Below are 57,671 nucleotides of genomic sequence, written 5' to 3' on the forward strand. Positions count from 1 at the left end.
AAGATGTGAAATGTCAAAGATAGTTATTTTTAAAGGTAGTCCAAGAAAGAATGGATATACTGCAAAATTATTAGAGCAAGTGGCAAAAGGAGCCAAATCTAAAGGTGCTGAGGTAATCGAGTTTGATTTAAATGATCCTGGAATTCGTGGATGCCAAGGATGTTTTTATTGTCGTACGCATGATGGTTGTGCTATTAAGGATTATCTTCAGCCAATGTATGAGGCTATTAAGGAAGCAGACGCTATTGTATTTGGTTCACCAATATATTATTATCAAATTACAGGGCAAGCAAAGGTTTGGTTTGATCGTACATTTCCAATGTTTGGAGAACATTTTGTACCTAGACATCCAGGCAAAAAGTTAATAACGATATTTACTCAAGGGCACCCAGATCCTAAAATAGGTGCAGAAGGCATTAAATATGCTAATGATATGTTAGAATCATTAGGTTGGAAATTAGAGGATAGTATCCATTACTGCGGAACTAGTGGTGATCCTGATCTATCGGTGTTTGATGAGTTATCTTTAATAGCATTTAAAGATGGGGAAAATTTAGTTGGATAAATTCCTAGCGCACCACCTATAAAATATGCTCAGGTACAGTTCTTTTTGCATCATACAAATTTTTCATCTAGGCTTCACCTGCCTAAACGGTATCATTATTATCTATTCAAGGCTTGTTGAGATGGTTATATTTTTGTCCCCTAAAATGAATCTCTGTAAAATAGAGGCGTAAATAGAAACAGAGCTTTGCCGGGATTAGCGCGGAGGTTTGCTTGACATTACATAATGGTAGGTGGTATAATTTGTAAAAAATAAAGACAGTTTATTTGCACCATCCTGTCTCTAAACAAAACTAGGGCTTTATTAAATATTATATAAATCGATATAGTGTATATCGTATTTTATCAATGTATGATATCAAAAATAGGCATAGTTTATATGCCTATTTTTTTATGGGAAGGATTATAATTTATGTATAGTTTAAGAACGGAACATAGCTTTGATTCAGCACATTTTTTAGCTGGCTATGAAGGAAAATGTAGTAATATACATGGGCATAGATGGCAAGTTGTAATTGAAGTAAAGAGCTTGACATTGCAAACCAATCAGCAGTTGAATGGGATGCTTGTTGATTTTGCGCAGCTAAAGAAAGATATAAAGGAAGAAGTAGATTTTCTGGACCATGCTTTTATTATAGAGAAAAATACATTGAAACCTAAAACAGTTGCGGCATTGGAAGAGGAAGGGTTTCAAATCATCGTGCTGGATTTTCGACCAACGGCAGAAAATATGGCAAAATATTTCTATGATAGAATGGAGCACAGAGGATATCAGGTGAAATCCGCAACCGTTTATGAAACACCAAATAATTGCGCTTCCTATGAGGAGTAAAATTCTAGAAGAGAACTCTTTGTCTATGAATCAAAATACAATGGAGGATTAAAGTGGCACAATATAAAGTGGTCGAAAAATTTGTGAGCATTAACGGAGAAGGTATTCTTGCAGGACAGTTGGCAGTATTTATCAGGTTTCAAGGATGCAATCTTTCCTGTTCCTTTTGTGATACTGCTTGGGCGAATAAGGATGATGCAGAATTTACATTTATGACTGAGCAGCAAATCAAGGATTATATTAAAGAGACTGGTGTCAAGAATGTGACTTTGACGGGCGGGGAGCCTTTACTTGTTCCTGATATATTACAACTCCTTCAACTACTTGCAACAGATCAGTTCTTGCACATTGAAATTGAAACCAACGGAAGTATAGAGTTAAATACTTTTGCTGATATAAGCAATCCACCTGCATTTACAATGGACTATAAGCTTCCGGGAAGTTTAATGGAAGATAAAATGTTAGTTTCAAATTTAACTCTGCTTACCAAAAAAGATACAGTAAAATTTGTGGTGGGAAATAAAGAGGATCTAAATCGTGCAAAGGAAGTCATAATAGCATATGATTTAACAACGAGATGTCATATATATATTAGCCCTGTTTTTGGAAAAATCAATTTAGAAGAAATAGTGGATTATTTAATACAAAACTGTTTGAATGGTGTAACCATGCAGCTGCAAATGCACAAAGTGATATGGAATCCAAATAAAAGAGGCGTATAATTGCACAATTCCATTTGTAAATATAGAAATGAGGTAGAAGAGAAATGGCAATAGACATAGAAGCAATTAGGAAACATATTAGAGGTATTATCGTTGCATTGGGGGATAATCCTGACCGTGAGGGGCTTAAGGATACTCCTGAGCGAGTAGCACATATGTATGAAGAAATATTTGAGGGAATGAATTATAGCAATCATGAAATTTCGGAGATGTTTGATAAAACATTTGAAGAAAATTTAGAATTTATTCAAGATAACCAGGACTTAATTATGGTGAGAGATATTGATGTTTTTAGTTATTGTGAACATCATTTAGCACTGATGTATGATATGAAGGTTTCGGTTGCATATGTGCCAAATGGTAAAGTAATTGGATTAAGTAAAATTGCAAGAATTGTGGATATGGTATCGAAGCGGCTACAGCTTCAGGAGCGAATTGGTTCGGATATTGCCGAAATCATGCAGGAAATTACCGGATCAGAAGATGTTGCGGTCTTGATTGAGGGATATCACAGTTGTATGAGCACCAGAGGAATTAAGAAAGTTTCTGCGAAAACACAGACTGCCACTTTCCGTGGCCGTTTTCAGACAGACGTAGCTTTACAAATACGCTTGCGATAGAACAGATGAGGAGATTAAGTATGAAAGCATTAGTTTTATTTAGTGGTGGAGTGGATAGTACCACATGCCTTGGGTTGGCAATTGATAAATACGGTAAAGAAAATGTAATTGCATTGTCCATATCCTACGGACAAAAACATTCGAAAGAGGTAGAAGCTTCGAGGAAAATAGCAGCACATTATCAGGTAGAATATATCTACTTGGATTTAGCTACGATTTTTGAATATAGTGAATGTTGTCTTTTAGATCATTCAAAGCAGGAAATTCCAAAAGGCGATTATGCGAAACAGCTTAAAACAGCCAATGGGAATCCGGTATCAACCTATGTACCATTTCGAAATGGTTTGTTCTTATCTTCGGCTGCCAGTATTGCTTTATCAAAAGGATGCAGTATTATCTATTATGGTGCACATAGCGATGATGCAGCTGGAAATGCTTATCCAGATTGCAGCAGTTCCTTTCATAATGCAATGAATGAAGCAATATATGAAGGAAGTGGAAAACAGTTACGTATTGAAGCTCCTTTTGTTTCGTGGACAAAAGCAGATGTTGTAAAAAAAGGAATAGAACTAAAAGTACCTTATGAATTGACATGGAGCTGTTATGTAGGTGGAGAGAAATCATGCGGAACATGTGGAACTTGCATTGACCGTGCCAAAGCCTTTGAAAAAAATGGTATCAGTGATCCAGCTATATAGAAAGGAAGTAATTATGAGCGGAAGAAATAACCAAGAAACAATTGGGATTACTCTGTTAGGCAATGAAGGGACGAAATATGAAATGAATTATAATCCGGCGATATTGGAATCCTTTGTAAATAAGCACCTGGAGAATGATTATTTTGTTAAATTTAATTGCCCTGAATTTACAAGTCTTTGCCCAATCACTGGACAACCGGATTTTGCGACTATTACAATAGCCTATGTACCAAACGTTAACATGGTTGAAAGCAAGTCATTAAAACTCTACCTATTTAGTTTTCGCAATCATGGCGATTTTCATGAAGATTGTATAAACGTGATTATGAAAGATTTGATTAAACTATTGAATCCGAAATACATTGAAGTGTGGGGAAAGTTCACTCCTCGAGGCGGTATTTCCATAGATCCTTATTGCAATTATGGACAGGCAAATACCAAATGGGAGGAAATTGCTTTTAACCGCTTGGTAAACCATGACCTTTATCCGGAAAAGGTTGATAATAGATAATTCATATACTTAGTTATGAATGCAGATTCATTGAATATCAAGACTTCGCAAATTCCAGATGATTTGCCGGTTCAAGTCGTATCAACAGGACTTCGTGATATTATGGTTCCGGTAAAAAGCATTGAGTTTTTAAATGTAATCAAATCGGAGATGGAAAAGGTTAAAAAATTTAACCCAAAATACAATGCAGCCGAGTTTCATAGAAGAAAGGGGGTCACGTTGTGGCTAAAAATGATAATATGCTGGCAATCCTGTGGATGCTGAATTCAGGCGTAAAAATGACTGCAAAACAGATATCTGAAAAGCTAGAAATAAATATAAGGACAGTTTATCGGCATATTGATGCACTATGTGCCAGTGGAGTGCCTATAATATCCGACCCAGGTCATAATGGCGGGTATAGCCTGCTGAATAATTTTATCAGAGCACCTCTGCTATTTGATATGGAAGAAAAAAAGGCACTCCTTCAAGCTGCAGTTTTTGCAAAAGAAGCTGGATACCCTTTGAGTGAGGCATTAGGCAATGCGACATCAAAGTTGAAAATGTATTCCAATCAGGAACAGGTAAGTATACTTAACCGTCATTTAGCCGGATTTGAAGTTATAAACCGCAAGGGAGACCCTTCTATTCAGCCGGTATTGGTGGAATTGGAGCAGGCCGTAGAAAACGAATTCTCTGTAGAAATTGATTATCGCACAAGTCGTGAAGAGAGGCCCAAGAATAGGGTGATAGACCCCTATGGAATGGTTTACTGGAACAATAAATGGTATACTGTTGCATTTTGCCACCTAAGGAATGAGATCCGTAGCTTTCGGGTAGAACGGATTCTAATAATCAAACGTACTCAAATAATATTTAAGCGTCCCGAAGCTTTTTCGGCCCGCGAATTTTTTATGCAGAATCTATTACCTGATTTAGTGGGAAAGGACGAGTTAACTTCTTTAATTATTGGAGGCAGGTCAGAGGCATTGGATGACTTATGCCTGCATTGGTTTTTGGGGCATCATCTGAAAGAGAGGACATCAAATCAAGCAATCTTTTTACTTGAGGAAAAATCAATTCATATATATATCCCTTATTTACTCCTATCCTACGGGAAATCCATTCAAATAATCGAACCACAGAGTTTGAAGGAAGAACTTGTTGCTGTTGCGTCGGAGCTAATGGAATATTATCAACTTTAACAGCTTCACTGACAGCAGATGTCAGTGAAGTTGTTTTATAATGAGGATAGTCACTGATTACCGATGGTCGGTATTCCTTGATGAATAAAATAAGGAGAAATTGCAAAATGAATAATACAGTATATCTTTATGTGTTTGACACAATGTCAGACTGGGAAATAGGTTACTTAACTGCCGAGCTGAACTCGGGAAGATATTATAAAAGGGGGCTGCCCCCATCAAAAATAGTTACTGTTGGAATTGAAAAGACTCCTGTAACTACAATGGGCGGATTGAAAATACTGCCTGACATCAAACTGGATGAATGCAGTATTGAAAGCACAGATGCACTGATTTTACCCGGTGGAGATACATGGACAGAAACAATGCACCAACCCATCTTAAAAATCGCGCAGAGGTGTTTAAAGGAAGGTATATTGGTTGCAGCGATTTGTGGTGCTACAATGGGACTTGCTCAGACAGGATTGTTGAATTCACATTGGCATACAAGCAATGATCTGGAATACCTTAAAATGATCTGTCCCACTTACACGGGCGAAAAGTATTACAAAATGGAGTCGGTAGTAACTGATGGAAAACTGATCACCGCATCTGGTATAGCTCCGTTGGAATTTTCTGTACACGTCTTGAAAGCGCTGGGTGTGTTTTCTTCAAAAACATTAGATGCCTGGTATAGTCTTAATAAGACTCATGAATCCAAATATTTCTATGAGCTGATGAATTCAATCCAATGAAGGTATAAGCATAAAATTGATATGTTATGATCATTTCAAGGAGTAGTAAAAATGACTAGAAGCATAAAATATATGGGAGTGTCAGGTAAATATACAAAGAATGGAACACCCAATGGCGTTACATCTATTACCCCATTTATAACGATGAAGAATTCTTCTGAAGCAATAGAGTTCTATAAAACTGTTTTTGAGGTCTAGTTCAAATGAGAGAGCTGTCAAAGGGATAACCTTTCTTAGAAATGGATATTAAATACTATGCAGCTATGTATGGAATACGATATACCCTTATGGTTTAAGCAACCAGAGAGCAGTTTTATCAAAGGCAACAAGGTATATTTTATTTAAAGAAAGTATCAGATTAGCTAGGCTAAGAAGGCTGGGGTAATTCCGATTTGATGCATTGTTGAATAATATAATTGTGATGGAATTCATGCGTTTTATGTATATAATTGTAAATTATATATTTATTATTAGATATGATTGACAATATTAAAAACTATGGATATACTACTACTAGTAGGCAAAGGCGCTAAGGAGGAAATTCTGGTGCCTTTGCTTTTTTATATCAGCTGAGGTGTTGAAAAGAAGATCCCCCATGCACAAAGAGGTGTATTCCACGAAAAAGGTGGAGTACGCCTTATTTTTATTTTGAGGAGGATATTGAGATGAATGTAAACGATATTTTAACACAAGCAAATGCTAATATGTTCAGCATATGGTTTCTGATCGGCGCTGCCTTTGTATTCTTTATGCAAGCAGGGTTCGCCATGGTAGAAACTGGATTCACCAGGGCTAAAAATGCTGGTAACATCATTATGAAGAATCTCATGGATTTCTGCATTGGTACGGTGGTGTTTTTGTTTCTGGGTTTCGGTTTAATGATGGCGGAAGATACCGTAATGGGACTGGTGGGGATCCCTAATCTGGATTTGTTCACCAATTTTGCAGAGTTTAACTGGTCTAGCTTTGTTTTTAATCTGGTGTTCTGTGCTACTGCAGCAACTATTGTTTCTGGTTCCATGGCAGAAAGGACGAAATTCAGTGCTTATCTGATTTATAGTGCAGTCATCAGTGCCGTGATCTATCCCATTGAAGCTGGATGGATTTGGAATGGGGGAGGGTGGCTCTTCAACATCGGATATGTTGATTTTGCTGGTTCTAGTGCCATACACATGGTAGGTGGCCTGTCTGCTTTTATCGGAGCAGCGATATTAGGGCCTCGACTTGGAAAATACACCAAAGATAAGAACGGAAAAACTCTGGTGCATGCGATTCCCGGCCATTCCATTACATTAGGGGCACTTGGAGTATTTATTTTATGGTTTGGCTGGTATGGGTTTAACGGGGCAGCCTGCACCTCAGTGGAACAGCTAGCTCAGGTATTTGGTACAACAACCATTTCCGCAGGATTTGCTACGGTAACAACCATGTTGTTTACATGGTTTAAAAATGGAAAGCCAGATGTTTCCATGACCCTCAATGGTTCCTTAGCTGGATTGGTTGCTATTACAGCTCCATGTGCTAATGTAGATGCTTTAGGGGCAGTGATTATAGGGATTGTAGGCGGATTCCTGGTAGTTTTGGCAGTTGAATTTATAGATATGAAGCTTCATGTAGATGACCCTGTGGGAGCGGTTGCAGTCCATTGTGCAAATGGTATCTGGGGCACTCTGGCTGTGGGTTTGTTTGGAATTTATGATACTGGATCGGTCACAAAGGGATTGTTCTATGGGGGTGGATTCCGTCAGCTAGGGATACAGCTGCTTGGGGTTATTTGCATTCTTTTATGGACTGCTGTGACTATTACAATCACTTTTATTATCATCAAGAGGACCGTTGGTCTGCGTGTTTCGGCAGAAGAAGAAATGGAAGGACTGGATATCAAAGAACATGGACTTTCTAGCTCCTATGCCGACTTTATGCCGGCAGGAAACATGTATTATACTGCGGGAAATAGTATCATTCCTTCCGCGGCTGCATCAACTTTCGGGGAATCCAGCATTCCAGCAGAATCGGTTGCTCCAGCTCCAGTCCTGGATATGAACAAAGATGTACCGGTTTCGGGTAATAAAATCTCTAAAGTTACCATTATCACCCGTCAGGATAAATTGGAGGAATTGAAAACTGAGATGAATCAAATTGAAGTAACTGGAATGACCGTCACGCAGGTTATGGGCTATGGCATACAGAAAGGACAAAAGCAGGTTTATCGCGGTGTTCCGGTAGAAATTAATTTACTGCCAAAAGTTCAGGTAGATATTGTTGTTTCAAAAGTCCCTGTGTCTGAGGTTTTGAATGCTGCTAAAAGAGCACTCTATACCGGCAAAATAGGAGATGGTAAAATATTTGTATATACGGTAGATGATGTATTTAAAGTGAGAACCGGGGAAAATGGTTATGATGCGTTACAAGATGAAGGCTGATTGGTTGAAAACCTGAATAGGAAGGATAAAATAAGCAGCGTGGCTGAAGGTTTTCACGCTGCTTATTAAGCTTAGATATATGATATGGGTGGTTGGATTTACAGATTCATATGATGGATCAAAGCATTTTCAATACAATAAGATTATCTTCTTCCTTGATTTCCGTATGAGGGCCTAGGACGGCCATGACCTTACTGTCTCGGATAATTGCCAAAATATTAATCCCTTCTGACTGTCTGAGCGCCAATTTTTGTAGTGTCTTTCCAGTCCAGCTTTGTTTTGGATGCATCTCAATGATTTCATATTCTTCTGAACGGTGAATATATTCCATTGGATCATTTGTAATAATCTGATAAGCAATTCGTTCTCCCATCTCCATTTCAGGAAGAACAACCCGGTCCACGCCGATGTTTTCCATAATCTTCTTTTGCCGTACGCCATTCGCCTTTGCCAGAACAAATGGAATATTCATTTCCTTTGCAATCATGCAGGTGATGATCGCCGCCTCAAAATCGGAGCTGAAAGCCACAACAACCGCATCAAAATTACCCAACCCTAATTTCGACAACGCCGATGGGTCGGTTACGTCTGCTTCAATGGCGAAAGTGCAATATTCTGTGGCTTCCTGCACTAGGGCTGGATTTATATCACAGCATAAAACCTGTATGCCATTTTCATGTAGGGTAGATGCAATACTGCGTCCGAATTTACCCAGACCAAGAACTGCGATTTGTGCATTTTTGTCAAATTTCAATTTATTCATATAGAGATGCTCCTTTAACCAATCAAAATGTCCTCTTTGGGGTATCGAATGTTGTTATTGGCTACTTCGCCTCTTTTTGATAATGAAATCAAAATTGAAATAGGGCCGGTCCGTCCAATAAACATACATAAAATAAGCAAAAATTTTCCTTGTGAACTAAGAAATGGAGTAATTCCTGTTGTAAGCCCAACAGTACCAAGCGCCGATGCCACCTCAAAGAAAAGATCCACAGTCAGATGGGAATAAGCGTTGTTATGCTCCGTAAATGTTAAAATGGCAGTGCCGGTACTAAGCAGTACCGTCATAATGATGATTATGGTAAGGGATTTTTGTAATAACTGCAAAGGAATATTTTTGTGAAACACGTCTATGGTATATCTTCCCTTTATAACGGACCATACACTGCATATAACAACCGCCAATGTGACCGTCTTAATCCCGCCTGCAGTTCCGCCAGGGGAGCCACCTATAATCATAAAAATACCTGAAATAAATTTTGATGTTTCACTAAGTGATGCCTGATCAATCGTTGCATACCCGGCTGTTCTAAGAGTTACGGATTGAAACATGGCTTTAAGAAGCGTTTCTCCAAATCCGCCATTTCCCCAGAGCTGTGAGTTCCCACGTTCAGCAACTAAGAAATATGCTGTTCCAGTAAATAGTAGAAGACCTGTGGTTATCAAAACCAACTTTGTGTGTAAAGAAAATTTCCATCTTCGTTTGGTCTTCATAGAAAAGTGATTTTTTATATTATGAATAAAATCAACCCATACAGAAAAGCCGATACCACCAATTATAATCAGAAGCATAATAGGAATATTAATCAATACATTGGAGGCAAAAGGGATCAGGCTCTGCTCACCAATAATATCAAATCCTGCGTTGCAAAAAGCAGAGACGGAATGGAATATGGCATAGAGAAAGGAAGTAAGAACGCCAACTCCATCGGTGAAAAAGCCCCAGAAGAGAATGAATGCGCCGATTCCTTCGCAAATCAGGGTTCCTCTTATTACAAACATAACCATTCGCACCATACCGTGAAAGTCCGTATGATTAAAAGCTGTCTGTATCGTAAGTCTTTCTTTTAATGTGATTTTTTTTCCAAGATGAATGCCCAAGTAAGTAATAATAGCAACAAGACCAAGTCCACCAATCTGAATCAGAATTAAAATGACTATTTTACCAAAAATACTCCAGGAAGTGGCTGTTGTGACAGTCACAAGGCCTGTAACGCAAACCGCAGAAGTTGCGGTGAACAGGCAGTCAAGGAATGGAATAGGTCCAGCGGATTCTGTCTGGGAAAAAGGGATTTTCAATAAAACAGCACCTATCAAAATGATCACTAAAAAACTAAGAGTAACTATTTGAGTTGGTGTCATATTTGAACTTAGTTTCTTTAATAGAATGATACCCCTTGGTTTAAACTTGTGAATATCCAAAAAAACTCCTCCTACACAAAGGACATTATATATTCAACGTCTCTATGTCGTAAAAAAGCTGTTGATTACATGATACCCGTTAGTAACTATTTATTTCCTAAATCAATGTGATTATAGCATGGGAAATGATGGAATACAATACGATTTATTTTTAAATCATTCCCTATATCCAGTATGAATTTCGGTTTTAAAATAGGATTGAGTAAAGTAATGTTTATTATTGACATAACCAAATTAATATGATATAAACTATCTAATTAGTTAAATTTGGTTGTTATCGGTTGGACAGGAAACTGTTACAAGTCGTCAGGGTACTCAGGGGGAGGTATCCAGGCTTCTTGTACTCAGTTTCCTTTTTTGTTTTTAAATTTGATATAATCCCCTCCAAATGGCTAATAATATTAAAAAAAGATAGGAGTGATTTAATGTCTATTCGTACCCTATCAGCAATTAGAAATGCTGAAGAGCTATCGATATCCACGGTGAAAGATGCAAAAAAAGAAGCGGACAGGCAAGTCGATCAAAACAGAAGACAGGAAGAGCAAAAACAGCTAAAGAAAATGGAGGATACCCTGTTACATAAGCAGGATATCATGCTGGAAGCAAGGAAGAAAGCCGATGTTCATTGCTCCAGATTAGAAAATGAAAATCAGTCTATTTTAGAAAAATATGAAAGCCCTTCTGAAAGTAAAGTGCAGGAGGTCGTGAATTTGGTTGTTAAGCGGGTGTTAATGTATGGCAATTGAAAAAATGAAAAAGATTTCAATCACGACTTTTCATGATCAGAGCGAAACCCTGTTAAAAGAGTTTCAAAAATCAGGCACGATTCATTTTAAAGATTTGGAATTGCAAAAGCTGCCGGCAGAATATCTTTTCCTATCAAAACAAACGCCTGCAGAGGATTTTGAGTTATTAGAACATAAGGCTGTGATTGATACAACCTTAAAGGCATTAAAACCCTATATGCCCAAAAAAGCCATAACCAGCAAGCGTCCTCGATTGACTTATGAAGAATGCTGTTTATATTTGTGCGATCCTGAATTAAAAGAAATTCACAGGAAAGTAAAAAGCATCTTAGAAAAGAAGGATGATTTGTCTCAGGAGTTAAAAAAGGCAAAATCAGAAAATACACAGCTGGAGCAATATACTTTTATCGATTTCAGTACTACAGACATGAAGCGATTAACAAAAGTAAAAGCATTTCTTATTTCCATTAAGACGGCGAAGCAGGAAATACGGTTTGATCTTGAAAAGACATTTCCTGAGTTGTATATTGAAGAATTAGGTATCGTTAAGCAGGATGCGGTCAGTTTAGTTATAGCGGATCTGGAAAAAAGCCAAGAGGTACAGGCTTATTTTAATCAGCAATCAATACCCATATTGGATTTCACATTTGATAAGCCTCCGCAAGAATTAATAGAGAATAATTTTAGCCGCTTAAATGCTGCAGAATTAGAATTGAGTCAATGCAATGACGATTTAAAAGCTTTGGGGCACATGTACGATAGAATCTTAATAGAGCTTGATGCTGTAAATACTGTTTTAAGCCGTAATCTTGTAATAAATAATTTTTTAAACAGTCGCCATGTTTTATATATGGAAGGCTGGGTACCAGAAAAAGACATCACTGAAATATATGATTTGCTGGATCAGTTGCTTCCGCAGAAATATTATATAGAGACAGAACAGGTCGTGCAGGATGATATGGAAACTCCCATAAAGCTTAAAAATAAGGGGATATTTACTTATTTTGAAAGTATAACAGAAATGTTCAGCCTTCCTGTCTATAATGAGTTGGATCCAACTAGTATTATGACAATATTTTATTTGATATTTTTTGGCATGATGGTAGGGGATGTGGGATACGGATTGATACTAACCTTAGGCTGCTTTTTGGCTTTAAAACTGATTGATTTTAAAGAAAAGATGAGAAAAACCATCAAGATGTTTTTCTATATTGGGATATCCGTCATATTGTGTGGATTATTATATGGAAGTATGTTCGGTATCACGTTTTTCGCTCCGATTCCTGTACAGGGAGGCGGCTATAAACCAATTCTGGATACTCAGACGGATATTGTATTTATGCTGATACTGTCACTGGTGATTGGTGTGATCCACATCTTTAGCGGTTTGGTCATGAAAGGGTTAAATAGTTATATACAAAAAGATTATGCAGGTATCTTCTGTGATTCCATCCTCTGGATGCTCACTTTGGCAAGCGGTGCTCTATTGCTTTTAGCTGGTACTGAGATAATTAAATTTGGTACTCCAAAGCTTTTCGGCATCATTTTTGGAATCTGTATCGCAGGACTTGCGGCTACCCAGGGTAGGAGCAGCAAATCAATTGGAGGTAAAATAGGTGGTGGTCTCTATGGAGTATACGGGCTCACCAGTTATATTGGAGACATCGTTTCTTATACTAGGATTGTAGCTCTTGGCCTTTCGGGTGCCTATATTGCTTTCTCCTTTAATCTGATGTCAGGGCTGATACCTGGAGTAATAGGAAAGATAGTGTTTGGCACGTTGATTGCTGTGTTTGGTCAAACACTGAATTTTGGACTCTCTCTGCTTGGAGCTTATGTCCATAGCTGTAGATTGCAATACGTTGAATTCTTCGGTAAATTTTATAAAGGCGGTGGAAAAGCGTACAAGCCTTTTAAAGTAGAAAATGAGTATATATCATTGAAAAAATCAAATCAGGAGGACTAACAATGACAATTTCAAATTATATTTTGGAAAATGGTGGTTATATTTTCGCTGCTGCGGGTGCGGCTCTAGCGGTAGGTTTGGCTGGCGTGGGATCGGCAAAAGGTTGTGGTATAGCAGGACAGGCAGCGGCAGGCATTATAACGGAAGAACCGGAAAAATTCGGACAAGCTTTGATTTTGCAGCTTTTGCCTGGTACCCAGGGGTTATATGGTTTTATTATTGGCTTTCTTATATTGCTGCAGATTGGAAACAATCCTTCCTTGGCACAGGGGCTTTATCTGTTATTTGCCGGATTTCCAGTAGGTCTTGCCGGATTGCTGTCTGGTATTGCACAGGGAAAAGTATCGGCTTCCGGTATGCAGATTCTTGCAAGAAACCCGGAACATAATACAAAGGGGATTATTCTGGCAGCCATCGTCGAGACCTATGCGATTCTTGGTTTTGTAGCATCAATTATCATGTTATTTGTAACCTACCCGAAATAAAGGACATGTAGCTGAAAGGATGTGAGAACTTGGGTAGTTTAGAAGAGTTAACGGGAAAAATCATAGAAGATGGGAAAATTCAGGCACAAAGACTGATTGATGAAGCCGTAGAAAATAGTAAAAGAGAGCTGGAAGAAAAAGCCCGTGAGATAGAGCGTACCTGCGATAACATAATAAAAGAAGCAGAAGAAAAAGCTGATGAATTATATCATCAAATTTGTGCGGAAAAGGAAATTGAAATAAGAGATAAAAATCTTTTTACGAAACAAAAAGTAATTGATCGGATATTTATGGAAGCATTCGCGCAATTGAAAAATCTGGATATAGAAGGATGTAAGGAACTACTAAGCAGGATGCTTGGGGAAAAGGACTTAAGTAATTATATCTTAATTTTACCAGAAAAATACTTTCAAATGGAGACAGGAATCGATACATTCCTTAACAGCTTTATTGAGAAAGATAAGTTCCCGCTAAAGATTGTGTACAGGTCGTTATCAGGGGGATTTATACTTGACAAGGATGGAATAGAAGAAAACTATACATTTGAAACATGGATTGAAGTAATACGTCAGGAAATGGAACGTGAGGTATTAGATATTTTATATGGAGAGGAGAGGTGAATTTGAAGGACGCCGATTTTATAACTGTTTCAAGCTATATAAGAACGATGGAAAACAGACTTCTTACAAAATCTAAATTGGAAAGCCTCATATCACTCCATAATTTTTCTGATATTATAAAGGGACTCTCACAAGACACGGACTACAACTTTATTTCGGTCAATAATTTAGATCAAGCAGAACATATTTTAAAAGAGGAATGGAAACGAGTGTGTGAAATGTTATATCAGGTGACTCCTCACAATGAGGCAGTTCAGATCCTGTTGTTGCCCTACGAGTTTCACTCCTTACGCCAGACCATGAAAGAAGAAATGTCACAGTCCCATAAGACAATACAGCTTTCCGAAGAGATGAAAAAGATACGATCAGAAGCAGAAGCTCTGGAAGGAAATAATCAAATAAAAGAAATGTTTCTGGATAGAAAAATGTATGAAACTATGATTAAGATCAGTCAGATGCTAAATAGCAATTTTATAACGGAACAAATACAGATGAAGATTGATTTTTATAATATAAAAGCAATGCTTCGAGCAAGAGAGATGAAAAAGGAAGCAGCCTTTTTTGAGTTATGTTATGTAAAAGGCGGACATTTATCAAAAGATGTGTTTCTTCATAACTATTCCGTACCTTTTTCCGCAGTGGCAGCTTCGTTTTCAAAGAAATATTGTAATGTAGAAGTTCAAAAAGGTCTGGAAGCCTATGAAAGCAATCACAATTTTTCAGAGTTAGAGACTCTTTTTCATAATAGCTTAATAAGCAATTTAAAAAATGCCAAATTAATTTCTTACGGCCCAGAGGTTATGTATGCTTATCTTATGGCAAAAGAAAACGAGATTCGGCAAATAAGGCTTCTGCTGACCTGCAAGTTCAGGAACATATCTGATGGTATTTTAATTAGAAAGCTGGGTGAAAGCTATGTATAAAATGGCGGTGGTCGGAGATAGAGAATCAATTCTGATTTTTAAGGCATTTGGTGCGGATATTTTTGCTGTAGACGAAGGAGAAACGTTACAGAATAAAAAACTTATTAATCGGTTGGCAAGTGACGGGTATGCCCTTATTCTGGTTACCGAGCAGGTTGCGAAGCATCTAAGTGATGTGTTGGAGCATTTTAGCAGGGATCTGTTACCAGCAATATCAATCATTCCTTCTGTAGAAGGTTCCTTTGGACTTGCAGAAATGATGCTGAAAAAGAATGTTGAAAGAGCAGTTGGAATGAATATTTTATAGTTTTGTTTCGTGGTGATTTGACTATGAGAGGAGAGATATAATTTGAAATTAGGCACAGTGATAAGTGTTGCAGGCCCATTAGTGATTGCAAAAGGTATGAACACAGCGAAGATATATGATATGGTTACTGTTTCTGATAAGCATCTGATTGGCGAAATTATAGAAATGCGTGGAGACAGAGCTTCCATTCAGGTATATGAGGAGACCTCAATGCTTGGACCTGGTGAACCCGTTTATGGGGAAGGGGAACCATTAAGCGTTGAATTGGGACCAGGTTTACTGGAATCCATTTTTGATGGAATCCAGAGACCTTTAAACATTATTATGGAAAAGTCGGGGGATTTTATCAACCGCGGCGTTCAGGTGAAATCGTTAGATAGGGAAAAAATATGGAATTTTGTACCATGCCAAAAAGTTGGAGACAGAGTTTTCCATGGTGATATTATAGGCACGGTACAGGAAAATACCATTGTCCAGCATAAAATCATGATACCGAAAGGGATATCAGGTATTATAAAAAAGATTTCAGAAGGTAAATATACCTTAGAGGAAACGGTTGCAGTTGTCGAGGAAGAGGATGGTACAGAAGTAAATGTAACCATGCTTCAAAAATGGCCCGTTCGACGTGGACGTCCGTTTCATAAAAAGAAGATGCCTGAAAAACCTCTTGTCAGCGGTCAACGGGTCATTGATACTTTTTTCCCTGTGGCAAAGGGGGGAACTGCTTGTGTTCCGGGACCCTTTGGAAGCGGAAAGACGGTTGTGCAGCATCAGATAGCGAAATGGGCTGATGTAGATATCGTAGTTTATGTGGGCTGTGGAGAACGTGGCAATGAGATGACAGATGTATTAAACGAGTTTCCTGAATTGATTGATCCCAAAACAGGGCAGTCACTTATGAAGCGAACTGTTCTTATTGCCAATACATCAAATATGCCGGTAGCAGCCAGAGAAGCTTCTATTTATACTGGAATCGCTGTTGCAGAGTATTATAGGGATATGGGATATTCCGTAGCTTTAATGGCAGATTCTTCATCCAGATGGGCTGAGGCCTTAAGAGAGATGTCCGGTCGTTTGGAAGAGATGCCAGGGGAAGAAGGGTATCCGGCATACCTAGGATCACGTTTGGCAGAATTCTATGAAAGATCCGGAGAAGTAATATGCTTAGGACAAGATAAACGAATCGGAACGTTGACCGTTATGGCAGCCGTTTCTCCGCCAGGAGGAGATTTATCAGAACCTGTTACTCAGGCTACTTTGCGCATTGTTAAAGTATTCTGGGGATTGGATTCCGGCCTTGCATATGCCCGTCACTTTCCTGCCATAAACTGGCTCACTTCCTATAGTCTCTACTCTTCAAGTTTGATGAGATGGATGGATGAAAACGTGGATAAAGATTATTCCAGGTGTCAGGGGGAAGCACTAGCCCTATTACAGGAAGAAAGCCGATTAAATGATATTGTAAGATTGGTAGGATATGATTCCCTGTCTCCCGAAGATCAGCTCAAACTGGAAATATCAAAATCATTAAGAGAGGATTTCCTTCAGCAGAATGCCTTCGTGGAAGAGGACAGCTATACTCCGCTGAATAAGCAGTTTCGAATGCTTCAGACAATATTAAAATTTTATACGTTATCAAGGCAGGCTTTACATGATGGCATATATTTGAAGGATATCTTAAACTTGTCAGTTCGTGAAAAACTAGGCCGTATAAAAGAAATACCAGAAGAAACCATGGAACAATTTGAGGAACTTCAGGAGACCATGGTACAGGAGATCAACAACTTAATACAGGAAAGAGGTAATAAGGGATGATAAAAGAATATCGTACCATATCAGAGATTGTCGGGCCTCTTATGGTAGTAGATAAGGTTGAAAATGTATGCTACGATGAAATGGTAGAGGTCAGGACACAAAGCGGTGAGATTAGACAGGGGCGTGTTCTGGAGATAAATGAAGACAGTGCGGTAGTTCAGCTATTTGAAAGAGCAGATGGAATCCTTATGGAGAAAAGCTCTGTTCGTTTCCTGGAAAAACCCCAGGTATTAGGTGTTTCCCTGGATATGTTAGGCCGTATCTATGACGGTATGGGAAAACCCATTGATGAAGGCCCTAAAGTACTTCCGGAAAAATATATGGACATCAACGGCGTCGTTATCAATCCTGTTGCAAGGGATTACCCTTCCGAATTTATTCAGACAGGAATATCATCAATTGATGGGTTAAATACCATGGTACGTGGACAAAAGCTTCCGGTGTTTTCCGCATCTGGCTTACCTCATAAAGAGCTGGCTGCTCAGATTGCAAGACAGGCAAAGGTAAAAGGCAGTGAGGGTAATTTTGCGGTGGTATTTGCTGCAATTGGTATTACCTTTGAAGAGGCGGAATATTTTATTCAAGATTTTAGAAATACAGGTGCTTTACAGAGAACCGTTATGTTTGTAAACCTGGCGGACGACCCGGCAATAGAACGTCTTTCAACCCCTCGCATGGCTCTGACAATGGCAGAATACCTGGCATTTGAAAAGGATATGCATGTACTGGTTATTATGACTGATATTACGAATTATTGCGAAGCGCTTCGTGAAGTGGGTGCAGCACGAAGGGAAGTGCCGGGCAGAAGAGGATATCCGGGATATATGTATACGGATTTGGCGAACCTTTATGAACGCGCTGGCAAAATCAAAGGACGAAAGGGAACTATTACTCAGATTCCTGTTTTAACTATGCCGGAAGATGATAAAACCCATCCGATTCCCGATCTGACAGGTTATATTACCGAGGGGCAGATTATCCTGAATCGGGATTTATACAGAAAAAAAATCTGGCCGCCTGTTGATGTTCTCCCATCTTTATCAAGACTTAAGGATAAGGGAATTGGGGAAGGAAAGACCCGCGAAGATCATGCGGATACAATGAACCAGTTGTTTTCCGCCTATGCCCAGGGGAAAAAGGCGAGGGAATTGTCTGCGATTTTAGGGGAATCATCTTTGTCAGATACGGATAAATTATATGCCAAATTTGCAGATGAATTCGAACGTAAGTATATCGCCCAGGGGTTTGAGATAAACCGCAGCATTGAAGAGACACTCGATATCGGCTGGGAATTGCTTTCCATGTTTCCAAAATCTGAATTAAAACGAATAAAGGAAAAATATTTAAAAAAATATTTACCAGATTCTTCAAATAAACAATCCCTTGAGGAGCACCCAGCAAAGAAAGAGGTGTAGCATACATGGAAAAATTGAATGTGAACCCCAACCGAATGGAGTTGGCTGAGCTCAAATCAAAACTTATGGTTGCGAAACAGGGACATGAGCTGCTCAAGGGAAAGCAGGATGAATTGGTTCACCGCTTTGTGGTAGTCGTTAATCAGAGTAAAAAATTAAGAGCTGATGTGACAGAACAGTTCACCGGTTTGTACCAAGAATTTGCACTAGTTGGCGCTGAGATCTCTCCTGATTTTCTTGAGGAAGCATTTATGTCTTCCGGGAATTCTTCAAATATAGAGGTTACGGAAAAGTCGATCATGGGAGTACGCGTACCTCAGTTCGATTACTCTGTATCAAAGGAAGAAATCTCTTATCCCTACAGTTTTTCCTATACAAATAGCGAACTTGATGCTTCTCTAAGGAAATGCCATATTATGATGGAAAAGATCGTTCTGCTTGCTGAATTAGAAAAGACATGTGAATTGTTAACAAATGAGATTGAAAAAATCAGAAGAAGAGTGAACGCCCTTGAATTTATGACAATACCCCAGTTACAGGAAAGCATCCGCTACATCCAGATGAAACTGGACGAAAATGAGCGAGGGAATCTAGTCAGACTAATAAAAGTAAAGAATAAAACAAAAAAACAGATGTCCAAGTAGTAAAGAATAAGCAGTAGATGCTTGGTTCTATTGTATGTTGTTTTTTAGTGTACGAAATTAGCCTCCTTATCCAGATCATTTTTATGCGACAAAAAGCATCTAAATAATTTATAAATGTAGAAATACCTCATTTATTGCGTTTTGATTTCATTTATTAAGTGAGAATAAGGATATATAATATAATTGTTACCACAAAGAAATCAAGAGGTACTAAAGGAGGTTATTAGTAATGACGAAACACTGGAGTAAAATAAGGAATATGGCTCTTTTTGCACTGGCAGCCGTTTTCGTGACCGGTAATTCTGTTTCCGCCTATGGAGATAACAAGAACCATGAATCAGGTACTTTCAGCATCCTTGCCTATAATATTGGAGGACTTCCATCCATGTTCTCCAGCAGCGGAGATCCAAAGAATTATATTCCCCAGATAGGAGCGAAGCTGCGCGCCTATGATTTGATTCATGTGCAAGAGGACTTTAATTACCATGCGTCCCTTTATGCAAATGACACCCACCCATATCGGACGCCCACATCGGGTGGGGCTGGAATCGGTGATGGAATGAATTTTTTATCCAGCTTTCCATATGAAGATATGGACCGGGAAACCTGGAAGGATCGCTATGGACTCATTGGAAATGGAAGCGATGAACTCACTCCCAAAGGTTTTATGTACAATCAGGTGAAAATTGCAGATGGCGTTTATGTAGATGTTTATAATCTCCATGCCGATGCAGACACCGACCCCAAATCTCAGGCCGCAAGACGCAGCAATTTAACTCAGCTTGCAACCTACATTGAGGAATATTCCAAGGGACATGCAGTCATCGTATTTGGTGACACCAACTGCCGGTATACAAGAACAGACGATAACTTAAAAGCCTTGTTTGTAGACCGTCTGGGAATGAAGGATGTGTGGATTGAGAAAATCAGAAATGGAAGTTATCCAGCAATGGGAGCCGATGCTCTTCTAGGAGTTTCTGGTTCGACAAGCCCTGACACTGAAGTGGTGGATAAAATTTTCTACCGGAGTGGCAACGGTGTCACGTTGGCCCCTACATCTTACAAGGTTGAAAATACTTATTTTACAGATTCCGCTGGAAATCAACTTTCTGATCATTATGCCATTAGTTCAAATTTCACCTACACCAGTGACAGCCGTTTGACCTATAGCGATTTGTGGGGAGGACCTGGCGGTATTACCTTTAATTTCTTAAGAAGTATGGCGCCATTAAATAGCAAACCAGTTTTCGTGTCTATTTATGGAGGAAATCGGGTGGATGCCATTTCCATGGCTTATGCAGATGGAACGGTACTAAGCAATGGTGGGACAGGTGGAAATGCAAAGACAATGGCTCTTAATGGAGATGAATATATCACCAAAGCCGTTATTTATAAGAATAATTATAATAAGGGAGACCGAATTTTTTATCTGGAGCTCACTACAAACAAAGGGCAGACTTTAGCCCAGGGAGTAAAGAGCGGAACCCCCATTACCCTTACCGCTCCGGAAGGCACCTATATTGCAGGCTTTTTCGGTAGGGCAGAAGCGAATATTGATAAACTTGGTGTCATCTATCGATCAAAGACAAAATAGAGTGTGAAACCATTAAAAGCGATATTTCTTATAGCAGCAATATAAGAAATCAACACGATAAACGAAGGAAATAAATTACGCCCATAGTTTTTTAAAGACTATGGGCATATTTTTTCAAAGTTATATGGTTTTTGTTTTTACATCAATTATGGTTGACATTCCACTCGGTATATCGTAATATTGTAATATATAGAAATACAGATAAAAGAACACGATATCCTGACAGAAAAGAGGTTTGTATGAATAATAACATCGAACATTATACAGAAGCGGCAGAACTCTTAAAGGTTCTTGCCCATCCGGTGCGTTTGTGTATGGTAAATGGCTTACTGGAAAAAGGGGAGTGCAATGTTAGCTTTATGCAGGCATGTCTTAAGACCCCCCAGTCCACCGTATCTCAGCATATACAGAAATTAAAGGCCTCAGGAATTATAGAAGGGCGAAGAGATGGGCTTGAGATTTACTATCGAATCAAAGACAAAAGAGTTGCAGAACTTTTAAAGCTTTTGGTATAACCCTTAATTTCAATTGATAAGTCTGGAGGATAAGATCATGGGTAAAAAAGTATTGATTGTCGGCGGTGTTGCAGGCGGAGCGTCAGCGGCTGCCAGATTACGAAGGCTTGATGAAGAGGCTGAGATTATTCTTTTTGAAAGAGATGGTTATATCTCCTATGCCAATTGCGGCCTTCCCTATTATATTGGTGAAACAATTAAGGATCGGGAGAAGCTACTGGTGCAGACGCCAGAGGCAATGAAAAGCCGGTTTGGGATAGATGTAAGAATCCACAGTGAGGTAATATCGGTGGTTGCAGATAAAAAGTGTGTTCTTGTGCAAAGTTCTGAACGAGGCCAGTATGAGGAAACGTTTGATAGTCTCATTCTTTCACCAGGAGCCAGAGCCTTGCGGCCGGATATCCCAGGCATTAACAGCACTCTGATCCACACATTGAGAAACGTTACAGATACAGACCGCATAAAAGCACTGATTGATGAAAAAAAGCCTTTCAAAGCAGTTGTAGTAGGAGGTGGATTTGTAGGGATTGAGATGGCTGAAAATCTAAAGGAACGGGGAATAGAAATCACTTTGGTAGAAGCAGCTCCCCATATTTTAGCACCTTTTGATGATGATATGGTTATAGCTATGGAACAGGAATTAGAGCAAAATGGGGTCAACCTTATTCTAAAGGATGGCATTGAATCTTTTCGTGAGAATCAGGAAGGAATCCAAGTCAACTTAAAAAGTGGGAAGACTCTTCCCGCCGATTTTGTAATACTAGCTATGGGAGTAAGGCCTGATACGACATTTCTTAACTCCAGTGGCATCGAATGTTCAGAGCGAGGACATATTTTAGTAAATGACCGCATGGAGACAAACATCAAGGACATTTATGCGGTGGGAGATGCCATACAGGGAATGGATTTTGTGACCGGAGAAAGGAGTGCGGTGGCATTAGCTGGACCGGCCAACAAGCAAGGAAGGATAGCGGCAGATAACATCTCCGGATTGTGTTCTAAGTTTGACGGATTTCTCGGCACCTCCATTATCAAGGTGTTTCAATTAACGGCAGCCAGAACCGGAGCCAGTGAAAGAACGCTTAAAGCCAGTAATATTGATTATAAAATGGTACATCTGTATCCCATGTCTCATGCTTCCTACTATCCAGGCGGACATAATATCTCCCTGAAGCTGATGTTTGACCCACAAGGAAAAATACTTGGAGCACAGGCAAGTGGATATGATGGTGTTGACAAACGGATTGATGTAATTTCTACCGTTATCAGCATGAGAGGTACGGTAGAAGACTTAACTAGACTTGATTTATCTTACGCGCCTCCTTATTCATCCGCAAAAGATCCAGTTAATATGGCAGGTTATGCAGCAGAAAATGTGCTCCGTGGTCTAAGTCATATTACCACATGGGATAAGGTGTTTGAACACAGGGAAGAGATTCTTCTGCTTGATGTTAGAGATGAAGTGGAATACAGCATAGGCCATGTAGAAGGTTCTGTCAATATACCACTAAACACCCTAAGAAGCAGGCTCTCGGAACTAGGAAAAGACCAGAAGATTATAGCATACTGCAAGGTGGGCCAAAGAGGTTATATTGCAGACCGGATTCTTACCCAGAATGGGTATCATTCGGAAAATGTGACAGGTGGCTTTCAGAGCTTTAACCAACTCCTTCATGAAGAAAAGACAGAGCCAGTAAGGCAAGAGACAAAGCAAAACACTGTTAAAGTCCGGCCAGAGAAACAGGCAGAAGAGGTTGTAGTAACCAATACCTTAGATGCTACGGGACTTTGCTGCCCTGGCCCCCTTCTTAGAGTCAAGCAGGCGATGGAAGAGCAAAAAAATGGGGAGATATTAAAGGTAACGGCGTCTGATCCTGGGTTCTATGAAGATGTAAATGCTTGGTGTAAAAGCACTCAAAATCAACTCCTTAACCGTAACCGGGAGAATGGGAATGTAACAGCCCTTATCCGGAAAGGAATTCCAGTAGCTGCCTGTTCCAAAGAATCTGGAGAGCCTGACTTGAAAAATAACAAGACCATTGTCGTATTTAGCGGAGATTTGGATAAGGCCATAGCGTCCTTTATCATAGCCAACGGAGCAGCCTCTATGGGTAAAAAAGTGACCATGTTCTTTACCTTTTGGGGACTTAATATCTTAAGAAAACCAGAAAAGGTCAAGTTAAAGAAAGGCTTTATGGATTCCATGTTTGGTAGCATGATGCCAAGGGGAAGCAAGAAACTAAAACTTTCTCAGATGAACTATATGGGAATGGGAGCACAGATGATTCGTGCTGTAATGAAAAATAAGAATGTAGATTCCCTGGAGGGCCTAATAGAAGCTGCAATCTCCAATGGTGTGGAAATCGTTGCCTGTCAGATGTCAATGGATGTTATGGGGTTAAAGAAAGAAGAGCTGATTGATGGAGTAAAAATTGGTGGAGTTGGTTATTACCTGGGAGAAGCGGAAGAATCCAATGTAAATCTTTTTATATAAGAAGTTTAGAGACCTAAAATGATAGAGGATATTTTAGACGATTTGGAGATAGAAGGGTTATCATTTCAGAAGGTGATAAATCCCAAAGAAAATTGATTTTGTCACTTATTAAAAAATTGGCGAAAAAGGGGAAGCTAGTGGCGGTGATCTGCTTCGCTTCCTCTTTTCTTGCCAGGACAGGATTCTTAAAAATTACATTAATGTACTACCTCTCGTCAGAAGGATCATGTTACATAAAATTGCCTGTCTTATTTTAAAATATCCTGATATTCTGCGTGTTTCTCAAACCATGAGATTGCATAAGAACAGGTGAGAACTGCCGTTTTCCCCTGAGAACGAAGGTAAAGAGCGGTTGCCTCCATTAATTTTCCGGCCACACCTTGGCCTCTTAGAGAATCATCTACAAAGGTATGATTGATATCAACGGTATTCTCGTCCACATTTGGGAACGTAACTTCCGCCAAAAGATTATTATCGGAATGAAAATATGCAATCTGATTTGGGTTATAAATAAAATTCATATGATTACCTCCTTAAATTAGTATACTAAAATTATACCACTTATGGTAAATCCATTCAACAAAGGAAGAGAAATATTTCCCTTGTAGGTCTGTCTTAATGTGACAAAAATGTTTCTATTGCATACTATATTTATCAAAGAATAAATAGAAACGGGTAAGGTGACCCAATGGGAATTATGAAGCTCTTTATGCAAAAGATACTTAGATATCGTAATTTAGAAACCCAAAAAGAGGAAACTTCCTATGAGGAGCAGGAAACAAAACCGGTGACCGGGGTAGAGGATCCTCTTCATTTTTCCCTGAAAAAGATTGCAGAAGAATTTGCGTTCAGGGAAGGGTCAAGAGTTTTCCAAAGTGAGCTTTTAAAACTGGCCGGAGAAAACAAACCAGAAATAAGCGATGTGGAAGAGGTGGGCCAGAAGATACATACTGAGATTAAAAGGATACAGTCTGGAATTTCCCTCCTTGCAGGCAATGTACAAAAGGCAGAAGAAATTCGCAATGGCCTTAAACTGCTAGAAGACATTGAAACGGAACTGAAATCTATTTATCCCTATGAAGAAGAGGAACTGGATCAAGACATCTTAAAGGAGTCAAAGACGGTGGAACATCTTGAAAAACTGAGCAAAGGCCTATCGGTCCTTCTTAATAACAAAGAGTTATTAGAAACGTTTGGTGATTTAACAGTCCAGCTGAAAGCAATCGATGAAACCGTAAAAGAGTTAATACAGTCTTATGAGAAAGCCTTATCAGAAGAAGTCGTATCAGGGGAAGCCGTATCAGAAGATGGCGTATCAGAAGAAGGTGTATCAGAAGAAGTCGTAAATGAGCTATCCCAGTCTGCGGCTGAAGTGTTTAGTAGCTTTCAGGAATTACTTCCCCTTATATCCTCTGGCATCGAGGAGTTTACCTCGGCCTTGGTTCGTGATAATGAAAATGTACTGGGCATCGTAGATGATGTAGAGCAGTTTGCAGCGCTTAAAAGTGAACTGATTCCATTGATTGTCTTAAATGAAAGACTAAACAGTAGCTTGCGTGCAGCCAAGATGGAGGAAGATAAGTAAATTGATACGGGGTTAACCTTGTGATAAGAGGAAAGAAAGAGGATGAGATTTCGGAATGGCAGCTTCCGGGGTCTTATCCTTTTTTCTGTCAATTGTAATATTTACAGGTGCTAGACTGTATAAAAGTATCATAGGATAATATGAACAATATAGCGTAAAAGCAGGTGGAGAATTGGATTGGACAAATCATGATTCAGACATCAGAATGTGGGAGGAAACTCCTGTAAACATGTATCTGGATGATACCTATAAAGCGTTTGTGGATTCTATCGTTCCCCGCTCTCCAGAACTCGGGGAGCTTTATGGTATGATCCAGTATTATGGTGCTTTGGATTTTGACACGGATGAGTACGTGATTATGTCAATGAACAGTCTGGACGTTCCTCTGGCAGATGTTGGGGCAGAAGTATTAAATACGGCAGCGAGACAGTATCTCTATGAACGGGATGGAGAGGAGAATGTGGATTCTTCCTCTGGTGGAACCTATTTTGCAAGGCTTAACATGGATGAGAGATTAGCCGTTATGTCTATTTTATTAGGGCCGGATCGAATCAACTATTTTCCGGTTCAAGAAAATTTCGGGCTGGAAGAGCTCTTGCCTATTTTTCCTATCATGAACCGACTGACCTTTATGGGATATTACTCTGAATGGTGGGGGTATGGTTCCACCCGGTCTCTGCCTCCAAACCAGCGGGTTCTTGAATATTTTCCTGGAAGCTGGGAGCAGGTAGGATATCCAGGCCCCTCCCTTGGATACAGGGCTGCAAGGTCATATGATTATACAGCGGGGACGTAAGAAACTGTGGATTGGAGGAAAACATGGACAACGGATACGATGCAGATGTAATTGTAATAGGCGCTGGTGGTGGCGGCGGTGTAATTGCCAAGGAGCTTGGAGAGAAGGGAATAAAGGTCCTTATTATTGAGGCTGGACCCTGGTATGGCAACAGCAAATGGCCAAAACCCAACGAAGAGCCAGGGGCAGAGCGGAGTTCTAATATGGCGGATCTGGATATTAATCTGTTAAAAGCCACCTTTACGGATCTGGAAGACGATATGAATGATGCGGTTTCCGGCAAGTTCCGGTGGGGAGTGGCAAACAGAGATCTCAGTCCCTGGCTCAGAGTAGTGCCAAAGGGTGGTTTTACCTGGCAGTCTGCAGGAGTAGGAGGAACCACACTTCTTTATTTTGCTAATTCGCCAAGGGCATATCCGGAAGCATTCGAAAAGGAATGGCCCATTACATATCAGGAACTGATTCCATATTATGAAAAAGTAGAAAATACCTTGCCGGTTCGGGAAGCCACCGGAACGTCTAAGGAAGATTTGTTTTATTACGGTGTGAAAAATATGGGCTGGAAATACGTACAGACAAAAGATTTAACAGAGCCGGGATACCGTGCACAACCCAATGCTATTTTAAGTGTCAATCCAATGTTAAACAACCCTGATTTCGATTTTGAGAACAATCAGTCTGTGGGCTGCACCTTAAGGGGACACTGCGTCAATGGCTGCTGTCTTGGACCTAGTGTAGACACGGTGGCAAAGCGTTCCACTTTGGTCAGCTATATTCCACTTGCATTACGCACTGGTAATGTGGAAATAATGCCAAATTCCTTTGTTATAAGAATTAATACTGGTGAGGATAATAATCAGGGCTTATATGCACAAAGCGTGACCGTGAGAAATACCTGGACGGAAGAAATAAGGGAATTAAGGGCAAAAGTGATCGTGATGTCTTGCGGTTCCATCGAAACCCCAAGGCTCTGGCTTAATTCTCAGCTGCCTGAAAATGAATGGGTGGGAAGAGGCCTGACCAATCATATGATTGACTGCGTTTCTGGTATTTTTGAAGAGGAAGACTTAATGAATGCCTTAGGCATGTCAGAAATAAATCCCTTTATGGGTCAAAATTCCGCCGCCCGGTTTGATTATCCAGGCCTTGGCGCCTTTGAGCCATTTGGAACCAGTCCGGGTATCAATTCCACTATGATATATGGAACTAGCCAGAAGGGCTATTATTTCCAGAATCAGACCACTGACGAGGAACCCTGGGACAGGGAAGGGATTATTGCAGGTGAGCTTTTAAGAGAATTTATGAGAGAATACAGAAGAACCCTTAGTATTGTAATCTTTGGAGATGATTCTGTAAATCAAAGCAACGGTGTTTACATGGATCCGCTTCAAAAAGATGAAAATGGCTTTATTCCGATTATCTCTTATGAGCTGACAAAAGAGGATGTGGCAAAAAGGGATCAACTGGTAGGTCTGGCCTGTGAGGTCTTAAGAAGTGCCGGTGCAAAGACGGTTTCTCGTGCCAACTGGCCTCCAGATGTGTGCGCTCATATTATGAGTACCATGCGTATGGGATATGTTACGGATATAGACTGTGAGGCAAAGCAGGTCAAGCGATTGTTTATCGCAGATAGCAGTGTATTATGCAATGGACTGGGAGGTCCAAATCCAACGCTGACCACTCAGGCACTGGCAACGAGGACAGCTGAGAAGATCGTTTCGAAGTATTTTGGTCAGGGGACTACATAAAAGAAAGACAGGTCAATATGATTTTTTGAAATAGGTTATAGGGAAAAGCCGATTGAGGTGTTATCATCTCAATCGGCTTTTGAATCATAAGAAAGACTCAATTTAGGAGCTTGTTTATAATGTAATCCTTATTAATAAATAGCTTTATTATTTAGTATGCTTCTGGCTCAGGTTCTCATCTGCAGAATATGATTCAATATCAAGATTATCAATTTCTGAAGCTAGATTATAAAAACTTTCTGCCCTTAAAAAAAATCCATCTTTCGGATGATAAAAACTTTTGGAGAGAAGTAATTGATTATATAATTGGGAATGTGTATTCCTTGATGAAAACTTATGATTTAAGCTGCCTCCTTCTGGATTAAATCCATAGGCAACAGCAATTGCTTCTAAGAGTGTAGATTTTCCAGTCCCGTTTTCCCCTACGAAAAATGTTACAGAGTGATTCTCCCTCTTGTTCCATTGTATCATTCATTCTATGAATTAGAAACTGTTCTGTTAAAATCATATATGGTCCAATCCTTAATAGTGATAGCTGTCTTTTATAAATTTAAAGCCAAGCTGGTATTTCTTTTTTACATCCCAATGAAGACAATCAAGTAACAATATGTATTTTAATTCATGATTTTATTTCATAAGATAGATAAAATGGTTCGCTTCCCTTAGAAGGTGATCTGTGTAAAGGGCCAGCATAATAGACTGTACCTTACAGCGCATAATGGCATCTGTTGTATCAGCCTTAAAGTCACGTACTTCATTGGTACTCATAAGAAGTTCCTGATTGGAAGGATATGTATTGGCGTTTGTCTCTTCCTGGGAGAGGGTATCAAAAAGCTCTGCAAGCTGATTTGCCTTGTTAAAATATGCGGCTTCTGTAGGGTCAAATTGACCTCTCATTACCTTGACATGGTCTGCCATATTATTGGTCCAGAAGATTTTGTAATCTTCTATGGCATTTTCATCTCTATTTTGCAGAGCTGCCAAAATCATCTGATATCTCTTTGCCTCCATAAGTACATGTAAGATATCTCCTGTGTACATCATAGTAAAGAGGCGGCAGGAAGCTCTGTCATTTAAAAGATCGGACTGGAACTGGATAAATGATTCCGTCAGGGTGAGGACACTTTGGTTTAAGTGATTGACATCCTGCTCTAAATTTCCAGTGATGGATAATTCACCATAAATAGGAGCAACATCATATTCCATTAGTGTGATATCAGGTCTGGTACTGATTCCGGTATATTTTTCTGCATCCTGCTCCGCACCTTCTGTGAACTGTGTATAAAACTGGCCGGACTCGAGGGCGTCAAGGGGGAGAATTCCATTTGACAAGGTGATTGCAGTAAGCAAAAACTGGTCATAATTCTGTTTGTAGGCGTTCGCTTTTTGTGCAAGTGATTTTCCTGGAGGTGGCATAGTTGCTTCAATAAAAATAGCATGCTCCTTCATAATACGGAGCCAGAAAAGATTATATTGCAGAGACCATTGTACGTACATTTCTTTGGATAACATTTACATTACTCCTCATAAGACTCAATTACTGAAATCTATGCTTGTTTTCTCTCAAGTATTCAATAAATCGAACAGGCAGATTTTGCTTGTTTTCATTTCTTCTTTTTGATATTATATCGAGAAAGGGAAGTGTTACGATATGTCACAAATCAATCATTTAAAGAGAGGTGGTACCAAATGAAAAAAGAAATATATTTAGCAGGTGGCTGCTTTTGGGGAACAGAACAATATCTGCAACATATCAAAGGAATTTTAGCAACAGAGGTAGGTTATGCAAACGGTAATACGGAAAATCCGACTTATGAAGAGGTTTGCAGAAAAAACACGGGACATGCGGAAGCCGTAAAGGTGGAATATGAGGACACTGTGATAGGACTTCCCTATATTTTGGAATTGTATTATGACGTGATTAATCCGGTCAGTGTAAACCGCCAGGGTGGCGATGTTGGTTCCCAATACCGGACTGGGATTTATTATATCGATGAACAGGATATTTCTGTAATAGAAAGTTCTATTTTAAAACTTCAGGAGAAGTACAAGGAAAAAATAGCAATTGAACGATTACCCCTTAATAATTATTATAAGGCAGAAGAATATCATCAAAAATATTTAGATAAAAATCCAGGTGGGTATTGCCACATTGGAGCTGATAAATTTGAAAAAGCGAAAAAGGCGATTGATAAGGATAAGAAATTTGAAAAGAAATCCCTAGGGAAACTAAAACGAGATCTAACAACCGAACAGTTTGAAGTAACTCAAAACAGTGCGACAGAAGCACCCTTTAAAAATGAATATTTCAATGAATTCAGTCAGGGGATTTACGTAGACATTACCACTGGAGAACCACTTTTTATGTCGGCGGACAAGTTTGACTCTGGATGTGGATGGCCAAGCTTTTCAAAACCGATTGACACCGCTATGATTAATGAACTAAAAGACACTAGTATTGGAAGAGTTAGAACTGAAGTGAGAAGCAGTCATGGGGATGCCCATCTTGGTCACGTATTTACAGATGGTCCAAAAGAGAGTGGCGGCCTTCGTTACTGCATTAATAGTGCCTCCCTTCGGTTTGTTCCAAAGGAAAAGATGGAAGAAGAGGGATACGGAGAATATCTGGGATTGTTTTAAGGTTCGTATAATTTCTAGAATCTGGAATATAATGTACTAAAATATTTCCAGGAGAAATGAATGATTCAAGGCAGAAATAGAAACAAAATTCATTCTTGCAATGATGAAAATACTATGTTTGAACGGCATCTGGATCCATCTGATATTTATATCCTAAGGGGTTACGGAATCGAGGTTTTTATCAACAATCTAGATTCCCCATCCAGCATGGTTTTCGATGAAGAAGGAAATATTTTGATCTCCGATTCCGGTAGGGCTACAGGTGAACCCAGGATACTAAAGTCAGCCAATGGCCACCTTGAAACCATTGCAGAGGACTTTGTCACCCCCATATCAGGGATCAATTATCTAAATGGTGTTTTATACGTATCTCATAGAGGGTTTATCACCAAAATATATAAAGATGGTACAAGACAAAATATCATTATGGGCCTGCCAAGCAATGGAGATCATGTAAATAGCCCGGTTACTTTTTCACCAGATAATAAGCTATATTTTGGACAGGGTACAGTCACCAACAGTGGAGTGGTGGGAAATGATAATAAATGGGTGACCGTTTCTCCATTGTTATGTGATTATACGGGGGATTATGTCATGCTCAACGGACAGAATTTTCTCACGGATAACATTCTGACAGAGGCTGTAACCGATGATCCAGCGCTTACTGGTGCGTTCTCCCCCTATGGTATACCTAACATAGAATTTGAAATTAGAAGAAGGTATATAAAGGCGTCAGGAAGTATATTAAGGGCAAATTTAGATGGCTCAAATTTAGAGCAGGTTGCATGGGGGTTTCGTGATCCTGCATTCTTAAACTTTGACAACAGCGGTCAGCTCTACTCAGTGAATAATGGATTTAATCCCGTAGGCTCTAGGCCGATTGAAAATGCGAGTGATGACTTTTATTATATCACGCCGAATCAGTGGTATGGTTGGCCTGATTTTTCCGGTGGAGAACCGGTGGATTCCCCCAGGTATACTCCAGCCACGGGAACTCAGCCCACCTTAATATTTAAAAACCAACCAAATGTACCTCCAAGGCCTTATGTAAGATTTCCACCAAATTCCACCTTGTCAAGCTTTCAGTTTAATTACAATCGTTCCTTTAGTACTTATGGAGATGTTTATGTGACCGAGTTTGGAAGCACCATTGACGGACATTTTGGGGAAGGGACGCCGTACGCTGGTTCCGGGCATCGGGTATCCAAAATTGATATGAAAGCCAGAAACATCAGTACCTTTGCAATCAATAAAAATGGATTTCCTTCCTCCATAGCCAGAAGCGGTGGGCTAGAACGCCCGGTGCATCTGCTCTTTGGACCAGATGGAGCCATGTACATTGTTGATATGGGGTATAATTTGGATGGGGATCCAAGTGTTTTTATTCCAAGAACCGGAGTCGTATGGAGGGTCTACCGCACGGCAGAATCGATATGAACAGGTCTGCCATAAATTTAGCAGGAGATGAATCAAATATGATTGATGATATACTTGAGTATAATGAAAAATTTGTTAAAAATAATGGATACGAAAAATATATTACAAACAAGTATCCCGATAAAAAGACAGCCATTGTATCTTGTATGGATACCCGGCTGACGGAGCTTTTACCTGCAGCTCTAGGAATGAAAAATGGAGATGCTAAAATCATAAAAAATGCTGGTGGAATTATTTCCCATCCCTTTGGAAGTGCCATGAGAAGTCTTTTAATCGGTATCTATGAACTTGGAGTCGATGAAATTCTTGTCATTGGTCATACGGACTGCGGTGCAAGACATACGGACAGTAAGGTCATGACCCAAAAGATGAAAGCAAGGGGAGTAGAACAAAAAAATATTGATTTAATTAAATATTATGGAATTGATTTTGATTCTTGGCTGGGAGGCTTTTTGGACCTGGATCAGTCTATCCATAAATCAGTAGAGCTAATTAAAAATCACCCTCTGATACCAGAAGGAATCAAGGTCTACGGACTGGTAATTGACTCAATGACGGGGGCCTTACGCCGTGTGATTTAGGTATAGTGATTGACTTACACATAGGAGATGATTGATATGAAATTAGGAATTGCTGGTACTGGAATGATTGCAAGGGATTTTCTATCCATACAAGAGCAGATTCCTGGTATTAGCGTATGTGCCTTGCTCACGACGAAAAAGAGTGAGGTTTCAACCAGGGAGCTTGCAGACCAATACGGGATTGAATTGGTATTTACCCAATATGACCAGCTTCTAAAGAGTTGTGTTGACACCATCTATGTTGCCTTACCCAATCATCTGCATTTCAAGTTTGCAAGGGAGGCCTTAGAAGCAGGGAAACACGTAATTGTGGAAAAACCCTTCACCTCCAATGAACGGGAAGCTAACATTCTTTGCAATCTCGCAAGGGAAAAGAAGCTGTTTTTATTTGAAGCGGTCACCACTTTATATCTGCCAAATTTTAAAAGGATTAAGGATTCTCTTTCTAAATTAGGGGATATAAAGATTGTGCAATGTAATTTTTCTCAGTATTCTTCAAGGTATGATTCTTTTAAGCAGGGTCAGGTGCTTCCTGCTTTTGATCCGGGCTCATCTGGTGGCGCTCTGATGGATATTAACATCTATAACCTCCACTACGTTGTGGGGCTATTTGGAGAGCCTGAGCGCTTTGCGTATTATCCCAATATAGAAAGAGGAATTGATACATCTGGGATCTTGATTCTTAACTATAAAAACTTCCAGTGCTCCTTGACTGGTGCCAAGGACTGCACGAGCCCTCCGGTATACAAAATACAAGGAGACAAGGGGTATCTGATTCAGGAAACAACTGCCAACGTGTGTGAAGCATTCACCCTTATGAGTCATGATGGGACAAGCATGACGGTTAACGACAATCACGAAAATCACCGCATGATATATGAGTTTATAGAATTTCAAAAGATGATACAAAACAACCAACTAGAATCATGTTACGAAATTCTAAATCACACTCTTTTGGTCAGTAAAATTCAGACTCGTGCTAGGTTAAAAGCAGGGATTTATTTTCAGGATGAAGCAGAAAATTTGTAATTGACATTTATTCTTGCCTATGCTATGATTGCGGAAATAGAAAAAGGCGATGAAGAGAAATAGTACATATGCGCGGAATTTCAGAGAGAAGATGGTTGGTGAGAATCTTCATTCCAAAGTATGGAAGCAGTCTCAGAGCTTTGGCCCGAACCATGATTTTATCATCTAGTAGGCTCCAACGTATTCCCACGTTACAGGGACTCGGTATGTCAGTACCGTAAGAGTGCAGAGATTTCTCTGAATTTAGGTGGTAACACGGATTGTATATTCGCCCTAAGCGTTTCGACGCTTGGGGCTTTTTTTTATTTATTTCACGCAGAAAAAAAGGAGAAAAATTATGAAAACATTTGAAAAATCCGCTAAACTTAACTATGTGTGTTATGATATCAGAGGACCGGTTATGGATGAGGCCAACCGTATGATAGAACAGGGAATGGATATTTTGAAACTAAATATCGGAAATCCCGCAACCTTTGGTTTTCGAGCACCAGAAGAACTCTTAAGACTGATGAATGACAACCTCTGCAATACAGAAGGTTATTCAGATTCTAAGGGACTCTTATCTGCAAGAAAATCCATAGTGGAATATAGCAAGAAAAAAGGAATTCATCAGGTGACCACTGACGATGTCTATACGGGAAATGGAGTTAGCGAGCTAATCACCTTATCCATGCAGGGACTTTTAAATCCTGGGGATGAAATCTTAGTACCTTCTCCAGATTATCCCTTATGGACCGCATCTGTAACCCTTGCAGGAGGAACAGCTGTGCATTATGTCTGTGACGAACAGTCAGACTGGTATCCCGATATTCAGGATATAAAAAGCAAGATCACAAGTAATACAAAAGGCATTGTTGTCATTAATCCAAACAATCCCACTGGAGCACTGTATCCCAAAGAGCTTCTTATGGAAATTGCAGAAATATCCAGACAAAATGGACTGATTATCTTCGCCGACGAGATCTATGACAGGCTGGTACTTGATGGTGAGGAACATGTCTCAATCGCTTCCCTTGCTCCAGATCTCTTAACCATTACTTTTAATGGTCTTTCCAAATCCCATTTAATTGCTGGCTACCGTTGCGGCTGGATGAGCTTGTGCGGAGATAAATCCTTTGCAAAGGGATATGTGGAAGGGATCAATTTGCTGTCCTCCATGCGATTATGTTCCAATGTTCCAGCTCAGTCAGTCATCAGTGCTGCTCTTAAGATGGAAGAGGAGACAAAACAGCTTCTTGTACCAGGGGGAAGAGTTTATGAGCAGAGAGAATACATATACCATGCTTTGAATGAGATTCAAGGAATTTCAGTGGTAAAGCCTAAGGCTGCCTTTTATATGTTCCCAAAAATCGATACAAAACGGTTCCAGATTCAAGATGATGAAAAGTTTGTTCTGGACTTTTTAATGGATAAGAAAATCTTGCTGACTCATGGGGGTGGGTTTCATTGGGAGAAACCGGATCATTTTAGAGTGGTTTATCTGCCGGAAATCAATCAGTTAAAAACTGCCTGTGAAAAATTGTCTGATTTCCTGTCTTATTACAAGCAGAAAAACTGATCTAGATAACAGGGGAGGGGTATCATGAAGTATGAGAAATTAGCAGTACCGGTTATATTGGCGTCTTTGCCATGCGTTGTGTTTGAGGGGCTGTTTCCGTTATATACGGAACAACTAGGGTTTACTACATTGAAAATGACCATTTTTTATTCCACGTTTGCTTTTTCTGGGCTGATTATGAGGCTCCTTATGGGAACGGTTTCAGATCGTTATACCAGACGCAGCGTTTTTTTATGGGCATTATCTCTGTATGCAGTCGCATATTTTTTCTTGTCTGGTGCAGAATCCATGCCATTTCTCATGGTAGCACGATTTGTACAGGGAGCCGCAGGTATTTTGCTTACCCTTTCGGTCATCGGGGTTATAACCGATGAAAATAATAATTTTGGTCAAAGTATGGGGCGGTTTGACAGCAACCGGTATCTTGGTGGAATGATAGGGATAGGACTTTCCTTTTTGATTTTTTATCATTACGATTTATTAAAAGGCTGGAAATTATTCTTTCTATGTTGTGCCGTCGCCTCTCTAGTGGCCTGTTTTTACAGCTTTTTCAAGATAAAAAGGCAAGAAAAAAAAGAGTTCCCTGTGAAAACTAGGATTGTTTTTTCCAGGGATAAAAAGAAAATATGGGTATTCAGCTTGGTTTTTAACCTGTTTTCTAGTATGATCGGGGTTTTGTTGATTCCTTATTTAAAAGCGGCTTATGATCTTAATATGGAGACCATGGTATTCGTATTCATGCTACCTATTTTAGTTTCTTCCTTTGCGGGTCCTCATCTGGGGCGGCTAGGAGATTCCTTTGGTTATCGTAAGGTGATGGTGATTTCTGCTTTCTTATCAGCGCTCATGGCTTTTTCCATTCCTATGTTTCACAACATCAAAGGTTTTTCCCTTATATGGACCTTTTATGTGGTTTTCATGTCCGCACTGGACTATGCTCTGGATGCTTTGTTTGTTCAGGGAATAAATGAGAATGAGATTGGAAATTATTATGGAAAGTATGCGTTTGGAGTCAATATTGGTGGTATACTGGGCCCTGTAGCAGGGGGATATTTATTTGATAAACTGGGAATCCATATTCCTTATATAACCTTTTCAGTTTTGATGGTGCTGTTTGCCTTTTTTGTTTTATGGCAGCTACCAAGAGAAAGTCGTAAAGAAGATTAAAGCGATTTGTATGCTAGTAAACGGTTTCTATAATATAATGAATTAATATATAAAAAGGAGCAGCGTGAGTCAATGCCATTTAGTTAAGGCGGACTTAATACAGGCTCTTGCTTACAAGGACAGGTGTTTGAGCTTTTTCAAACCCTGTCCTTCTTTTTATATAATGTTCTATTGGATGGATTTAATCTTTTTAGTAATATCGATATTTCAAATACTGCTTGACATGTGAACTAATTCATAATATGATGTGAATAGATTCACACTTCGCAGGAAGGAGTATTATATGCCAAAAAATAGTTTCTTTCGTTTAGATGAGGCAAGGCGCGAGGAGATATCCAATAGCGCTATGCATCTGTTTGTTGATAATCCTTATGAGGATATAACGATGAAGATGGTTTTGGATTGTTTGTCGATGCACCCCGGAACATTTTATCGGTATTTTGAGGACAAAGATGACCTTTATTGTCTATTAATACGCAATGTAGCTCAGAAAAGAGCTGCATATTTTAATAACAGTGATGAAGATTCCCTTTTCCGGTTCTTCCTTAGTGGCTTATTTGGTAGCGATACTGGTAATGTGACTGAGCCACTGAATGAGTTGGAAATCAGTCTTACTGAAACATTTTTATACATCCCTGAGAACATTTTGCTTAAAGTATATCTGAATGTGCTAAAGGGAGAGTCATTCCCCTTAATTAAGGACATTTTACGCCGAATGAGAGTTGATGGATATCTTAGACCTGATATTGACGACGACCTGATTTCTTTTATGTTTGAATCAATGCAGTTTAATTTAGTCATGTTTTTTAGGGAATTCAATGTTAAGGACTCTAATCTGCAACATAAGATTAGCAAGTACTTTGTTGACTTTATGGGTCATGGGCTGCTTGAAGATCATAAATATTCTGAAATTGTTAGGGATATCAAGAAAACAAAGGAGTAGATATGATTCATTGGAAATAGGATGTGATCATTTCACCGTTTTGAAAAGCGCTGATAGCGCAAGGAATGTACTTTACACTCGCCACTTCTATTAATTAAGGAGGAAGAAGAAAATGAAAACTTATGACTCATTTCCACAACCAATTGGCGGCTATACTGTTGGTCGAACCCAGATGGATTTTGATTACACGGCATCGGACAATTCAAAAAGAGGACTGACAGCGTTTGTTTACTATCCGTCCGACAGTAGCGAAGGTAAGGAGACATCAACATACATGTTTCCTGAAATCTACGATATGTTTCATGAGCAGCCACTTATCACTGTCCTAAAGGATGTTTTCTCTATAGATATCAAGACCCAGTGTTACGACGACCTTGCTCTCTCTGGGAAGGAAAAGTGCTATCCGGTGTTATTCTATGTTTGCGGCGGGGGAGGTTCTCCAGAATGGGGTACAGTGCTTTGTACAGACTTGGCGAGCATGGGATATGTTGTGGTAAGTATCGGCCATCAAAATAGCACGATGTATAAGCGTAAAGATGGGCGCCTGTTTAATATATCAAGAGGTTTTTCGGATGTCATTATGGCGTTTTCAGAAGATCCTGGGATGCTTACTTTGGCTGGAAAGATGGAGATGCATCCTGACGATGAAACTGCAATTGAGATGTGCCATAATGTGCTTACACTGCCCATACTTGCCAAGTTAACAGAGTATAGTGAATTACAGGCAGAAGATGTAAGGTATGTAGCCGATTATCTTTACAAGCTAAACTCTGGAGAGTTGAAATCCATCTTTGAGAGAAGATTGTTGCTTGATATCGGCATGGGTATCGTTGGACATTCTTATGGAGGGCCTACAACGGCGATTGTTTGTCGGGACGACGATCGGTTTGCCTGCGGGATTGGCCTGGATAGCGGTGCCTTCGGCCTTTTAGACAGCGACCTTAAGAAACCCTTCTTGCTGATGTTTTCTGAGCCTAACTATAACATGAATGCGCTAATTGGTCTTAATAATAGCATGGAAACCTATTATTACTCTGTTGATCGTGCTGCGCATTTGGATTACTGCGACATCGTATTTAGTAGTGTTAATGAGCAATTCAGAGGCGAGCGAGATGCTATGGAGATGCGAAATCTTGTTACAGATTATACGAAAACTTTCTTTGATCATTATATACTACAGAAGGCTGAGAGTGTGGAAAGTCTAGCTTACGATGGTGTGGACTTGGTCAAGAAGACCAGCAATCAGTAATATAACCGAGAGATTACGAATAAGCACATATCAAAGAGCTAGCCGTGTAGACAAAAAAGCCGATAACCACTATTATGATATGTTCTTTGTCAAGTTGACAGGGGGCATATCATTATGCGGTTATCGGCTTTCTCATAGTTCAGGCATTAAGTGTAAACTGTCCCTTTTTTATTTACGATATGCTTTCTGTAAAGCATCCAAAAAGTATTCCGGGCTTTGGGCTCCGGATACGGTATACTTGCCATCAATGATAAAATGAGGAATGCTGTTAATTACAAGCTTTCCTGCCTCATCTTCATCTCTTTGAATCTTAGTGGAAAAAACACCTTTTTCCCGATGAGCCATAAACTCGGTTAAGTCTAACCCCAGTTCCTTTGAAAGCTTAAACAGTAAATCCTCGTCCTCGATATCAATACCTTCTGAAAAGACTCCTCGGAAAAAGCGACGGATTAGTTCCTGATCTTTTCCCTGGCTGGCGGCGTAATGTGCAATCTCATGAGCAAGTCTTGTGCTGCCGACTTTTAATAACTCAAAATGGAAGTCAAGACCTACTTGACGGGCAGCTTCTGCAATGCCGTCGTTGTTGGCTTTCGCCTGAGCATAGCTGACACCATACTTATCAGAAATAATCTGGTTAATATCTTTGCCTTTTGTAGCTTCCGATGCCATATTAAGCTCAAAGCTTTTAAAAATCAAGGTTACCTCATCACGATGCTCAAATTTGTCCAGTGCAAGCTCTAATTTTCTTTCCCCAAGGTAACAATACGGACATATAAAATCAAACCATATTTCAATTCTCATAGTGTTAACTCCTTTCTATTCCAGTGAGATGGAGTAGTGTTGTTTAAATGTAACTAACATTATTACAGTTATTAATTCCATTATACGAATTCCGGAGAACTTTGTCAACACATGGGAAAAGATTTCATTGCTATTGTTTGGTCAGCTTTTTATAAGCAATAAGATCCTGATTCCAGGACTCATATTTTTTATCCTTGCGGTAATCGGTCAAAGTACCTTCTTTTGCCAAAAAGGCACCGATATAGTTTGAGATTTTTACACTTCCAAAATAGTTTGGATGATCGCCCTCATCTCTGGTATCCTTTTGCCAATCAAATGGAACTTCGTCTTGCATTATATTAAAATCAATGAATTTAAGTTGATTTTCATTGGCAAGAGCCGTCGCCGAGTTGTGTTTGGAAGCGGTCCAGTTCTTTGGGGTAGGAGTGGAGTAGAGAATCAATTGAATATTTTGATCCTTGCAAAGCTGTATGATATTATTAATATACTGGGAAGGCTGATCTCCAATTGGATAAATAGATTCACTTTCCTTTACATAAGGTCCGCCTTTGTATGGGTTTATAACTGGCACGTACTTAAAGCCTTTATAGGTCACAATTGGTCCGTCGGCTGCCTTATCTTTCAGATTCCTCAGCATATTTAAGTGGAAATATTTCCAGTTGCTATGAAATTTATAAACAGGAAATAAGTTTTTCATGTTTTCATCCACCATATTATCCAGAGCATTGAGATATTTAAAGTCTCTGTAAAATGCATTGGTTTCGAGAAAAATGATTTTTGGAGATTGTTTTTTTAACACCTTCTCCAACAGGTAGTAAGTATCTTGTAGCCTCTGTCCTGGTACTCCAATGTTATAACCCGTGTAGCCGTAGTCCTTCCAGATTTCCATGGGAGATATACTTGATACGGCCTCACTGTCACCGATTACAAGGTAATCAATTGTATTTTCAGGCTCACTTGCAATGCTGTTTGTCTTTTTGTATAAGCCGCTGTCCATGGTGTTATTTGGAAGGATCACATACGATAACCCGTACAGCAAAATAAAAAGTCCAGATAGAAAAAGAACTATTTTAGCTTTGTTATTGATTTTCATTTGATCACCTCTTAAAATCCGGCATAAATAAGTTTTACCGGTAAATATCCTTCGCCGTAAGCGCCCAAAATAAGCACAACTATAATTGCGGCATAAAGAAAGCCAAATCGGGCGGGCATACGCCAAGTAGAAATTCGGTCCCGAATAGAAATTCCCCGTTCATGAATCACTCCCACGATTAGCAATGTTACAAGGCCAAAGAATACAGCAAAAAAATCTTGAATGGAAACACCAAGTTTAAGGAGAGATCCGTCCGTCAACACTGACCAGTTAAAACCAGTAAATATGGAGGCGAACATCTGAAATCCTTGACTTAAGCTTCTTGCGGCAAAAAATAGCTCTCCTATAAATACGATGATAAGCAGTTTCACTGTTTGAAAGATGCGGTAAGGAATTCGCTCCCGATTAATATGCAGAGCGTTTGTCAAAGTCACAACAGCTGGTTCTGTAAGATTTTCAAAAAGTATAATGGCAAGATAATACATGCCAAAGAAGATGTAATGCCATCCAGTTCCATGCCAAAATCCATTAGCCATCCATACTCCAAATAGAGGGAGTGAAGTGGATAATACCTGACCTAAGTGTTTTCCGAATTTCTCTCTGGATTTTTTCCCTAGCTTTTTCCCGAATTTGGTTAGTGATATGGGATAAAAAACATAATCCTTTAACCAGGTACCAAGAGTGATATGCCAGCGTCTCCAAAATTCAGATGCAGTTTTGGCAAAAAAGGGCTGGCGGAAGTTCTCTGGGATCGTAACTCCCAAAATCTCCCCGGCACCGATGGTCATATCAATACAACCTGAGAAATCAGCATATAGCTGGAACGTATATAAAACAGCTCCTATGATAATGGTGATTCCACTGTAATTGCCCGGAGTATTAAAGATGCTCTCAACAAGTGGATTGAGCCGGTCTGCAATAATAAGTTTTTTAAATAATCCCCATAGAATTCTCTGTAACCCATAGGTTAGGTTTTTGTATTGGATCTGTTTTCCCTCATACAGAGATTCTGCCACCTGACTGTAACGGCTGATAGGACCTTCCATCAAGGTTGGGAAAAAGGCAAGGTATAGGGCAAGCCGTTCCAGATTATCATCTGGCTTGATTTTTTCATAATAAACATCAACGAGGTAAGAGACTGCCTGCAATGTGTAAAAGGAGATTCCAATGGGAACCACAAAGTGAGTGGCAGGCAATATGCTTTTTAGTGAAAATAGATTCATTACATCATTGAGATTTGAAACAAAAAAGTTAGAGTACTTTAACAACAGCAAAATCCCAAGCTGAAATCCGATTCCAAACCAGAGGATGTGGCGGCGTTTTTTTGCAAACACTGCTTTTGATGCTTTTTTATCCTGGGTTACAGCTAACTCTTTTTTTTCTTCTGATCTGCAATGATCAAGCCACAATCCGGTATGATGGATTAGCAAAGTAGATAATAGCAGGTAGATCAACAGTTTCCCGCTGATGGAATAAAAGAAAATATAGCTGGCTAGCAAAAGGACCCTGGAACGGTGGCGCTGAGGGCTAATATAGTAGGCCGCCAGCACCAAAGGGAAAAAAGCAAATAGATAGAGGGGGGAATTGTATGTCATTTATTAGTCCTCTTGTAAATGGTTAATCATATTCCAGATTGCATCTGCTGAATTAAAGTTGGTAGGTATCATTTCACCTGGTGTGATCTCTACATCAAAAGCGTCCTCTAATTCAGGAATGAGAGAGAGGATAGAAAAAGAATCTAAAAGTCCTCCATCAATTAACTTTGTCTCTGTCTCGTAGTCAATACCTGGATTGATTCCGTTTAATATTTCTAATAACTGTTCCATTTGTTTGTCTCCTTTATGATTGAAAATAATTTAATATATTGGTTGGCATGGATTGCCGTGCTGCAGTAATTTGGTCTTTCTCAGAATAAAGAAGGACAGTAGGTAAATCTCGGCTTAGGAATAGTGACATGCCTTCTGTGACGGAATAGGCGCCTGTTTTTTTGAAAACAAGATAATCACCAAGTTGTAAGTTTTTAAGAGGGTATTGTTTACAAAGCATATCATTAACCGTACAAAGAGAACCGCAGATGGTCCATTCCTCTGTTTCTCCTGTTTCGTCTCCCAGATGGAGGATCGGTGGTTTTTTCATGGCAAGCATCTGACCGTAATAATTCACCTGGTGGCAGCCGCCGTCAACGATGCAGTAGTTTACACCTTTATTTGTCTTCTTATCGACTACTTGAGTTACATAGTAGCCACAGGAGGCGGCAATGAATCGACCCATCTCCAGAGTGACCGATCCGCCGAAGGTCATGGCTCTAATGGCACTTGAAAGGTCATTTAGCATTTCATCTTCTTTGTTTTCTTCCTCTTCAAAGTAGCAGACGGGGAGACCTGGGCCATATTCAATTTTCTTCACTGTAAATCCATATGCTTCTTTTAATTCTCCACACATGGCATCAAGCTTTGTAAGCTCTTTGGAAAGTCTTGAGGAGGATTTTTTCTGGGTGCCGGAGAAATACTGAATTCCTTCTATTGTAATCCACTGATAAGGACCTTTTTGAATGATTTCTTTCATCAGATTTTCGTCCATACCAAACTGATTACCGCTAGTAAGCCTTAATAGCACTGGAATAGAAACTTGATGTTTCTCGGCAGAATCATGTAACATCTGCCAGTGAGAGAGGGATTCGGCGGTATAGGTAATGCTTCCTCCATACGTTTTTACGGCATGATCCACGTCAAGGGCATTTTTATGAACGCCAGAGAGAACGATCTTATCTCCAGGGATCTGGGCTCTTTCGCAGATAGAGAATTCTCCGGGTGAACACACCTCAAAGAAATCCACCAGTGGAACGAGACTTTTCGTCAGGAAAGGGTTAGCTTTCATGGCATAACATAGCTCTACATGATCGCCTAATATATTTTTTATTTTTTGAATTTGTCTGGCTAAAATATCGGTATCAAACAGATAGAGGGGAGTTTGATAGTCTTTGATAACATTTAAAAGCTTTGGGTTAGATACTGATTTTTTCATAAACACATCTCCAGTAGTTTTTTTCTGTCTATTTTCCCATTAGGGGTAATTGGAAATTCGGTGATAGTACGAAACGCAGTTGGTATCATATAGGAAGGAAGCGATTTGCGCATTTGTTCGGAAAGTTCCTTTCCTTCCATGCTGCCTACATAAAAAGCAGTGATTCGATTACGTTTTTCCTCAAAGACACAACATGCCCGTTCAATGGGAGAAAAGCTGTTAATTGCCATTTCTATTTCTTCCAGCTCAATTCGGTGTCCCATATGTTTGATCTGAAAGTCTTTTCGACCAGCAAAGCAAAGGTCGTTGTCTTCATTATAAAAGGCCAGATCTCCGGTTTTGTAGATCAGCTCTAGATAATTCTGGTTGAGAGGATTCTGGATAAAGGCACGTTTTGTCTGTTCCGGGTTGTTATAATAACCAAGGGCAAGGGCAGTTCCAGAGACACAAAGCTCGCCGTTAACTCCTGTCGTTGTCACTTGTTTGTTTTCTTCATCAAGTAGAAACACCTTTTCATTGGGAAATGGTCTCCCAATCGGAATTTTTTCTTCCGCCTGAAATTCTCTGTTTATCTCATAATAGGTGCAGTTACAGGTGATCTCAGTAGGTCCGTAAAGATTTACATACCGAGCATTTGGAAGGTACTTCTGCCAGGTGGAGAGCTGTTTCACTGGCATGGCCTCTCCGCTAAATAGCACCTTATTCACCTGATCTGGTATCTTATAGGTAAATCCCTTAAGCTGGGATACCAAGCAGAGTGCAGATACGGCCCAAATTAAGGTGGTCACCTTTTGATCGCAAAGGTAATCAAGAAGCAGGGTTGGGATTGAAAACATCTTTTTTGGTATGATTACCATAGTAGCGCCCATTTTAAGAGTGGAATAAATGTCTTTGACCGATACATCAAAGTCAAATGGGGCTTGATTTCCGATCCGATCTTCCTCCGTTATGTGAAACAGTGAGGGGAAGTATTCCATAAAATCAATTACCGACCGGTGGCTTACCAAGACACCCTTTGGAATGCCGGTAGAGCCAGAGGTAAAGTTACAATATAAAGGATCTATATCAAGAAAATTCTCTCGGGTTTTCGCAAGGGCGTCAACGTTTATTTCATGTTTGATCATATGGTGATAATCAAAGCATTTCCCAAGGTATCCAGCTTCCTTAATCACGCTTGTATCAGAGCCGAGGATAATGATGGAACCTGCATTAGAGGTTTCTAAAATCTGTCGGATGCGAGTGGGAGGCTGATCCATATTAATAGAAATATAAAAACAACCCGCGGATACGATTCCCATAAAAGCAGTAAGGGCTTCCACGCTTTTGTCCATGAATACAGCAACAGGGCTATGTGGAACCTCCTGTTCGGATAAAAAGCTACCAATGCGCCTTGCATTATCTAATAGCTCTTCATAGGTAGCGCTTTTTTCAGGATCTAAGACAGCTATTTTGTCCGGATGCGTGGTAGCAGAGTGCTCCAGATATTCTAATATATTTTTCATAAGTTCTTATTCCTTTCCTGGAGTTGCCACGGGAAAGATGGCCCGTGCCTCAAACCGTGTCCGATTTTTTCTTATCTTAAAGGTTCCGTTCATTTGCTCTGTGATTTTACGGCAGGTTTTCAGTCCGATTCCTGTGCTTTCTGCCAATTTATCATCCTGTCGGTTGTCGTTGCTGATGCTGATGATCAACCGGTTTCCATTGCAACTGGCATTTACAAGAACGGGTCCACTGGCGTTTGCATATTTCCTCACATTGGAGAACAGGTTGTCAAAGAGACGTTTAAAATACTGGATATCAGCCGTCATCATGCAGGATTGTTCCAAAAGTCCTGTTCTTACATCGAATCCTTGATTGCTTAAATCAAACACATGCTCACTGATTAGCTGTTCTAAAAGTATCCTAGCATCAAAGGTTTCTTTCTTCATTAAGATGGTTTCTTTCCCAAACACAAGAAAGTATTGAAATAGCTTATCGGACAATTCCTTTAACTGTAAGGATTTGTCCTTGCAGCTTTTGATATATTTGTAAAGCTGATCTTCGGAATGGTAGCCTTTTGTCTCCAGAATCTCTAGATAGCCGATAAGTGCAGTAAGTGGAGTTCTAATATCATGGGACATGGAGGTAATCAACTCGCTGTTTGCTTCCCAGGCCTCTTTCTCGCTTTTGTATCGTGTGATGATAGAATTTCTCATATTGTCGGCATTTATGGCCAGTTGAGCGATTTCATCACTTCCTTTATGATAAATAGGTTGTTCAAGATTCCCTTGCTCAATTAAGGATACTTCTTTTGAAAGGAGCATGATCCGGGCAATAATCCTGTGATTGTAATAAATTACAATACCAAATAAAAATAAAAGGAAGACTCCAAGTGAGACGTAAAATACTAAGTTATACCATTTGATTTCAGAAAAATCGATAATGGAAACAGAATAGGTTCCGTCTGTAAATGCGATGTCCCTGGTAAGCTGCTGCGTGTCTTCTAAAAAGATTTCTGCTGTTTCATAAGAATAATAAGATTCATTCCAGAAACCGGATTCATAGATAGTCTCATCCCCGCTGTATATCGTAACATAGGTATATTTATGGCTCTTAATCCATTTGGACAAGGCTCTTACATCTTTAACTGATAGTTTGTTTTTCTTTATATAATTTTCGATGGAATCTTGATAGGTTTCCAACCGACTTCCGGCGGATTCCGTATTTAAGTGATTTGAGGAAATTAAATAGTTTCCCATCGATTGGGTGAATAAATACATGCCAAAGCTAATTATAAGACCAATAGCCAGAACGTATATCTGCTTGTATCGTAGGGAGGTTCTCGCATTAATTTTCATCAATCTGATAGCCCTTTCCCCAGATAGTACGAATGATTGTTGGATTGTTGGAATCCAATTCCAGCTTTTTACGAAGCTTTAATATATGAACCATAATCGTATTGGTGGAAGAAGGAAGAAACTTATCATTCCATACGCCTTCATAGATGGCTCTGGCATCCTTTGCACTTCCTCTGTTTTTCACAAGATACATGAGCACCTGGTATTCCGTATCCGTAAGATCGATTTTTTGGTTCTCTCTGTATACCACTCGGGTTGCCGTATTGATTATGGTATCCTGAATGCGGATTTCTGTATTACTTGTGCCTAGCTGGGATTTCCCTTTGTAAATCACGTATCTTCTTAAAAGAGAATGGACCTTCATAAGAAGTTCGGATTGGGAGAATGGCTTTACCAAATAGTCGTCCCCACCGTTTTCATAAGCTACCGTCTTATCGCTTTCTTTTGATTTAGCCGTAAGAAAAAGTATGGGAGCAGAAGAGGTTTTCCGAATCTCTTTGCAGACATCAATTCCGGATAAGCCAGGCATCATGATGTCTAATATAATTAAATCAATGTCCTGGTTTTTAGAAACAGTAGTTAACGCTTCTGTTCCATTTGCCGCATCCCAGACAGAATAACCTTTGTTTTCCAGATGGATGCGGAGGACTTCTCGAATATCGGTATCGTCATCCACGATTAGAATCTGCTGTGCAGCCTCCATGGTCCGCAACCTCCTTAATTAATGTTTTGAATATGAAAAATTATAACATTTAGATAGAGAATAACAATGTGTTTTAGGAGGATTTAAGAATTATTAAGAAATGAAATAAAGATACTATTTCCATAGGTTAATAACATCTACCATGCTTTTTTCTTGTCCATCCATTAAGTTTTTTACATTGTACATGCATTCTTTTCTCCCAAGCTACTTATGATTAGCATGCCCGTAATTGTATTTAATTTCTTAACATTCACTTATGATATTGGGAAAACAAATGTAAATTATGTTATTCCTTCTCACTTATAATAGAAGGAAGCCATAGGATATAGTTAAGTGATTAATTTGGAGACAATTTATGAAAGAATATGATTTTGCTGGAATCGCCCCTAAAATTTCTCCTTATCTGGATGCAGAAAATTCTTTTTATAATCAGGATTTTATGAATATGGATAAGTTTGATTATCCAGAAAACCTATCAAATGCGATGGAGCTAATGAAGCAGGCATTAAATGGTGAAGTGGAAGATCAGATGTTTTATATGTGGCTAATCAGCAATGCGCCTTCAGAAGAAGAACGGCAGATTATAGGTAGCATTCGAGACGATGAGATGGGCCATTTTGAATTATTTCGTCAGATTTATTATGATCTAACAGGAATGGCTCTGCGTCAGGAATCAGAAAAGACATTTATGGAACCGGAAAATTATTGCGAAGGATTGGCAAGAGCCATTATAGGGGAACAAAATGCAGTGCGTGAATATAGAAAGATTCTTTACGCCATGCAGTCTCGTATCCATATCAATATGATGATTGAGATCATTACAGATGAAAACAGACACGGAATTCTTTATAATTATTTATTTGCTAAAAATGGATGTAGATAAACGGATTGGATGCAAAATAAGCTTGCACATATCAGGGCTGTTATGTATGTTTCTTTTTCTTATAGACAGCCCTCAATACATAAAATCTATTAAAATATGACACAATAAAAGAGAATAACAATCAGGAGGTACGTATGCCAAAAGACAGCCAACCAGATAATAAAAAGGCAAGAATGGAAAAATGCAATGGACAAACCCCAATCACAAGAGAGAATCAAAACAAGAATAAAAATGCAAAGCGCAAGTCCATAGAGCACAATGATGTTTAAATTTTTCTGATAAAAAAGATATTAGAATGGTCTTTTAAGACCTTCCGATATCTTTTTTATCATTAAGCGTTTCGTTTTTGTTGCAACAGCAACTGATAAAAGGAAAGGTAGCTGTTATAATACAACATGATGATACCTGTGCAAACAGTTTTTTTTGTATCAAATGGTTAGTTAAAACTAACTTACATCACAGAAAAGGAGCATTCCTATGAAAAAAATAGCATCATTTTTGCTAGCAGCTGGATTAAGTGTTTCCCTTGTAGCCTGCAGCAGTCCTAAGACCTCTTCCACAGAAGGAAGCAAAGAACTAGAAACTACCGTTGAGACCAGTCAGCAGGTCTCCAAAAGCAGTGAACCTATCACCATTACCCTTGGCGTTCCTGCTTCTCCTCCAACCCTTCCAATATTAAGGATGATGGAGTCTCGGGCTTTGGGAGAAGATGTAAAGATAAAGCTTGATATGTGGAATGAACCGGAGACGTTAATTGCTATGACTCAGGCTGGAACCCATGATATGTTTGCATTTCCTCTTACTGTAGTTTCCACTCTTTATAACAAGGGAGTCGGAATTCGTCTGATGAACGTAAACACCTGGGGAGTTACATATTTCATCACTTCAGACCCTGAATTTAAAACCTGGGAAGATCTAAAGGGAAAAACTCTTTATGTGCCCCTTCAGTCTTCTCCACCAGATGCCTTATCACAATTTTTCCTTTCTCAGGCAGGACTTACAGTAGGAACGGATGTTAACATTGTTTACGGTTCTTCCACTGAGATTGCCACCTTATTGGGTTCTGGAGAAGCAGCATATGGCGTTATGATTGAGCCACAGGTTACGAAGCTGCTTTCATCCAATGACAAGCTTCGGATTGCATTTAGCTTTGAAGAAGAATGGCAGAGGGTAAATAAAACAAATACCAAAATCCCTACAGCAGGTTTCGGTGCTACTCAGAAATTCATTGACGAAAATCCGGAGTTAACCATTCAGTTCCAGGAAGAATATGAAAAAGCGGTTAAATGGGTCAATGATAATCCCGCTGAGGCTGGTGTTCTGGCAGAAAAGCATTTAGGGCTACCTGCTAAGGTAGTAGAAAAGGCGATACCAAATATGGGACTTGAATTTAAGACTCCTGGTGATGCAAAAGAAGAACTAGACATGCTTTATAAGCTGCTATTTGAATTTAATCCTAAGATGATCGGTGGAAAGATTCCGGAAGCCGGATTGTATTATGATGCGAAATAAAAGTTGGGAAAAGCCATCGGGGTGGGATTTCCTTCTGGCAGCAGGGATTATCCTGGCCTTGTGGCAGTTCCTTACTCTGTTTTTTCCACCTCTTGTGCTTCCAAGTATTAAAAGTGTTGTTATAAAACTAAAAGAGATATTAACTACACCTGTATTTTATAAGATGATCGGTCTGACCGTAGAGCGTATGGCAATTGGACTAACTTCAGGTGTTCTTGTGGGACTTTTCCTTGGGATTTTAATGGGAGGGGTGGGGCGTTTTAGACGTCTGTTAATGCCGATGATCAGCATTATGCAGACCGTTCCACCTGTTTCCTGGGTGGTTCTTGCACTTGTGTGGTTTGGATTTAATGGACGTCCTGTCATGTTTATTATTGTAGTTTCCACGGTACCCGTAATCGCAATCAGTGTTTGCGAAGGGTTTAAGCACATTGATTCCAGGCTTTTGCAGATGGCTCGCTTATACCATTTTTCTAGGAGCAAGACTATGCGCCATGTTATATTTCCTTCCATTGCTCCTTTTTTTCAATCGGCATTCCGAATCGCGCTAGGAAGCGGGTGGAAGATTGCAGTTATGGGGGAAGTCCTTACTACCAGTGATGGAATTGGTGGAATGATTAAGCAGGCCAGGTTAAATATTGAGCCGGAGAGCATCATTGCATGGTCTGCGATTATAGTCGGATTGTTTTATCTATCTGATCTACTCATTGATTTTTGCTTTCGGGAAAGGAGGAAAACTCATGCTTGAAATGAAAGGAATCTCAAAAAGGCTGGGGGATCTTCCTGTCCTTTCGGACATCAGCTTTCATGTAAAGGAAGGGGAGATCGTGGCTATCATCGGTCCCTCAGGCTGTGGAAAATCCACCCTGATTAACCTTATATCAAAGCTGGATATTCCGGATTCCGGCTCCATACAGGGAATTGGAGATTCGGTTGCCTGTGTCTTTCAAGATGACAGGTTGCTTCCGTGGAGGACGGTATGGGAGAATATTCGTCTGGTGAGAGAGCCGGAGGATAAGGGAAAGATTCAAGAGCTTATTAATGCGGTAGGATTAAATGGATTTGAGTCTTATTATCCCAAGCAGCTATCTGGTGGAATGCAAAAGCGGTGTGGCATTGCAAGGGCATTTTATTACAAGGGAGAGCTTCTTTTGATGGATGAGCCATTTCAGGGACTTGATTACTGCTTAAGACATGAGATGCTTTTAATGCTGTTAAAGGTATGGCGTGCCCATCGTCAAAGCGTGTTGTTTGTTACTCATGAAATTGACGAAGCACTTACGGTCGCAGGGCGGATTTTGATTTTGTCAAAGCGTCCAGGCCGTATTATGAAAGAAATTATTTTGCCTGATTATGATAACAGGGATATGGCATCCCAGGAAATTACAACGCTTCGGCAGGAGATCATAACGTTCATAACAGGATAGGAGAGGGGGAAAATCCCCTCTCCTTTTTTGATCCTATTATTTGTGATTTTTATATCTTCACTCCAATCATTGCCCTTGGAAAGATTAAGGAGTGGAGCTTCCCCATACATGCCTGCCATATCAAGAATGCGTGCCGTATTCTCATACCTTGGCGCGATGGTAAGGACAGCATCTAATGGGCGTTGGCTACGCCTAGAAATCGAATTTGGCTGATTCGATTTCATCACATTTCTTCTTTTTCAATGCCGAATAGGCAGCAATTGTACTTATAACCAACAACAAGAAGAAGATCAAAAGTACAATCAATGCCCCTGAAGCGGTGCCGGGGATAAAACCATATTTCTTCTGGGAAAAGGAAAATACAGCGGCAACCAGTGCTGTAGCAACAGCGCCTATAAACTGTTGAAACGTATTCACAAAGGCATTTCCGTCTGAAATCTGATTGGTCGGCAATGCGTTCAAACTACAGGTCATTAGGTTGCTATAAGAAAATCCAAGTCCTGTCATTAAAACAAGGTGAGCGCCTATTAACAGCACCAATGAATTGGTATGCAACAGTGCAGCCAACAGAGCGATACCAACCATAGTTGTAGAAAGACCAATTAAAATCGGTTTTTTTGCACCAATTCTATCTAATAACTTTCCCGAAACAGGAGCAAGTATTGCACCCATCAAAGCACCTGGAAACATGAAAATCCCTGCAATCGATGAACTAAAACCAGCAGAAATTTGCAAATAATTCGGAAAAACGAAAGACAATCCCAGTAGCAAGGCCTGATAGATAAGAAGGCTTAATAAGAATAAGGAAAATTTACCGTTTTTCAGCACCGATAACTGCAATAGGGGAGTTTTGCTATTAAACCACACAAACACAAAGGAACTTGCAAGTCCAATCGTTAAAAATAATGCAAAGACAATCCCGGATTCAGCACTTAGTGCCATTATAAAAGAAATAAATGTAATTGCCAAAAAGAAAACACAACGAAGAGGTAGGGGCTGTCTTTCTTTTGAAGCTTGGCTTGGAATCGAATTCAATCCCAGGATAAGTGAAAGAACAATAAGGGGAATCAAAAAGATATAAATATAGCGCCACTCCAACAAATTGGAGATAAGCCCACCATAAGTGGGGCCAATAGCGGGAGCGATTGAAGTGGTCAGAGTACCAATTCCCATCATCATTCCTCGTTTTTCAGTGGGAACTCTTGTGAGAATGATGTGGAACATAAGAGGAAGACCGATACCTGTTCCTACCCCTTGTAATAAGCGACCTAGCAATAGCAGGAAAAATGTAGACGATAAACAGTTTATCAAAACTCCTAACAGAAAAAACAAGTTCGCCGTGATAAACAATTTCCGTGCTGAAAAGTTTTGGTTCAAATAAGAGGAAATGGGAACTATGACAGAAATCATAAGCAAATAAATGGTAGTTACCCATTGGATTTCTGATGTAGTTACTTCAAACTCCTGTATAAGTAGCGGAAATGTTACATTCATTGCCGTTTCAATTAGTACTCCAGAAAAAGATAAAATGCCTGTGGCGATTATAGCCCCAAACAAATGAAACGTTTTGTTTCTATTCATCATAAAACTTTCCTCCCTAAAATAAATAGAGGCGGGATTATTATTTATAAAAAATAATAATTCCGCCTCTATATCAACACGATTGCGTGTTCTCTGTACGAAAATTGTAACTAACTGATTATATCTATTAAGTCAAAAAAAGTCAAGTATCAAAATCACTCCCCCTGTTTCCAATGTAATTTATATTGTTCCTTCTGATGATATAAAACCTTGAGCGTAGCAAGACAATTCTCGCATTGACTCCCGAAGGGTTCTTGTTATATAATAGTGGTTAGTCACGACTAACAAAAAGGTATATTATAATAATAGAAATGTCGGTTGCTATGGCAGCGTGGAGGTAAATATGAAGGAAACCAGATGGGGGGTAAATTATGGCAACGTAGCCCTGTTGGAAGAGAAGGCAAATCAGTTTTACCAAGTGCTAAAAGATTGCAGTTGCTTTGAGGGAATACCGGAAGACAAAGTTAGCGCGGTCTTATGCTGTCTGAGAGCCAGACACAGGGCATTTACAAAAGGAAGCATGATTCTTCAGGTTAGCGATCGGGAAAACCTTGCAGGCATTGTCTTAAAAGGGACGGCAGAGTTGACCTTATACGGCGAAAATGGAAGTCAGATTAACATCAATCACTGTTTAGCAGGGGATATGTTTGGAGAAGACCTGGCTTGTTCCGAATCCGCAGACAGCTCTATGCAAATATGGGCGGTCACCGACTGTGAAATCTTGTTTTTGGATTTCTCTTCTTTGTTTAATATGGAAGGGGGAACCTGTCCATTTAAGATGAGGGTTTCAACCAATCTCCTTCGTGAATTTGCAGAGAAAGCCAGATTCTTAAATGATAAAGTGCGCATACTGGCACAGAAACGGTTGCGGGATAAGCTTAAGGTTTATCTGCAGATGCAAAAAAGCAGCAAGGAAGGAATGATAGAGCTTCCTTTCCGGAGAAATGAACTTGCTGAATTTCTTTGTGTGGATCGAAGTGCTCTCTCTCGTGAACTTTCAAGAATGCAGCAGGATGGAATTTTATCCTATGAGGGAAAAAACATTCAAATTCACGATAATACCTTTTTCCAATAGACAAAATCATACGTCGTCGTGATTTCTCTGTTTTTGTTGCCATAGCAATGGATTTTAATTTGAAAGCATAGTAAGATTCTTTTGGGTTAGGAATTACTAACCAAGGAAAGGAGATTATATGCGTCTATGGAAAAGAGAACAAAGGAATTTCATTTTAACGGCATAAAACCTGGAAGACCTGTTTATCTGGAACAGTTGATTACAGCCTATCCCCACCAGGTCATAAGCCTGCAGATGATAGACCGTGACGAAGAATCCGTTCAAGTTTTTTACTTTGATCAAGAGGAGGGAATCAGTACAGACATCCAGGATCAGGATATTTTGTATGTAGTCACCAGTGGAAATGCTTTATTTACGGTAGATCATAAAGACTCTGAGCTAAAGGCAGGTGAGTGCATGTTGGTGCCTTCCGGTTGTCCTCATTCCATTCATGCTATAACTGCTTTGAGGTTGCTGCAGATATCGGTCGGTGTTATAACGGTCGGTCATGGAAAAAGAGGAGGTTTCAACATGAGCGGGAAAGATTACATCAAGAACGTGGATAAGGCCTGTGTACATACATTGTCCCAATTGATCGGATATCAGGACAATAAGGTGGCAAGCATGACTCTGGTTCAGAGAGACCTTTTTACCACCACAATTATGGCTATGGATAAAGGAACCGGCGTAGGCCCTCATGCCTGTGAAGGAGATGCCATGGTAATTGCACTGGAGGGAGAAGGAGATGTGATGATTGGAGAAGAACTTCACCTTCTTAAACAGGGAGAATGCATTGTCATGCCTGCGGATATTCCTCACCGGGTCAGAGGCGAACGTGACAAGTTTAAGATGATGTTAATTGTGTCAAAACCAGAATTATCCAACCAAGAGAAATAATTTTGTTCCATTCATTTGACTTGAACAGAAGGATTAAGAAGGATTAAGAAGGATCAGGAGTTCTTTTTAAACCTATAATCGTAGAGATTTTAAATTCATCTAAATCTCTTAAATAAACACGCAGTAAGAGTTTTTTTAAAATCACTTTGATTCGAAGAAAGATATGGGGGAAGTTGATCTGACAGCCATAAGTAAATAATGTATAACAAGTGATAACTAATAGTGAGGTACGTATAAATCAAGATGGATTTTTCTGGAAGTTTAATAATGAAACCAATGATACTTCTTATCTTTTAGACAGCAAACTTATATCTGAAATTATAAACTACAAAACTCAACCTGTTTCAGTGGGAGGTAAATTAAAGTTGAAATAGTGCCTCTGATTGAGCTGGTTTACTCTTTTAAGAGAATTAAGAAAGCGTTAGAAAATATTAATTTGATCATAAACTTTGATGTAATTATCATAGGCTTTGTGGGAAAAATAACAAGGAACATAGGATTAAGAATCGAATATAACAAAGAATACAAAGAAATGTGGAAGTCTGGGAGACTAAGCTCTCCCAGGCTACTTTTTCGTTAGAATAGATTGTACATAAATAAAAACACTTCTTTTTCCCGCGTTTTTCGGTACAAATTATTGCTTTTTTAATGAGTAGAATCCCATGTCCAGGCGAATACTTTCTGTATTTTTTGAAGTACAATCTTAATTTGCACAAAAATCCGATCCTTTATTGTCTAATTTTTAGTGTGTCCTTGTATTTATTTTAGTACATATCTCTTTGTTCTCATTATTTTTAGATTAGATAGTTAAAATTTTGTCAAAAACAAAGTATTTGTGTAAAATGTACACAAAATAAAACATTGACAAGAAATATTAGTGTGATAGAATGAAAATATATAAATCGATAATGCGGTTGACATCGTTTGTTTGTACTATTTGAATAGCTTTATTGATGGAATCAAGGCTTGTTTAGACAAATACTATAAAACAAAGATAAGGTGATGAATGTATGGTTGCAATTAATGTTTTACTATTGTTTCCTTTGGCAGTTGCATTAGCTATTTTTTTAGTTAAAAACGATGCAGCGAGAAGTATGTTGGTCAGAATTGGTGCAGTAATTACGGCACTTCTGACATTGGTAGTGGTGGGAATCTTTTTTAAGGACGGGATCCGATTATCCAGTTCTATAGAAGAGATTGATCTCATCATTGTAGTAGTAGAAGTTATAATAGCTGCTTATATTATTACTCTTGGTATTCGTAGCAAAAGGTACGTCATTTCTATTTTTTCATTTCTACAGACAGCGGCAATGCTGGTTTTTGAATTTGGGTTTAAGGAAGGAATCACAGTTGAAACAGCGATTGTTTTTGATAAGCTGACAGCGATTATGATCTTGGTAATCGGACTTGTGGGAAGCCTGATTTGTATTTATGCGGTGGGGTATATGAAAGATTATCATAACCATCATAAAGAATACAAAGAAAGGAAAAGTTTCTTTTTCTCTATCCTGTTTTTGTTCCTTTCCGCCATGTTTGGAATTGTTTTGAGTAATAATCTCATGTGGATGTATTTCTGCTGGGAGATTACAACTCTCTGTTCCTTTTTACTCATTGGCTACACCCAGACAGAAGAAGCTAAGAACAATGCACTTAAGGCCCTGGTCATTAACCTGGGAGGCGGTGTTGCTTTTGCAGCTGCTATTATTTTTATCGGCATGAATTATCACACATTGGAGCTTTCTGTACTGATACAGATGAAACCTGATGCTGTGCTCATGATCCCTGTATTTCTTCTCTCAATAGCAGCACTTACAAAATCTGCCCAGCTTCCCTTTTCATCCTGGCTGCTTGGAGCCATGGTGGCGCCTACACCCACCTCTGCTTTGCTTCATTCAGCAACCATGGTAAAGGCTGGAGTGTATTTGATTATACGACTGGCACCCTTATTAGGTCCGACATCCGTTGGAAGAATCGTGACCTTAGGAGGTGGAGTCACCTTCCTTACTTGCTCGCTCATGGCAATCTCTCAAAGCGATGCGAAAAAGATTCTTGCCTATTCAACCCTTGCCAACTTAGGCCTGATCGTGATCTGTGCTAGTGCAGGAACTCAGGAATCCTTATGGGCCGCCATACTCTTAATTATTTTCCATGCAGTATCGAAATCTCTTCTGTTCATATCAGTAGGCTCTGCGGAGCACCAGATCGGAAACCGGAACGTAGAGAATATGGATTTGTTAATGGGAGTATCTAGAAAGCTGGCATTTTACATGATGATTGGTATTGCCGGCATGTTCCTTGCCCCATTTGGAATGTTGGTATCCAAGTGGGTGGCTATGAAAGCACTAATTGATTCTAAAAATGTAATTATTGTTATTATTCTGGCTTATGGCAGTGCGGCAACCTTATTCTATTGGGCGAAATGGATGGGAAAACTGGTGTCCAAGGTTAATATGGGACATAAGAATCATCATGAGTTATCCCTTGATGAAGAGTTACCAATTACGATCCTTGCTTTTTTAGTTGTCATTTCCTGCTTTACATTTCCACTGGTGTCCAGATTTGCTCTGGAACCATATCTTACCGAGGTTTATAAAAAGACGGCACTGATTCCAATTGAAACCAGTGATATCAAATTGATGCTTTGTATGCTGAGCATGTTAATCTTGCTTCCAATCAGCTTTATTCCAGTCTATAAGAATGACAAAAGAAGAAAGGTTCCAATTTATATGGCTGGAGAGAATACCGGAGACAATCAGACCTTTTACGGAGCAATGGGAGTAAAACAAAAGGTCGAGATGCGCAACTGGTATATGGAAGAATTCTTTGGGGCTGATAAGCTTACTTTCTTAAGTAACGTACTTTGTACAGCGATTCTCGTAATGGGAATTATCCTGTTGATCGGAGGGTTGGCATAATATGAACCTTATAAAAATCATCGCAATTATTATATTAACTCCCCTTGTTGGTGGACTTTTGACTGGATTTGACCGCATTATATCGGCAAGGCTTCAAGGAAGGCAGGGTCCTCCTCTATTACAGCCCTTTTATGATGTATTAAAGCTGACGGAAAAAGAATCCATTGAGGTCAATTCCATGCATCGGTTCTTTGTAT

Annotated in this window: 56 protein-coding genes and 1 other annotated feature (1 of these 57 running past the window's edge); of the genes, 42 read left to right on the plus strand and 14 right to left on the minus strand. The window is 39.5% G+C overall.

Translation table 11 applies throughout. From position 1 onward, the window contains the following. The 10 genes from BET01_RS04520 to BET01_RS04570 form a co-directional block, all read left to right on the plus strand. Window positions 1-565, plus strand: a 565-nt coding sequence (locus tag BET01_RS04520; RefSeq protein ID WP_330512377.1) for a flavodoxin family protein, incomplete at its 5' end; no start/stop codon positions are given. 411 nt (window positions 566-976) lie between these two features. Beyond that, complete coding sequence (gene queD / locus BET01_RS04525) at window positions 977-1,396, plus strand: 6-carboxytetrahydropterin synthase QueD (RefSeq protein WP_120195582.1); 420 nt, start codon at window positions 977-979, stop codon at window positions 1,394-1,396. Between the two features lie 53 nt (window positions 1,397-1,449). Beyond that, on the plus strand, window positions 1,450-2,118 hold the full coding sequence (gene queE / locus BET01_RS04530; RefSeq protein WP_120195583.1) for a putative 7-carboxy-7-deazaguanine synthase QueE: 669 nt from the start codon (window positions 1,450-1,452) through the stop codon (window positions 2,116-2,118). Between the two features lie 44 nt (window positions 2,119-2,162). Further along, on the plus strand, window positions 2,163-2,738 hold the full coding sequence (gene folE, locus BET01_RS04535; RefSeq protein ID WP_120195584.1) for a GTP cyclohydrolase I FolE: 576 nt from the start codon (window positions 2,163-2,165) through the stop codon (window positions 2,736-2,738). A gap of 20 nt (window positions 2,739-2,758) precedes the next feature. Continuing rightward, window positions 2,759-3,436 carry a 7-cyano-7-deazaguanine synthase QueC gene (gene queC / locus BET01_RS04540; protein ID WP_120195585.1) on the plus strand — a complete coding sequence of 226 codons (678 nt, stop codon included), beginning with the start codon at window positions 2,759-2,761 and terminating at the stop codon, window positions 3,434-3,436. Window positions 3,437-3,449: 13 nt separating this feature from the next. Further along, window positions 3,450-3,947, plus strand: coding sequence for a preQ(1) synthase (gene queF / locus BET01_RS04545; RefSeq protein WP_120195586.1), 498 nt, complete (start codon window positions 3,450-3,452; stop codon window positions 3,945-3,947). A gap of 221 nt (window positions 3,948-4,168) precedes the next feature. Continuing rightward, entirely contained in the window at window positions 4,169-5,131 is a 963-nt protein-coding gene (locus BET01_RS04555) for a helix-turn-helix transcriptional regulator (protein ID WP_120195587.1), read from the plus strand. A 107-nt stretch (window positions 5,132-5,238) separates the two neighbouring features. Then, a complete protein-coding gene (locus BET01_RS04560) occupies window positions 5,239-5,865 on the plus strand; it encodes a type 1 glutamine amidotransferase family protein (protein ID WP_120195588.1) in 627 nt (208 codons plus the stop codon). 51 nt (window positions 5,866-5,916) lie between these two features. Then, window positions 5,917-6,063, plus strand: coding sequence for a hypothetical protein (locus tag BET01_RS04565; RefSeq protein WP_207667565.1), 147 nt, complete (start codon window positions 5,917-5,919; stop codon window positions 6,061-6,063). Window positions 6,064-6,530: 467 nt separating this feature from the next. Continuing rightward, window positions 6,531-8,288 carry an ammonium transporter gene (locus BET01_RS04570; RefSeq protein WP_120195589.1) on the plus strand — a complete coding sequence of 586 codons (1,758 nt, stop codon included), beginning with the start codon at window positions 6,531-6,533 and terminating at the stop codon, window positions 8,286-8,288. A 118-nt stretch (window positions 8,289-8,406) separates the two neighbouring features. Here the strand turns inward: BET01_RS04570 and BET01_RS04575 are convergent, their stop codons facing one another. Both BET01_RS04575 and BET01_RS04580 read right to left on the minus strand, forming a co-directional pair. Beyond that, window positions 8,407-9,051 (minus strand): potassium channel family protein, encoded by a 645-nt coding sequence (locus tag BET01_RS04575; RefSeq protein WP_120195590.1) that lies wholly within the window; start codon window positions 9,049-9,051, stop codon window positions 8,407-8,409. A gap of 14 nt (window positions 9,052-9,065) precedes the next feature. Then, window positions 9,066-10,490, minus strand: coding sequence for a TrkH family potassium uptake protein (locus tag BET01_RS04580; protein WP_120195591.1), 1,425 nt, complete (start codon window positions 10,488-10,490; stop codon window positions 9,066-9,068). A gap of 425 nt (window positions 10,491-10,915) precedes the next feature. Between BET01_RS04580 and BET01_RS04585 the strand changes: the two genes are divergently transcribed. From BET01_RS04585 to BET01_RS04640, 12 genes are all read left to right on the plus strand, one after another. Then, a complete protein-coding gene (locus BET01_RS04585) occupies window positions 10,916-11,236 on the plus strand; it encodes a hypothetical protein (protein ID WP_120195592.1) in 321 nt (106 codons plus the stop codon). Then, complete coding sequence (locus tag BET01_RS04590) at window positions 11,226-13,202, plus strand: V-type ATP synthase subunit I (protein WP_120195593.1); 1,977 nt, start codon at window positions 11,226-11,228, stop codon at window positions 13,200-13,202. The genes BET01_RS04585 and BET01_RS04590 overlap by 11 nt, the downstream gene beginning before the upstream one ends. A gap of 2 nt (window positions 13,203-13,204) precedes the next feature. Continuing rightward, a complete protein-coding gene (locus BET01_RS04595) occupies window positions 13,205-13,687 on the plus strand; it encodes a V-type ATP synthase subunit K (protein WP_120195594.1) in 483 nt (160 codons plus the stop codon). 29 nt (window positions 13,688-13,716) lie between these two features. After that, a complete protein-coding gene (locus BET01_RS04600) occupies window positions 13,717-14,307 on the plus strand; it encodes a V-type ATP synthase subunit E (RefSeq protein ID WP_120195595.1) in 591 nt (196 codons plus the stop codon). Next, window positions 14,304-15,230 (plus strand): V-type ATPase subunit, encoded by a 927-nt coding sequence (locus tag BET01_RS04605; protein ID WP_147422795.1) that lies wholly within the window; start codon window positions 14,304-14,306, stop codon window positions 15,228-15,230. Before BET01_RS04600 ends, BET01_RS04605 begins: the two co-directional genes overlap by 4 nt. After that, window positions 15,223-15,537: a V-type ATP synthase subunit F gene (locus tag BET01_RS04610; RefSeq protein ID WP_120195597.1), complete on the plus strand. Its 315-nt coding sequence runs from the start codon at window positions 15,223-15,225 to the stop codon at window positions 15,535-15,537. The genes BET01_RS04605 and BET01_RS04610 overlap by 8 nt, the downstream gene beginning before the upstream one ends. A 42-nt stretch (window positions 15,538-15,579) precedes the next feature. Beyond that, window positions 15,580-17,352, plus strand: a complete 1,773-nt coding sequence (locus BET01_RS04615; RefSeq protein ID WP_120195598.1) for a V-type ATP synthase subunit A — start codon at window positions 15,580-15,582, stop codon at window positions 17,350-17,352. Further along, window positions 17,349-18,767 carry a V-type ATP synthase subunit B gene (locus BET01_RS04620; RefSeq protein WP_120195599.1) on the plus strand — a complete coding sequence of 473 codons (1,419 nt, stop codon included), beginning with the start codon at window positions 17,349-17,351 and terminating at the stop codon, window positions 18,765-18,767. The genes BET01_RS04615 and BET01_RS04620 overlap by 4 nt, the downstream gene beginning before the upstream one ends. A 5-nt stretch (window positions 18,768-18,772) precedes the next feature. Further along, window positions 18,773-19,411 carry a V-type ATP synthase subunit D gene (locus BET01_RS04625; RefSeq protein WP_120195600.1) on the plus strand — a complete coding sequence of 213 codons (639 nt, stop codon included), beginning with the start codon at window positions 18,773-18,775 and terminating at the stop codon, window positions 19,409-19,411. Between the two features lie 229 nt (window positions 19,412-19,640). Then, a complete protein-coding gene (locus BET01_RS04630) occupies window positions 19,641-21,005 on the plus strand; it encodes a jacalin-like lectin (RefSeq protein ID WP_243117120.1) in 1,365 nt (454 codons plus the stop codon). A 239-nt stretch (window positions 21,006-21,244) separates the two neighbouring features. Then, complete coding sequence (locus tag BET01_RS04635) at window positions 21,245-21,520, plus strand: ArsR/SmtB family transcription factor (protein ID WP_120195601.1); 276 nt, start codon at window positions 21,245-21,247, stop codon at window positions 21,518-21,520. Between the two features lie 37 nt (window positions 21,521-21,557). Continuing rightward, window positions 21,558-24,014, plus strand: a complete 2,457-nt coding sequence (locus tag BET01_RS04640; protein ID WP_120195602.1) for a CoA-disulfide reductase — start codon at window positions 21,558-21,560, stop codon at window positions 24,012-24,014. Window positions 24,015-24,262: 248 nt separating this feature from the next. Here the strand turns inward: BET01_RS04640 and BET01_RS04645 are convergent, their stop codons facing one another. After that, the gene (locus BET01_RS04645) at window positions 24,263-24,535 is read right to left on the minus strand and encodes a GNAT family N-acetyltransferase (protein ID WP_120195603.1); all 273 of its coding nucleotides are present in this window, start codon (window positions 24,533-24,535) and stop codon (window positions 24,263-24,265) included. A 167-nt stretch (window positions 24,536-24,702) separates the two neighbouring features. Between BET01_RS04645 and BET01_RS04650 the strand changes: the two genes are divergently transcribed. From BET01_RS04650 to BET01_RS04660, 3 genes are all read left to right on the plus strand, one after another. Continuing rightward, window positions 24,703-25,599 carry a hypothetical protein gene (locus BET01_RS04650; RefSeq protein ID WP_120195604.1) on the plus strand — a complete coding sequence of 299 codons (897 nt, stop codon included), beginning with the start codon at window positions 24,703-24,705 and terminating at the stop codon, window positions 25,597-25,599. 172 nt (window positions 25,600-25,771) lie between these two features. Then, complete coding sequence (locus tag BET01_RS04655) at window positions 25,772-26,395, plus strand: gluconate 2-dehydrogenase subunit 3 family protein (RefSeq protein WP_120195605.1); 624 nt, start codon at window positions 25,772-25,774, stop codon at window positions 26,393-26,395. A gap of 23 nt (window positions 26,396-26,418) precedes the next feature. Continuing rightward, on the plus strand, window positions 26,419-28,143 hold the full coding sequence (locus BET01_RS04660) for a GMC family oxidoreductase N-terminal domain-containing protein (RefSeq protein WP_120195606.1): 1,725 nt from the start codon (window positions 26,419-26,421) through the stop codon (window positions 28,141-28,143). A 147-nt stretch (window positions 28,144-28,290) separates the two neighbouring features. Here the strand turns inward: BET01_RS04660 and BET01_RS04665 are convergent, their stop codons facing one another. Both BET01_RS04665 and BET01_RS04670 read right to left on the minus strand, forming a co-directional pair. Continuing rightward, the gene (locus tag BET01_RS04665; protein WP_120195607.1) at window positions 28,291-28,614 is read right to left on the minus strand and encodes an AAA family ATPase; all 324 of its coding nucleotides are present in this window, start codon (window positions 28,612-28,614) and stop codon (window positions 28,291-28,293) included. 156 nt (window positions 28,615-28,770) lie between these two features. Beyond that, window positions 28,771-29,655, minus strand: a complete 885-nt coding sequence (locus tag BET01_RS04670; protein ID WP_120195608.1) for a DUF2935 domain-containing protein — start codon at window positions 29,653-29,655, stop codon at window positions 28,771-28,773. Window positions 29,656-29,832: 177 nt separating this feature from the next. On the opposite strand from BET01_RS04670, the gene msrB reads away from it, so the two are divergent. From msrB to BET01_RS04710, 8 genes are all read left to right on the plus strand, one after another. Beyond that, window positions 29,833-30,783 carry a peptide-methionine (R)-S-oxide reductase MsrB gene (gene msrB / locus BET01_RS04675; protein WP_120195609.1) on the plus strand — a complete coding sequence of 317 codons (951 nt, stop codon included), beginning with the start codon at window positions 29,833-29,835 and terminating at the stop codon, window positions 30,781-30,783. Window positions 30,784-30,843: 60 nt separating this feature from the next. Continuing rightward, on the plus strand, window positions 30,844-32,220 hold the full coding sequence (locus tag BET01_RS04680; RefSeq protein WP_120195610.1) for a PQQ-dependent sugar dehydrogenase: 1,377 nt from the start codon (window positions 30,844-30,846) through the stop codon (window positions 32,218-32,220). A gap of 38 nt (window positions 32,221-32,258) precedes the next feature. After that, a complete protein-coding gene (locus tag BET01_RS04685; RefSeq protein ID WP_120195773.1) occupies window positions 32,259-32,801 on the plus strand; it encodes a beta-class carbonic anhydrase in 543 nt (180 codons plus the stop codon). A 36-nt stretch (window positions 32,802-32,837) separates the two neighbouring features. Continuing rightward, on the plus strand, window positions 32,838-33,830 hold the full coding sequence (locus BET01_RS04690) for a Gfo/Idh/MocA family protein (RefSeq protein ID WP_120195611.1): 993 nt from the start codon (window positions 32,838-32,840) through the stop codon (window positions 33,828-33,830). Window positions 33,831-33,870: 40 nt separating this feature from the next. Beyond that, window positions 33,871-34,109, plus strand: a binding site (T-box leader). Window positions 34,110-34,167: 58 nt separating this feature from the next. Continuing rightward, on the plus strand, window positions 34,168-35,388 hold the full coding sequence (locus BET01_RS04695; RefSeq protein WP_120195612.1) for a pyridoxal phosphate-dependent aminotransferase: 1,221 nt from the start codon (window positions 34,168-34,170) through the stop codon (window positions 35,386-35,388). 24 nt (window positions 35,389-35,412) lie between these two features. Further along, window positions 35,413-36,555 carry an MFS transporter gene (locus BET01_RS04700; protein WP_120195613.1) on the plus strand — a complete coding sequence of 381 codons (1,143 nt, stop codon included), beginning with the start codon at window positions 35,413-35,415 and terminating at the stop codon, window positions 36,553-36,555. Window positions 36,556-36,838: 283 nt separating this feature from the next. After that, the gene (locus BET01_RS04705) at window positions 36,839-37,498 is read left to right on the plus strand and encodes a TetR/AcrR family transcriptional regulator (RefSeq protein WP_120195614.1); all 660 of its coding nucleotides are present in this window, start codon (window positions 36,839-36,841) and stop codon (window positions 37,496-37,498) included. Window positions 37,499-37,610: 112 nt separating this feature from the next. Beyond that, window positions 37,611-38,747 carry an alpha/beta hydrolase gene (locus BET01_RS04710; RefSeq protein WP_120195615.1) on the plus strand — a complete coding sequence of 379 codons (1,137 nt, stop codon included), beginning with the start codon at window positions 37,611-37,613 and terminating at the stop codon, window positions 38,745-38,747. Between the two features lie 168 nt (window positions 38,748-38,915). Here the strand turns inward: BET01_RS04710 and BET01_RS04715 are convergent, their stop codons facing one another. The 8 genes from BET01_RS04715 to BET01_RS04750 all read right to left on the minus strand — a co-directional run bounded on the left by BET01_RS04715 (window position 38,916) and on the right by BET01_RS04750 (window position 47,205). Continuing rightward, the gene (locus BET01_RS04715; protein ID WP_120195616.1) at window positions 38,916-39,548 is read right to left on the minus strand and encodes a DsbA family oxidoreductase; all 633 of its coding nucleotides are present in this window, start codon (window positions 39,546-39,548) and stop codon (window positions 38,916-38,918) included. A gap of 130 nt (window positions 39,549-39,678) precedes the next feature. Continuing rightward, window positions 39,679-40,641, minus strand: coding sequence for a hypothetical protein (locus BET01_RS04720; protein WP_120195617.1), 963 nt, complete (start codon window positions 40,639-40,641; stop codon window positions 39,679-39,681). Between the two features lie 11 nt (window positions 40,642-40,652). Next, a complete protein-coding gene (locus BET01_RS04725; protein WP_120195618.1) occupies window positions 40,653-42,236 on the minus strand; it encodes an MBOAT family O-acyltransferase in 1,584 nt (527 codons plus the stop codon). A gap of 3 nt (window positions 42,237-42,239) precedes the next feature. After that, window positions 42,240-42,467 (minus strand): acyl carrier protein, encoded by a 228-nt coding sequence (locus tag BET01_RS04730; protein ID WP_120195619.1) that lies wholly within the window; start codon window positions 42,465-42,467, stop codon window positions 42,240-42,242. 13 nt (window positions 42,468-42,480) lie between these two features. Next, window positions 42,481-43,665, minus strand: coding sequence for an alanine racemase (locus BET01_RS04735; protein ID WP_120195620.1), 1,185 nt, complete (start codon window positions 43,663-43,665; stop codon window positions 42,481-42,483). Continuing rightward, window positions 43,662-45,167 carry an amino acid adenylation domain-containing protein gene (locus BET01_RS04740; RefSeq protein ID WP_120195621.1) on the minus strand — a complete coding sequence of 502 codons (1,506 nt, stop codon included), beginning with the start codon at window positions 45,165-45,167 and terminating at the stop codon, window positions 43,662-43,664. The genes BET01_RS04735 and BET01_RS04740 overlap by 4 nt, the downstream gene beginning before the upstream one ends. 6 nt (window positions 45,168-45,173) lie before the next feature. Continuing rightward, window positions 45,174-46,502, minus strand: coding sequence for a sensor histidine kinase (locus BET01_RS04745; protein ID WP_120195622.1), 1,329 nt, complete (start codon window positions 46,500-46,502; stop codon window positions 45,174-45,176). Then, window positions 46,492-47,205, minus strand: coding sequence for a response regulator transcription factor (locus tag BET01_RS04750; protein ID WP_120195623.1), 714 nt, complete (start codon window positions 47,203-47,205; stop codon window positions 46,492-46,494). The genes BET01_RS04745 and BET01_RS04750 overlap by 11 nt, the downstream gene beginning before the upstream one ends. Window positions 47,206-47,560: 355 nt before the next feature. On the opposite strand from BET01_RS04750, the gene BET01_RS04755 reads away from it, so the two are divergent. The 5 genes from BET01_RS04755 to BET01_RS04770 all read left to right on the plus strand — a co-directional run bounded on the left by BET01_RS04755 (window position 47,561) and on the right by BET01_RS04770 (window position 51,027). After that, window positions 47,561-48,088: a ferritin-like domain-containing protein gene (locus BET01_RS04755; protein ID WP_120195624.1), complete on the plus strand. Its 528-nt coding sequence runs from the start codon at window positions 47,561-47,563 to the stop codon at window positions 48,086-48,088. A gap of 134 nt (window positions 48,089-48,222) precedes the next feature. Beyond that, window positions 48,223-48,357 (plus strand): hypothetical protein, encoded by a 135-nt coding sequence (locus BET01_RS22215; protein ID WP_268116307.1) that lies wholly within the window; start codon window positions 48,223-48,225, stop codon window positions 48,355-48,357. A 208-nt stretch (window positions 48,358-48,565) separates the two neighbouring features. Continuing rightward, the gene (locus tag BET01_RS04760) at window positions 48,566-49,600 is read left to right on the plus strand and encodes an ABC transporter substrate-binding protein (protein ID WP_120195625.1); all 1,035 of its coding nucleotides are present in this window, start codon (window positions 48,566-48,568) and stop codon (window positions 49,598-49,600) included. Then, a complete protein-coding gene (locus tag BET01_RS04765) occupies window positions 49,587-50,348 on the plus strand; it encodes an ABC transporter permease (protein ID WP_243117121.1) in 762 nt (253 codons plus the stop codon). Before BET01_RS04760 ends, BET01_RS04765 begins: the two co-directional genes overlap by 14 nt. Then, window positions 50,341-51,027, plus strand: a complete 687-nt coding sequence (locus BET01_RS04770) for an ABC transporter ATP-binding protein (RefSeq protein WP_120195626.1) — start codon at window positions 50,341-50,343, stop codon at window positions 51,025-51,027. Before BET01_RS04765 ends, BET01_RS04770 begins: the two co-directional genes overlap by 8 nt. Before the next feature lie 192 nt (window positions 51,028-51,219). Here BET01_RS04770 and BET01_RS04775 read toward each other — a convergent pair whose 3' ends face one another. Further along, window positions 51,220-52,611: an MFS transporter gene (locus tag BET01_RS04775; protein WP_243117122.1), complete on the minus strand. Its 1,392-nt coding sequence runs from the start codon at window positions 52,609-52,611 to the stop codon at window positions 51,220-51,222. A gap of 340 nt (window positions 52,612-52,951) precedes the next feature. Between BET01_RS04775 and BET01_RS04780 the strand changes: the two genes are divergently transcribed. From BET01_RS04780 to BET01_RS04800, 4 genes are all read left to right on the plus strand, one after another. Next, on the plus strand, window positions 52,952-53,683 hold the full coding sequence (locus BET01_RS04780; RefSeq protein ID WP_120195627.1) for a Crp/Fnr family transcriptional regulator: 732 nt from the start codon (window positions 52,952-52,954) through the stop codon (window positions 53,681-53,683). Between the two features lie 126 nt (window positions 53,684-53,809). Then, on the plus strand, window positions 53,810-54,559 hold the full coding sequence (locus BET01_RS04785; RefSeq protein ID WP_120195628.1) for a cupin domain-containing protein: 750 nt from the start codon (window positions 53,810-53,812) through the stop codon (window positions 54,557-54,559). Between the two features lie 1,010 nt (window positions 54,560-55,569). Beyond that, window positions 55,570-57,474: an NADH-quinone oxidoreductase subunit 5 family protein gene (locus BET01_RS04795; protein WP_120195630.1), complete on the plus strand. Its 1,905-nt coding sequence runs from the start codon at window positions 55,570-55,572 to the stop codon at window positions 57,472-57,474. A gap of 1 nt (window position 57,475) precedes the next feature. Then, window positions 57,476-57,671, plus strand: the start of a protein-coding gene (locus tag BET01_RS04800; protein ID WP_120195631.1) for a respiratory chain complex I subunit 1 family protein. It continues 662 nt past the right edge of the window; only the first 196 of its 858 coding nucleotides appear in the window; its start codon is at window positions 57,476-57,478; its stop codon lies off the right edge, out of view.

This window comes from Lacrimispora algidixylanolytica (genome assembly GCF_003609635.1).
Classification (GTDB): domain Bacteria; phylum Bacillota; class Clostridia; order Lachnospirales; family Lachnospiraceae; genus Lacrimispora; species Lacrimispora algidixylanolytica.

Excerpts from the sequence above, each read along its gene's own strand:
- queD (WP_120195582.1), top strand. The coding sequence starts at position 977 with ATGTATAGTTTAAGAACGGAACATAGCTTTGATTCAGCACATTTTTTA.
- folE (WP_120195584.1), top strand. The coding sequence starts at position 2,163 with ATGGCAATAGACATAGAAGCAATTAGGAAACATATTAGAGGTATTATC.
- queC (WP_120195585.1), top strand. The coding sequence starts at position 2,759 with ATGAAAGCATTAGTTTTATTTAGTGGTGGAGTGGATAGTACCACATGC.
- queF (WP_120195586.1), top strand. The coding sequence starts at position 3,450 with ATGAGCGGAAGAAATAACCAAGAAACAATTGGGATTACTCTGTTAGGC.
- BET01_RS04560 (WP_120195588.1), top strand. The coding sequence starts at position 5,239 with ATGAATAATACAGTATATCTTTATGTGTTTGACACAATGTCAGACTGG.
- BET01_RS04565 (WP_207667565.1), top strand. The coding sequence starts at position 5,917 with ATGACTAGAAGCATAAAATATATGGGAGTGTCAGGTAAATATACAAAG.
- BET01_RS04570 (WP_120195589.1), top strand. The coding sequence starts at position 6,531 with ATGAATGTAAACGATATTTTAACACAAGCAAATGCTAATATGTTCAGC.
- BET01_RS04575 (WP_120195590.1), bottom strand. The coding sequence starts at position 9,051 with ATGAATAAATTGAAATTTGACAAAAATGCACAAATCGCAGTTCTTGGT.
- BET01_RS04585 (WP_120195592.1), top strand. The coding sequence starts at position 10,916 with ATGTCTATTCGTACCCTATCAGCAATTAGAAATGCTGAAGAGCTATCG.
- BET01_RS04590 (WP_120195593.1), top strand. The coding sequence starts at position 11,226 with ATGGCAATTGAAAAAATGAAAAAGATTTCAATCACGACTTTTCATGAT.
- BET01_RS04595 (WP_120195594.1), top strand. The coding sequence starts at position 13,205 with ATGACAATTTCAAATTATATTTTGGAAAATGGTGGTTATATTTTCGCT.
- BET01_RS04610 (WP_120195597.1), top strand. The coding sequence starts at position 15,223 with ATGTATAAAATGGCGGTGGTCGGAGATAGAGAATCAATTCTGATTTTT.
- BET01_RS04620 (WP_120195599.1), top strand. The coding sequence starts at position 17,349 with ATGATAAAAGAATATCGTACCATATCAGAGATTGTCGGGCCTCTTATG.
- BET01_RS04625 (WP_120195600.1), top strand. The coding sequence starts at position 18,773 with ATGGAAAAATTGAATGTGAACCCCAACCGAATGGAGTTGGCTGAGCTC.
- BET01_RS04630 (WP_243117120.1), top strand. The coding sequence starts at position 19,641 with ATGACGAAACACTGGAGTAAAATAAGGAATATGGCTCTTTTTGCACTG.
- BET01_RS04635 (WP_120195601.1), top strand. The coding sequence starts at position 21,245 with ATGAATAATAACATCGAACATTATACAGAAGCGGCAGAACTCTTAAAG.
- BET01_RS04640 (WP_120195602.1), top strand. The coding sequence starts at position 21,558 with ATGGGTAAAAAAGTATTGATTGTCGGCGGTGTTGCAGGCGGAGCGTCA.
- BET01_RS04645 (WP_120195603.1), bottom strand. The coding sequence starts at position 24,535 with ATGAATTTTATTTATAACCCAAATCAGATTGCATATTTTCATTCCGAT.
- BET01_RS04650 (WP_120195604.1), top strand. The coding sequence starts at position 24,703 with ATGGGAATTATGAAGCTCTTTATGCAAAAGATACTTAGATATCGTAAT.
- BET01_RS04660 (WP_120195606.1), top strand. The coding sequence starts at position 26,419 with ATGGACAACGGATACGATGCAGATGTAATTGTAATAGGCGCTGGTGGT.
- BET01_RS04665 (WP_120195607.1), bottom strand. The coding sequence starts at position 28,614 with ATGATACAATGGAACAAGAGGGAGAATCACTCTGTAACATTTTTCGTA.
- BET01_RS04670 (WP_120195608.1), bottom strand. The coding sequence starts at position 29,655 with ATGTTATCCAAAGAAATGTACGTACAATGGTCTCTGCAATATAATCTT.
- msrB (WP_120195609.1), top strand. The coding sequence starts at position 29,833 with ATGAAAAAAGAAATATATTTAGCAGGTGGCTGCTTTTGGGGAACAGAA.
- BET01_RS04680 (WP_120195610.1), top strand. The coding sequence starts at position 30,844 with ATGATTCAAGGCAGAAATAGAAACAAAATTCATTCTTGCAATGATGAA.
- BET01_RS04685 (WP_120195773.1), top strand. The coding sequence starts at position 32,259 with ATGATTGATGATATACTTGAGTATAATGAAAAATTTGTTAAAAATAAT.
- BET01_RS04690 (WP_120195611.1), top strand. The coding sequence starts at position 32,838 with ATGAAATTAGGAATTGCTGGTACTGGAATGATTGCAAGGGATTTTCTA.
- BET01_RS04695 (WP_120195612.1), top strand. The coding sequence starts at position 34,168 with ATGAAAACATTTGAAAAATCCGCTAAACTTAACTATGTGTGTTATGAT.
- BET01_RS04700 (WP_120195613.1), top strand. The coding sequence starts at position 35,413 with ATGAAGTATGAGAAATTAGCAGTACCGGTTATATTGGCGTCTTTGCCA.
- BET01_RS04705 (WP_120195614.1), top strand. The coding sequence starts at position 36,839 with ATGCCAAAAAATAGTTTCTTTCGTTTAGATGAGGCAAGGCGCGAGGAG.
- BET01_RS04710 (WP_120195615.1), top strand. The coding sequence starts at position 37,611 with ATGAAAACTTATGACTCATTTCCACAACCAATTGGCGGCTATACTGTT.
- BET01_RS04715 (WP_120195616.1), bottom strand. The coding sequence starts at position 39,548 with ATGAGAATTGAAATATGGTTTGATTTTATATGTCCGTATTGTTACCTT.
- BET01_RS04720 (WP_120195617.1), bottom strand. The coding sequence starts at position 40,641 with ATGAAAATCAATAACAAAGCTAAAATAGTTCTTTTTCTATCTGGACTT.
- BET01_RS04725 (WP_120195618.1), bottom strand. The coding sequence starts at position 42,236 with ATGACATACAATTCCCCCCTCTATCTATTTGCTTTTTTCCCTTTGGTG.
- BET01_RS04730 (WP_120195619.1), bottom strand. The coding sequence starts at position 42,467 with ATGGAACAGTTATTAGAAATATTAAACGGAATCAATCCAGGTATTGAC.
- BET01_RS04735 (WP_120195620.1), bottom strand. The coding sequence starts at position 43,665 with ATGAAAAAATCAGTATCTAACCCAAAGCTTTTAAATGTTATCAAAGAC.
- BET01_RS04740 (WP_120195621.1), bottom strand. The coding sequence starts at position 45,167 with ATGAAAAATATATTAGAATATCTGGAGCACTCTGCTACCACGCATCCG.
- BET01_RS04745 (WP_120195622.1), bottom strand. The coding sequence starts at position 46,502 with ATGAAAATTAATGCGAGAACCTCCCTACGATACAAGCAGATATACGTT.
- BET01_RS04750 (WP_120195623.1), bottom strand. The coding sequence starts at position 47,205 with ATGGAGGCTGCACAGCAGATTCTAATCGTGGATGACGATACCGATATT.
- BET01_RS04755 (WP_120195624.1), top strand. The coding sequence starts at position 47,561 with ATGAAAGAATATGATTTTGCTGGAATCGCCCCTAAAATTTCTCCTTAT.
- BET01_RS22215 (WP_268116307.1), top strand. The coding sequence starts at position 48,223 with ATGCCAAAAGACAGCCAACCAGATAATAAAAAGGCAAGAATGGAAAAA.
- BET01_RS04760 (WP_120195625.1), top strand. The coding sequence starts at position 48,566 with ATGAAAAAAATAGCATCATTTTTGCTAGCAGCTGGATTAAGTGTTTCC.
- BET01_RS04765 (WP_243117121.1), top strand. The coding sequence starts at position 49,587 with ATGATGCGAAATAAAAGTTGGGAAAAGCCATCGGGGTGGGATTTCCTT.
- BET01_RS04770 (WP_120195626.1), top strand. The coding sequence starts at position 50,341 with ATGCTTGAAATGAAAGGAATCTCAAAAAGGCTGGGGGATCTTCCTGTC.
- BET01_RS04775 (WP_243117122.1), bottom strand. The coding sequence starts at position 52,611 with ATGATGAATAGAAACAAAACGTTTCATTTGTTTGGGGCTATAATCGCC.
- BET01_RS04780 (WP_120195627.1), top strand. The coding sequence starts at position 52,952 with ATGAAGGAAACCAGATGGGGGGTAAATTATGGCAACGTAGCCCTGTTG.
- BET01_RS04785 (WP_120195628.1), top strand. The coding sequence starts at position 53,810 with ATGGAAAAGAGAACAAAGGAATTTCATTTTAACGGCATAAAACCTGGA.
- BET01_RS04795 (WP_120195630.1), top strand. The coding sequence starts at position 55,570 with ATGGTTGCAATTAATGTTTTACTATTGTTTCCTTTGGCAGTTGCATTA.